General features: G+C 58.4%; 51 protein-coding genes and 6 pseudogenes (2 of these 57 running past the window's edge). 28 read left to right on the forward strand and 29 right to left on the reverse strand.

The window, feature by feature from the left end:
- The 4 genes from cmoB to lon all read right to left on the reverse strand — a co-directional run.
- Window positions 1–334, reverse strand: the 5' end (the start) of a protein-coding gene (cmoB, locus tag N018_RS05655) for a tRNA 5-methoxyuridine(34)/uridine 5-oxyacetic acid(34) synthase CmoB (RefSeq protein WP_025389059.1). The gene continues 626 nt to the left of window position 1, outside the view; only the first 334 of its 960 coding nucleotides appear in the window; its start codon is at window positions 332–334; its stop codon lies beyond the left edge, outside the window.
- Window positions 331–1,074, reverse strand: coding sequence for a carboxy-S-adenosyl-L-methionine synthase CmoA (cmoA, locus tag N018_RS05660; RefSeq protein ID WP_024645291.1), 744 nt, complete (start codon window positions 1,072–1,074; stop codon window positions 331–333). The genes cmoB and cmoA overlap by 4 nt, the downstream gene beginning before the upstream one ends.
- A gap of 100 nt (window positions 1,075–1,174) precedes the next feature.
- Complete coding sequence (locus N018_RS05665; RefSeq protein WP_025389060.1) at window positions 1,175–1,567, reverse strand: protease inhibitor I42 family protein; 393 nt, start codon at window positions 1,565–1,567, stop codon at window positions 1,175–1,177.
- A gap of 102 nt (window positions 1,568–1,669) precedes the next feature.
- Window positions 1,670–4,087, reverse strand: coding sequence for an endopeptidase La (lon, locus tag N018_RS05670; RefSeq protein ID WP_024645289.1), 2,418 nt, complete (start codon window positions 4,085–4,087; stop codon window positions 1,670–1,672).
- A 180-nt stretch (window positions 4,088–4,267) separates the two neighbouring features.
- Between lon and N018_RS05675 the strand changes: the two genes are divergently transcribed.
- Genes N018_RS05675 through N018_RS05690 form a run of 4 tightly spaced genes read left to right on the forward strand, consistent with a single transcriptional unit; the run spans window position 4,268 to window position 8,582 of the window.
- The gene (locus N018_RS05675) at window positions 4,268–4,942 is read left to right on the forward strand and encodes a methylamine utilization protein (protein WP_025389061.1); all 675 of its coding nucleotides are present in this window, start codon (window positions 4,268–4,270) and stop codon (window positions 4,940–4,942) included.
- Window positions 4,939–7,293, forward strand: coding sequence for a bifunctional diguanylate cyclase/phosphodiesterase (locus tag N018_RS05680; RefSeq protein WP_025389062.1), 2,355 nt, complete (start codon window positions 4,939–4,941; stop codon window positions 7,291–7,293). The genes N018_RS05675 and N018_RS05680 overlap by 4 nt, the downstream gene beginning before the upstream one ends.
- Window positions 7,294–7,296: 3 nt before the next feature.
- On the forward strand, window positions 7,297–8,160 hold the full coding sequence (locus N018_RS05685; RefSeq protein WP_024645286.1) for a DUF3034 family protein: 864 nt from the start codon (window positions 7,297–7,299) through the stop codon (window positions 8,158–8,160).
- Window positions 8,160–8,582 carry a group I truncated hemoglobin gene (locus tag N018_RS05690; protein ID WP_025389063.1) on the forward strand — a complete coding sequence of 141 codons (423 nt, stop codon included), beginning with the start codon at window positions 8,160–8,162 and terminating at the stop codon, window positions 8,580–8,582. Before N018_RS05685 ends, N018_RS05690 begins: the two co-directional genes overlap by 1 nt.
- A gap of 150 nt (window positions 8,583–8,732) precedes the next feature.
- On the opposite strand, the gene cysS is transcribed toward N018_RS05690, so the two are convergent.
- Complete coding sequence (gene cysS, locus N018_RS05695) at window positions 8,733–10,115, reverse strand: cysteine--tRNA ligase (protein ID WP_024643743.1); 1,383 nt, start codon at window positions 10,113–10,115, stop codon at window positions 8,733–8,735.
- Between the two features lie 19 nt (window positions 10,116–10,134).
- Window positions 10,135–11,829, reverse strand: coding sequence for a glutamine--tRNA ligase/YqeY domain fusion protein (locus tag N018_RS05700; protein ID WP_024643744.1), 1,695 nt, complete (start codon window positions 11,827–11,829; stop codon window positions 10,135–10,137).
- A 207-nt stretch (window positions 11,830–12,036) separates the two neighbouring features.
- Here N018_RS05700 and N018_RS05705 point away from each other — a divergent pair, with 207 nt between their 5' ends.
- The 8 genes and pseudogenes from N018_RS05705 (at window position 12,037) to N018_RS05740 (ending at window position 18,435) form a co-directional block, all read left to right on the forward strand.
- Window positions 12,037–12,540, forward strand: coding sequence for a peptidylprolyl isomerase (locus tag N018_RS05705; protein ID WP_024643745.1), 504 nt, complete (start codon window positions 12,037–12,039; stop codon window positions 12,538–12,540).
- Entirely contained in the window at window positions 12,537–13,283 is a 747-nt protein-coding gene (gene lpxH, locus N018_RS05710) for a UDP-2,3-diacylglucosamine diphosphatase (protein WP_024643746.1), read from the forward strand. Before N018_RS05705 ends, lpxH begins: the two co-directional genes overlap by 4 nt.
- A 146-nt stretch (window positions 13,284–13,429) precedes the next feature.
- Window positions 13,430–14,212, forward strand: a pseudogene (locus N018_RS05715) (MFS transporter); the annotation flags it as partial.
- Window positions 14,213–14,222: 10 nt separating this feature from the next.
- Complete coding sequence (locus N018_RS05720) at window positions 14,223–14,984, forward strand: SDR family NAD(P)-dependent oxidoreductase (protein WP_024645281.1); 762 nt, start codon at window positions 14,223–14,225, stop codon at window positions 14,982–14,984.
- A gap of 182 nt (window positions 14,985–15,166) precedes the next feature.
- Entirely contained in the window at window positions 15,167–15,916 is a 750-nt protein-coding gene (locus N018_RS05725; protein WP_025389065.1) for an SDR family NAD(P)-dependent oxidoreductase, read from the forward strand.
- A 22-nt stretch (window positions 15,917–15,938) separates the two neighbouring features.
- Window positions 15,939–16,238 (forward strand): hypothetical protein, encoded by a 300-nt coding sequence (locus tag N018_RS05730; protein ID WP_025389066.1) that lies wholly within the window; start codon window positions 15,939–15,941, stop codon window positions 16,236–16,238.
- Entirely contained in the window at window positions 16,235–17,242 is a 1,008-nt protein-coding gene (locus N018_RS05735) for a CobW family GTP-binding protein (RefSeq protein WP_025389067.1), read from the forward strand. The genes N018_RS05730 and N018_RS05735 overlap by 4 nt, the downstream gene beginning before the upstream one ends.
- The gene (locus tag N018_RS05740; protein WP_025389068.1) at window positions 17,239–18,435 is read left to right on the forward strand and encodes an ABC transporter substrate-binding protein; all 1,197 of its coding nucleotides are present in this window, start codon (window positions 17,239–17,241) and stop codon (window positions 18,433–18,435) included. Before N018_RS05735 ends, N018_RS05740 begins: the two co-directional genes overlap by 4 nt.
- A gap of 403 nt (window positions 18,436–18,838) precedes the next feature.
- Here the strand turns inward: N018_RS05740 and N018_RS28795 are convergent, their stop codons facing one another.
- Both N018_RS28795 and N018_RS05745 read right to left on the reverse strand, forming a co-directional pair.
- The gene (locus N018_RS28795; RefSeq protein WP_438826898.1) at window positions 18,839–19,552 is read right to left on the reverse strand and encodes a hypothetical protein; all 714 of its coding nucleotides are present in this window, start codon (window positions 19,550–19,552) and stop codon (window positions 18,839–18,841) included.
- The gene (locus N018_RS05745) at window positions 19,543–21,258 is read right to left on the reverse strand and encodes an outer membrane protein assembly factor BamB family protein (RefSeq protein WP_438826899.1); all 1,716 of its coding nucleotides are present in this window, start codon (window positions 21,256–21,258) and stop codon (window positions 19,543–19,545) included. Before N018_RS05745 ends, N018_RS28795 begins: the two co-directional genes overlap by 10 nt.
- 444 nt (window positions 21,259–21,702) lie before the next feature.
- Here N018_RS05745 and N018_RS05750 point away from each other — a divergent pair, with 444 nt between their 5' ends.
- Window positions 21,703–21,930, forward strand: coding sequence for a VF530 family DNA-binding protein (locus N018_RS05750; RefSeq protein WP_024645275.1), 228 nt, complete (start codon window positions 21,703–21,705; stop codon window positions 21,928–21,930).
- 71 nt (window positions 21,931–22,001) lie between these two features.
- Window positions 22,002–22,661 carry a Pr6Pr family membrane protein gene (locus tag N018_RS05755; protein ID WP_024645274.1) on the forward strand — a complete coding sequence of 220 codons (660 nt, stop codon included), beginning with the start codon at window positions 22,002–22,004 and terminating at the stop codon, window positions 22,659–22,661.
- 15 nt (window positions 22,662–22,676) lie between these two features.
- On the opposite strand, the pseudogene N018_RS05760 reads toward N018_RS05755, so the two are convergent.
- From N018_RS05760 to N018_RS27260, 4 genes and pseudogenes are all read right to left on the reverse strand, one after another.
- A pseudogene (locus N018_RS05760) lies at window positions 22,677–23,443 on the reverse strand (siderophore-interacting protein).
- Window positions 23,440–24,030, reverse strand: coding sequence for a PadR family transcriptional regulator (locus N018_RS05765; protein ID WP_025389069.1), 591 nt, complete (start codon window positions 24,028–24,030; stop codon window positions 23,440–23,442). Before N018_RS05765 ends, N018_RS05760 begins: the two are co-directional and overlap by 4 nt.
- Window positions 24,031–24,119: 89 nt before the next feature.
- A pseudogene (locus N018_RS05770) lies at window positions 24,120–27,238 on the reverse strand (transglycosylase domain-containing protein).
- Between the two features lie 334 nt (window positions 27,239–27,572).
- Window positions 27,573–27,686: pseudogene (locus N018_RS27260) on the reverse strand (transposase domain-containing protein); the annotation flags it as partial.
- Here N018_RS27260 and N018_RS26135 point away from each other — a divergent pair.
- From N018_RS26135 to N018_RS26140, 4 genes and pseudogenes are all read left to right on the forward strand, one after another.
- Window positions 27,684–27,986, forward strand: a pseudogene (locus N018_RS26135) (hypothetical protein); the annotation flags it as partial. The pseudogenes N018_RS27260 and N018_RS26135 overlap by 3 nt on opposite strands.
- 419 nt (window positions 27,987–28,405) lie before the next feature.
- Window positions 28,406–28,855 (forward strand): hypothetical protein, encoded by a 450-nt coding sequence (locus N018_RS05775; protein WP_024643717.1) that lies wholly within the window; start codon window positions 28,406–28,408, stop codon window positions 28,853–28,855.
- Between the two features lie 121 nt (window positions 28,856–28,976).
- Window positions 28,977–29,657 (forward strand): hypothetical protein, encoded by a 681-nt coding sequence (locus N018_RS05780; protein ID WP_024643718.1) that lies wholly within the window; start codon window positions 28,977–28,979, stop codon window positions 29,655–29,657.
- A 66-nt stretch (window positions 29,658–29,723) separates the two neighbouring features.
- Window positions 29,724–29,963, forward strand: coding sequence for a reverse transcriptase domain-containing protein (locus N018_RS26140; protein ID WP_267872192.1), 240 nt, complete (start codon window positions 29,724–29,726; stop codon window positions 29,961–29,963).
- Here the strand turns inward: N018_RS26140 and tnpC are convergent.
- From tnpC to N018_RS05795, 3 genes and pseudogenes are all read right to left on the reverse strand, one after another.
- A pseudogene (gene tnpC, locus N018_RS05785) lies at window positions 29,960–31,369 on the reverse strand (IS66 family transposase); the annotation flags it as partial. The gene N018_RS26140 and the pseudogene tnpC overlap by 4 nt on opposite strands.
- Window positions 31,285–31,602 carry an IS66 family insertion sequence element accessory protein TnpB gene (tnpB, locus tag N018_RS27930; protein ID WP_025389071.1) on the reverse strand — a complete coding sequence of 106 codons (318 nt, stop codon included), beginning with the start codon at window positions 31,600–31,602 and terminating at the stop codon, window positions 31,285–31,287. The pseudogene tnpC and the gene tnpB, both read right to left, overlap by 85 nt.
- A 220-nt stretch (window positions 31,603–31,822) precedes the next feature.
- Entirely contained in the window at window positions 31,823–32,536 is a 714-nt protein-coding gene (locus N018_RS05795; protein WP_024643371.1) for a hypothetical protein, read from the reverse strand.
- 205 nt (window positions 32,537–32,741) lie between these two features.
- Here N018_RS05795 and N018_RS05800 point away from each other — a divergent pair, with 205 nt between their 5' ends.
- Complete coding sequence (locus N018_RS05800) at window positions 32,742–33,674, forward strand: hypothetical protein (RefSeq protein WP_025389072.1); 933 nt, start codon at window positions 32,742–32,744, stop codon at window positions 33,672–33,674.
- A gap of 64 nt (window positions 33,675–33,738) precedes the next feature.
- Here the strand turns inward: N018_RS05800 and N018_RS05805 are convergent, their stop codons facing one another.
- Window positions 33,739–34,869: an OpgC domain-containing protein gene (locus N018_RS05805; protein WP_025389073.1), complete on the reverse strand. Its 1,131-nt coding sequence runs from the start codon at window positions 34,867–34,869 to the stop codon at window positions 33,739–33,741.
- 296 nt (window positions 34,870–35,165) lie between these two features.
- On the opposite strand from N018_RS05805, the gene N018_RS05810 reads away from it, so the two are divergent.
- From N018_RS05810 to N018_RS05820, 3 genes are all read left to right on the forward strand, one after another.
- Window positions 35,166–35,447 (forward strand): type B 50S ribosomal protein L31, encoded by a 282-nt coding sequence (locus tag N018_RS05810; RefSeq protein WP_024643374.1) that lies wholly within the window; start codon window positions 35,166–35,168, stop codon window positions 35,445–35,447.
- Between the two features lie 151 nt (window positions 35,448–35,598).
- Window positions 35,599–36,690: a D-alanine--D-alanine ligase gene (gene ddlA / locus N018_RS05815; RefSeq protein ID WP_025389074.1), complete on the forward strand. Its 1,092-nt coding sequence runs from the start codon at window positions 35,599–35,601 to the stop codon at window positions 36,688–36,690.
- Entirely contained in the window at window positions 36,687–37,097 is a 411-nt protein-coding gene (locus tag N018_RS05820) for an NUDIX hydrolase (protein WP_024643376.1), read from the forward strand. Before ddlA ends, N018_RS05820 begins: the two co-directional genes overlap by 4 nt.
- A 70-nt stretch (window positions 37,098–37,167) precedes the next feature.
- Here the strand turns inward: N018_RS05820 and metR are convergent, their stop codons facing one another.
- Window positions 37,168–38,085 carry a transcriptional regulator MetR gene (metR, locus tag N018_RS05825; protein ID WP_024643377.1) on the reverse strand — a complete coding sequence of 306 codons (918 nt, stop codon included), beginning with the start codon at window positions 38,083–38,085 and terminating at the stop codon, window positions 37,168–37,170.
- 106 nt (window positions 38,086–38,191) lie between these two features.
- Here metR and N018_RS05830 point away from each other — a divergent pair, with 106 nt between their 5' ends.
- The 3 genes from N018_RS05830 to N018_RS05840 all read left to right on the forward strand — a co-directional run bounded on the left by N018_RS05830 (window position 38,192) and on the right by N018_RS05840 (window position 40,753).
- A complete protein-coding gene (locus N018_RS05830) occupies window positions 38,192–38,938 on the forward strand; it encodes a 5-methyltetrahydropteroyltriglutamate--homocysteine methyltransferase (protein WP_025389075.1) in 747 nt (248 codons plus the stop codon).
- 122 nt (window positions 38,939–39,060) lie between these two features.
- The gene (locus tag N018_RS05835; protein ID WP_080274916.1) at window positions 39,061–40,053 is read left to right on the forward strand and encodes an alpha/beta fold hydrolase; all 993 of its coding nucleotides are present in this window, start codon (window positions 39,061–39,063) and stop codon (window positions 40,051–40,053) included.
- 52 nt (window positions 40,054–40,105) lie between these two features.
- Window positions 40,106–40,753, forward strand: a complete 648-nt coding sequence (locus N018_RS05840; protein WP_024643380.1) for a DsbA family oxidoreductase — start codon at window positions 40,106–40,108, stop codon at window positions 40,751–40,753.
- A 116-nt stretch (window positions 40,754–40,869) separates the two neighbouring features.
- On the opposite strand, the gene N018_RS05845 is transcribed toward N018_RS05840, so the two are convergent.
- From N018_RS05845 to N018_RS05890, 10 genes are all read right to left on the reverse strand, one after another.
- On the reverse strand, window positions 40,870–42,198 hold the full coding sequence (locus N018_RS05845) for a sigma-54-dependent transcriptional regulator (RefSeq protein WP_025389077.1): 1,329 nt from the start codon (window positions 42,196–42,198) through the stop codon (window positions 40,870–40,872).
- Window positions 42,199–42,208: 10 nt separating this feature from the next.
- Window positions 42,209–44,125 (reverse strand): sensor histidine kinase, encoded by a 1,917-nt coding sequence (locus N018_RS05850; protein ID WP_024643484.1) that lies wholly within the window; start codon window positions 44,123–44,125, stop codon window positions 42,209–42,211.
- A 57-nt stretch (window positions 44,126–44,182) separates the two neighbouring features.
- Window positions 44,183–44,917 carry an amino acid ABC transporter ATP-binding protein gene (locus N018_RS05855; protein WP_024643485.1) on the reverse strand — a complete coding sequence of 245 codons (735 nt, stop codon included), beginning with the start codon at window positions 44,915–44,917 and terminating at the stop codon, window positions 44,183–44,185.
- Window positions 44,914–45,582 (reverse strand): amino acid ABC transporter permease, encoded by a 669-nt coding sequence (locus tag N018_RS05860; protein WP_195757184.1) that lies wholly within the window; start codon window positions 45,580–45,582, stop codon window positions 44,914–44,916. The genes N018_RS05855 and N018_RS05860 overlap by 4 nt, the downstream gene beginning before the upstream one ends.
- Window positions 45,579–46,325: an amino acid ABC transporter permease gene (locus tag N018_RS05865; RefSeq protein WP_024643487.1), complete on the reverse strand. Its 747-nt coding sequence runs from the start codon at window positions 46,323–46,325 to the stop codon at window positions 45,579–45,581. Before N018_RS05865 ends, N018_RS05860 begins: the two co-directional genes overlap by 4 nt.
- Window positions 46,326–46,455: 130 nt before the next feature.
- Complete coding sequence (locus tag N018_RS05870) at window positions 46,456–47,370, reverse strand: glutamate/aspartate ABC transporter substrate-binding protein (RefSeq protein WP_024643488.1); 915 nt, start codon at window positions 47,368–47,370, stop codon at window positions 46,456–46,458.
- A 349-nt stretch (window positions 47,371–47,719) separates the two neighbouring features.
- Entirely contained in the window at window positions 47,720–49,258 is a 1,539-nt protein-coding gene (gene glpD / locus N018_RS05875; protein ID WP_025389078.1) for a glycerol-3-phosphate dehydrogenase, read from the reverse strand.
- Between the two features lie 426 nt (window positions 49,259–49,684).
- Window positions 49,685–50,440 (reverse strand): DeoR/GlpR family transcriptional regulator, encoded by a 756-nt coding sequence (locus N018_RS05880; RefSeq protein ID WP_024647071.1) that lies wholly within the window; start codon window positions 50,438–50,440, stop codon window positions 49,685–49,687.
- 99 nt (window positions 50,441–50,539) lie between these two features.
- Complete coding sequence (gene glpK, locus N018_RS05885) at window positions 50,540–52,045, reverse strand: glycerol kinase GlpK (RefSeq protein ID WP_024647072.1); 1,506 nt, start codon at window positions 52,043–52,045, stop codon at window positions 50,540–50,542.
- A 29-nt stretch (window positions 52,046–52,074) separates the two neighbouring features.
- Window positions 52,075–52,932, reverse strand: coding sequence for an MIP/aquaporin family protein (locus tag N018_RS05890; RefSeq protein WP_024647073.1), 858 nt, complete (start codon window positions 52,930–52,932; stop codon window positions 52,075–52,077).
- A gap of 352 nt (window positions 52,933–53,284) precedes the next feature.
- Here N018_RS05890 and ybaK point away from each other — a divergent pair, with 352 nt between their 5' ends.
- Complete coding sequence (gene ybaK, locus N018_RS05895) at window positions 53,285–53,755, forward strand: Cys-tRNA(Pro) deacylase (protein WP_025389079.1); 471 nt, start codon at window positions 53,285–53,287, stop codon at window positions 53,753–53,755.
- Window positions 53,756–53,762: 7 nt separating this feature from the next.
- On the opposite strand, the gene N018_RS05900 is transcribed toward ybaK, so the two are convergent.
- Entirely contained in the window at window positions 53,763–54,839 is a 1,077-nt protein-coding gene (locus N018_RS05900; RefSeq protein WP_025389080.1) for an ABC transporter ATP-binding protein, read from the reverse strand.
- On the reverse strand, window positions 54,836–55,756 hold the full coding sequence (gene argF, locus N018_RS05905) for an ornithine carbamoyltransferase (protein ID WP_025389081.1): 921 nt from the start codon (window positions 55,754–55,756) through the stop codon (window positions 54,836–54,838). The genes N018_RS05900 and argF overlap by 4 nt, the downstream gene beginning before the upstream one ends.
- A gap of 450 nt (window positions 55,757–56,206) precedes the next feature.
- On the opposite strand from argF, the gene N018_RS05910 reads away from it, so the two are divergent.
- Window positions 56,207–56,500 carry a hypothetical protein gene (locus tag N018_RS05910; protein ID WP_024647077.1) on the forward strand — a complete coding sequence of 98 codons (294 nt, stop codon included), beginning with the start codon at window positions 56,207–56,209 and terminating at the stop codon, window positions 56,498–56,500.
- 133 nt (window positions 56,501–56,633) lie between these two features.
- Window positions 56,634–57,530 carry the beginning of a molybdopterin oxidoreductase family protein gene (locus tag N018_RS05915; protein WP_025389082.1) on the forward strand. It continues 1,212 nt past the right edge of the window, so only the first 897 of its 2,109 coding nucleotides appear in the window; it begins with the start codon at window positions 56,634–56,636; its stop codon lies beyond the right edge, outside the window.

Raw genomic sequence — 57,530 nt, forward strand, 5'->3', positions numbered from 1 at the left:
ACACCCGCGACCACTTCCAGTCCGAGCGCCATTCGGTATCGATATGCACGCCGAATACGTTGAACGGCCCTTTGCGCCATGGCGACAAACCGAGCAGCGCTTTACGCAGCACGGTACGGGTTTCGCCATCGCACTCGGTTTCCAGGGTAAAGCTGTCAGCCAGATCGACTTTTTCAGGTTGCAGTTCCGGCAATGCATCCAGTGCACTTTGCCAGCGTTGCAGGTCACCGTGCCCCTTGGTCATCTTGGTGTCGAGTTGTGCCTGCAGGCCATTGGCCCATTCAGCCAAAGGGGTTCCCGCCAGACGACGGACAAGAGGAGCGAGATCAATCATGGCAGGGCAATCAACGAGGCAAAGTTAAGGCATTGGAACCAGGGCACGACCTTGGAAAAGCCTGCCGCCAGCAGGCGCTGGCGGTGTTCTTCAAGGCTGTCGGGTTTCATGACGTTTTCGATGGCACTGCGTTTCTGGGAGATTTCCAGATCGCTGTAGCCGTTGGCGCGTTTGAAGGCGATGTGCAGATCAGTCAGCAGCGCCTGTTCCTGCTCATCGTTGAAACGCAGTTTTTCGGAAAGGATCAGCGCGCCACCCGGTACCAATGCGTCACGAATACGGCCGAGCAACGCCAGGCGTTGCTCGGGAGCGATGAATTGCAGGGTGAAATTCAACGCCACGACCGAGGCTGGCTTGAACTCCAGGGCCAGGATATCGCCCTCGATGACTTGCACCGGTAGTAACTCCTGAAACATCGAATTCTGCGCGTTGAGGTACTCACGGCAGCGCTCGACCATTGCGCTGGAATTGTCTATCGCAATGACTTCACAGCCTTCGCCGCGTACATGACGACGCAGGGCTTGAGTGACAGCACCCAATGAACTGCCGAGGTCATACAGCACGGTGTGAGGCTGTGCGAACTGCGCGGCGAGCACACCGAGGTTTTCGACAATCGTCGGGTAGCCTGGCACCGAGCGTTTGATCATGTCCGGGAATACCCGAACCACGTCTTCGTTGAAGGCGAAGTCAGGCACCTGAGCCAGGGGCTGGGCGAAAATGCGGTCGGGTTCTTTGCTCACGGCGGTTCCGGCGAAGGCTTTGAAAGGCGGGCATTCTAGCCAACTTGTCGCCGGGATGCATGGTGCAGCGTGTGCGCTCGGACCAGCCGCACCCCACGCATCAGTTCACGGTGATTGAGCACTCGAACGTCTGTTCCGGCGGTACTTCCGGGGCCCAGGGCTGCTGATAGGTCATCATCAGCTTGCCGGTGCCAGCGTCGGTGGCCTTATAGCGCCACACAGACTGTCCGCCGTTGCCGACCGTCTCCTTGCTTTCGGCGTTGGCATACACCTCAGGCCCCAGACTGCGCAGGACACTCTGCGCCGGGTTCTGGGTCAGCCAGCGAAAGCCGGTTGTCGGGTTGCTGGGCAGCGTCAGAATCAGCGTCTGCCCGGACTTGAGTGTCAGCGGGCAATCGCTTTGCGTGTCGATGGAAACAATATTCTTCGGCGTCTGAGCGCACGCCGTCAGCAGCGCAAGGCTCAACGGTGCGATAAAACGGGCAGGGGTCATGGCAAGTTCCGGTATTGCGAGACGATGCCAAAGGATAACCGATCAGGGTTTTGTGCGGGAGTGGGGCGCAGAATCCGCTTGGGATCTGCGCCCCTCCCACCTTTAAAACAGCACTTTCACCACATCCGCAAAGCGCTTCGCGAAGTGGACGGTGATGCCTTCCTTGAGATAATCCGGCAGTTCCTCGAAATTGCCACGGTTCGGCTCTGGCAGGATCAGTTCGTGGATTTTCTGGCGACGGGCGGCAATGACCTTTTCGCGCACGCCACCGATAGGCAGCACATGGCCCGTCAAGGTCAGTTCGCCGGTCATGGCGACGCCTTTCTTCGGCGCCTGATTACGCGCCAGCGACAGCAAGGCACTGGCCATGGTCACGCCTGCGCTCGGACCGTCCTTCGGGGTTGCGCCCTCGGGAACGTGAACGTGCACGAACGCTTCATCGAAGAACTTCGCATCGCCGCCAAACTTCGCCAGATTGGCACTGACGTAGCTATAAGCGATTTCTGCCGACTCCTTCATCACATCGCCCAATTGCCCGGTCAGCTTGAAGCCACGGTTCAAGGTGTGAATACGCGTGGCTTCGATCGGCAGGGTGGCGCCGCCCATGCTGGTCCAGGCCAGACCGGTAATCACGCCAACCCCCGACAGCACCTGTTCGCTGCGGAACACCGGCATGCCCAGCGACGCTTCGAGGTCTTTTGGCCCGATCTTGATCACTGAATCAGGCGCATCCAGCAGTTTCACGACAGCTTTGCGCACCAGTTTGCCGAGCTGTTTTTCCAGATGCCGTACACCGGCTTCTCGCGCATAGCCTTCGATGACGGCGCGCAGTGCTGTGTCACTGATACTCAACTTGTTTTTCGCCACGCCGGCTTTCGCCAACTGCTTGGGCCACAAGTGCCGCTTGGCAATCGCCAGTTTCTCTTCGGTGATGTAGCCAGACAGGCGAATCACTTCCATCCGGTCAAGCAACGGACCGGGGATCGAGTCCAGGGTGTTGGCGGTGCAAATGAACAGCACCTTCGACAGGTCCAGACGCAGGTCCAGATAGTGATCGAGAAATTCGACGTTCTGTTCCGGGTCCAGGGTTTCCAGCAGCGCAGACGCAGGGTCGCCCTGATAGCTCTGGCCCATCTTGTCGATTTCATCGAGCATGATCACCGGGTTCATGACTTCGACGTCTTTCAGCGCCTGCACCAGCTTGCCCGGCTGGGCACCGATATACGTGCGGCGATGGCCCTTGATCTCGGCCTCGTCACGCATGCCGCCCACGCTCAGGCGATAGAACGGCCGACCCAGGGATTCGGCAATCGAACGGCCGACGCTGGTCTTGCCCACGCCGGGCGGGCCAACCAGCAGCACGATCGAACCGCTGATTTCGCCTTTATAAGCACCCACCGCGAGGAATTCGAGGATCCGCGCCTTGATGTCATCCAGCCCGGCGTGGTGCTGATCGAGCACTTTGCGCGCATGCTTGAGGTCCAGCTTGTCGGCACCATAGACGCCCCACGGCAACGAGCTGGTCCAGTCCAGATAATTACGCGTCACCGCGTATTCAGGCGAGCCTGTTTCCAGCACCTTGAGCTTGCCTATTTCCTCATCGAACTTCTTGCGCGCCTGTGGCGGCAACGTCTTGCCTTCGAGGCGCTGCTCGAATTGTTCGATGTCCGCACTGCGATCGTCCTTGCTCAGCCCCAGCTCCTGCTGAATGACCTTGAGCTGCTCCTTGAGGAAGAACTGGCGCTGATGCTCGCCGATCTTGCGATTCACCTCGGCCGAGATCTCTTTCTGCAGGCGCGCAACCTCGACTTCCTTGCGCAGCATGGGCAGGACTTTTTCCATGCGCTTGAGCATCGGCACGCAGTCGAGCACCTGTTGCAGCTCGACGCCGGTGGCAGACGTCAGTGCAGCTGCAAAGTCGGTGAGCGGCGAAGGATCGTTGGGGCTGAAGCGATTGAGGTAATTCTTCAATTCTTCGCTGTACAACGGGTTGAGCGGCAGCAGTTCCTTGATCGCATTGATCAGCGCCATGCCGTACGCCTTTACCTCGTCGGTTGGCTCGTTGGGCTGCTGCGGGTACTCGACTTCAACCAGATAAGGCGGGCGATGATGCTTGAGCCAAGTGCGAATACGCACGCGGCTCAGGCCTTGAGCCACGAACTGCAAGCGACCATTTTCACGACTGGCGTGGTGAACCTTGACCAAAGTGCCATACTCGGGGAGCGCGGCGGTGTCGAAGTGGCGGGGATCTTCCTGCGGCGTGTCCATGAAGAACAGCGCAAGCGAGTGATGATCGGACTTGCTGACCAGCTCGAGGGTCTCGGCCCACGGCTCTTCATTGACGATCACCGGTAACACTTGCGCAGGGAAGAAGGGACGGTTGTGAATCGGAATGATGTAAACCTTGTCCGGCAGGTTCTGGCCGGGCAAGGCAAGCGAGGTGCTGTCAGAACTCAGCGACACGTCGTGCTCGTCTGCGTCATCGGTCAAATCTGGCGAGTCTGTCTGCTGGTCGCTCATGGGGCACCTGAGAAGTTGAACATGGCTCTTAGATGGGGCAGCAGCCCTCAGGTTTCAATAGTCTTGGTCGATAGTCTGTTAAGCGGCAGTAAAACCGCTATTTCGTGGCATGGAGGCAGTCAGCACTGAACCGTGCTGGCTTATTTGATTGCGGCGCTGCCGCTATGGGTTGAATCAGGTATGACCAACGTAGTTATTTCTGCATTGCTGGCTGGATTGTGGATGGCATCGGCTGCGACAGCATCGGCCGCGTCCTTTACCGCGCAAATGTTCGACAGCCAGGGCAAGCCTCTTGCAGACGCAGTGCTGACCCTCAAAGGCCCCCCCGGTACTGCGCCCGTTGTACTCCAGGCGGCGATGGATCAGCGCGAGCAGGAATTTGCGCCCTACGTACTGGCGGTTCACACCGGCACGCAGGTCCGATTTCCCAACAGCGACAACATTCGCCATCAGGTTTATTCTTTTTCTCCGGCCAAACGCTTTGAATTGCGTCTCTATGAAGGCACGCCGTCGGCCCCGCTGCTGTTCGACAAGGCTGGTGTCGTGGTACTTGGCTGCAATATTCACGACTGGATGGTTGGCTACATCTACGTGACCGACGAGCCTTGGTTCGGCGTGACGGACAGTAACGGACTGCTGAAACTCGATCAGCTGCCTGCCGGGCACTACGCCGCCACACTCTGGCACCCGCAGCTGGAAGACATGCAGCCGGTGGCTGGCGGCGAGTTCGATGTGCCTGCCGCAGGCCTGGTTCAGCGCTTCAAGCTGAATGTCGAACCGAAAGCCGAGGACAAACCTGTAAAACCTGCGGCGGGCGGGTTTGGCGAAGCCTTTCACAAGGCCACCCATGAATGAAGTTTAAAATCAGCTTTCAGGTGCGTATCGCCGGGGTTTTGATTGCCCTGTTGCTGATCGTTGTGTGTGCCGTCTTTCTGGCGGTCAAGGTTGCGACCGGGGATGCAGTACGTACCCAGGCGCAGGCGCAACTGGAAGTCGGTAGCCGGGTGTTTGAGCGCTTGATGGACCTGCGTGGCAAGCGCTTGCGTGACGCCGTGCAGTTGCTGGCGTCCGATTTCGGCTTTCGCGATGCGGTGGCCAGCGCTGACGCATCGACCATTCGCTCCGTACTGCTTAACCACGGCAAGCGGATCAACGCCAGTGACATGTTCCTGCTGGGGATGGACGGTGTGGTGATTGCCAGCACAGTCCCCGAAGTGCCCGAAGGCTCCCTGTTCATTTATAACCAGGCGTTGCGCAACGCCAAGCGCGCCGGTCAGTCGGTGCTGATCATCCCGGGTGGTGGAACGCCCCATTTGTTGGTGGAAAGCACCGTGTTGGCGCCTTTGCCGATCGGTCGCGTTGTCATGGGGTTCGCCATTGACGGCGACATTGCCGAGGAACTGCGCTCGCTCAGCGGCCTGGAAGTGTCTTTTCTCACCGTGGAAAACGGTCAGCCGGGCAATTTGATCAGTACCCAGCCGCCCGCAATGCACGAAGGGCTGATCGAACTGATGAGGAGCTCTTCCGGTGGGCAGATGCGGGTCACCGAGCAGGCTAACCTGAACTTCCTGAGTCAGACCCTGATGCTTGCCAATACTGGCAATGCTGGCGACGGGCAAGTGATTGCGCTGCTGCAAAGCCCACTCGACAAAGCTTTTCAGGCTTTTGCGCCGCTGGATGAAAAGATTTTCTGGATTTCAATGGCCGCCGTGCTGGCCTCATTGATCGGTACGCTGGCACTGGCGCGCAGCGTTTCATTGCCGGTGCGGGCACTGGCGATTGCCGCCAAGCGCATTGGTGACGGTGATTATGAAACCCCGGTAAACATGGCCCGCAACGATGAACTGGGCATGCTCGCCGATGCGATCAATACCATGCAGCATGGCATTGCTGTTCGTGAAGGCCAGCTTGCGCACAACGCGCTGCATGACAACCTGACCGGCCTGCCCAATCGGGCGCTGGTCATGGAGCGTCTGGGCAGCTCGATTGCTGCCGAACGTCCGGTTGCGCTGTTGTACCTGGGTATCAGCAACCTCGCGACAATCAGTGAAAGTGCGGGTGCCGAAGGGGTAGAGCAGTTGTTGCGTCAGGTGGGCCAGCGTCTGCAAGGCATCTTGCGTGCCGGCGATACAGTCGCTCGGCTGACTGCTACCGAATTCCTGTTGTTGCTGGATAACACCACCAGCGACGGCGCGGTAGGCATGGGCGACTCGGTGCAACGTTTAATCGCCGGACTGCCGCGCATCGACAATCTGGATCTGGCACTTGAATGCTGTGTTGGCATCACGGTGTTCCCGGAACACGGTGGCTCAGCCCAGGAGCTGGTCAGCCGAGCGGCGATTGCCCGCAAAGACGCCACATTCCTGCCCGGCCGTCTGCAAATCTATGAGGATGGTCGCGACCTTGCCCACCAGCGCCAGATCTGTCTGATTCGCGACTTGCGCAAAGCCCCGCAGAACGGCGAACTGACGCTGCATTACCAGCCCAAACTGGACATCCGCCAGGGCTATGTGCGGCAGGCCGAAGCCCTGCTGCGCTGGACGCACCCGCGGTTCGGCAATGTCTCGCCGGCTGAATTCATTGTGCTGGCCGAGCGCACTGGCAGTATTCATCTGTTGACCGACTGGGTCATCGAAGAAACGTTTCGGCAGTTGGCCGACTGGCGCCAGCGTGGGCTGGTGTTGCAAGTGTCGGTCAATATTTCCGCCGATGACTTGTTGAGCGGTGATCTGGCCGGATATGCCATGCGCCTGATCAAGCAATATGGCGTGCCGGCAGAACAACTGGTGTTCGAAATCACCGAAAGCGCCGTCATGAGTGAGCCGGAAAAGGCGTTGATCGTTCTGCACCGCCTGCGCGAATGCGGCATCAGTCTGTCTATCGATGACTTCGGCACCGGTTATTCATCGCTGGCGCACTTGAAGCGACTGCCGGTGCAGGAATTGAAAATCGACCAATCCTTTGTACGCGATCTGGATGAAACCAGTGAAGACGCCGTGATCGTGCGTTCGACCATCGAAATGAGCCACAACCTCGGGCTCAAAGTCGTGGCCGAAGGTGTTGAATATCAACGTAGCCTGGACCTGCTCCGCCGCTGGCACTGCGACACGGCACAGGGTTACCTGATTAGCCGTCCGTTGACGGCCAGCGCCTTTGAAGCATGGATTGCCAACTTTCAGGCGTTACCCGGCCTTTTGGTGAACTAAGTCATGTCCTACCGAATTCCGTTGGTGTTGGGTTGTGTTCTGGGCGCTGTTGCACCGCTTGCGCTGGCTGATAACGGTCGCTTGATCGCCACGGGAGGCGCAACCAGCATTGAAGGCAGTGCTGGCGGTGGCATCACGCCCTGGGCGGTGATCACCGGTTATAGCGAGCAGGGCGAGTGGGGCGCAACGGCCTTTGCCACGCATGTCAATCTGCCGGATTACAACCTGGACGTCGCAGGCCTGGCTTTCGCTTACGGTAACCGCGTCGAACTGTCCTACGCTCACCAGCGTTTCGATATCAGCACCTTGCAGCATCGGCTCAGCCTGCCGGACGATAACCTCAGCCAGGACGTGTTCGGCGTCAAATTGCGCTTGTTCGGCGACCTGATCTACGACAACCTGCCGCAGGTATCGCTGGGCGTGCAGTACAAACACCAGAATGATTTTCTCATCCCCAGCCTGGTCGGCGCGCAGCGTGATTCGGACGTTGAAGGTTACCTGACGGCCAGCCGGTTGTTCATGGGCGCGGCGTTCGGCTACAACGTGGTGGTCAACGGCGGAGTGCGTTACAGCCGTGCCAACGAAACCGGCCTGCTCGGGTTTGGCGGTGACCGGCGTGACAGCCGCAGCGTGCTCAAGGAAGGTTCGGTAGCGGTCTTGTTCAACCCTCGCTGGGCAATGGGTGTCGAATATCGCGAGAAGCCGGACAACCTGTCGTTCGCAGGCGAAAGCGATTGGGCAGACGTGTTCGTCGGGTACTTCCCCAACAAGCACCTGTCTGTCGTGCTGGCCTACGCAAGGCTGGGTGAAATCGCCACGCTGGATAACCAGAACGGTACCTACCTGTCCGTGCAGGGGAGCTTCTGATGAGGCGTTTGTTGATCTGCCTGATGCTGACGCTGCTGGCCGGTTGCGCGCAGCAACCGGCTAAGGACGACAGCCTCTATCAGGACCTGGGCCAGCGTGCCGGTATCCAGCGGGTTGTTGAAGGCATGCTGATCAATGTGGCCAGGGATGCGCGCATCTCCGAGCACTTCAAAAGGGTCAACATCGTGTTGTTGCGCGACCGGCTGGTAGAGAAACTGTGTGTCGAAGCCGGCGGGCCATGCCGCTATGCCGGCGACAGCATGGCCGAGTCCCACAAAGGCCAGAACCTGACACCCAGCGACTTCAATGCGCTGGTCGAAAACCTGATTGCATCAATGGATGCCGAGAACATCCCTGTCCCCGTACAAAATCGCCTCATCGCCCGGCTGGCTCCGATGAGGGGCGAGGTGATCGGCAAGTAACCTGACTCATGACGGTTGATGACTATCGTGCCAATGCTCCGTGTTGACATGCAGTCCGTGACGCGCCATGACTGCAATGTGACGCGGAGCGTCACGAAATGCATTACCACGCAGAGCGTGGTAACGAGAATCAAAATCAGCCTGCCTTGATCAGTCCGCCAGACGCCAGGTCGTGCCGCCTTTGCCATCTTCCAGTAGTACGCCCATGGCGGTGATCTGGTCGCGGATCCGGTCGGATTCGGCCCAGTCTTTCGCTGCACGAGCGGCCAGACGCGCTTGAATCAGCGCTTCAACTTCAACTGCATCGACCCGCCCTTCAGCGCCTGCACGCAAGAAGTCGTCGGCTTCCAGCTGCAGAACACCCAGAACACTGGCCAACTGTTTCAAACGCGCCGCCAGACCCGCCGCTGTGGCGACATCGGATTCGCGAAGACGATTGATCTCACGGACCATCTCGAACAGCACGGCACAGGCTTCAGGCGTGCCGAAATCGTCATTCATTGCAGCGCTGAAACGCTCGACCAACGCCTCGCCACCCGCAGGCTCGGCAACCGGCAAGCCCTTGAGCGCGTGATAGAAGCGCTCCAGGGCTGCCTTCGATTCACGCAGGCTGTCTTCGGAATAATTGATCGCGCTGCGGTAATGGCTCGACACCAACAGGTAACGCACAACTTCCGGGTGGTATTTCTCCAGCACGTCACGAATGGTGAAGAAGTTGTTCAAGGACTTGGACATCTTCTCGCCATTGATGCGAATCATGCCGCAGTGCAACCAGGCGTTGGCGTAAGTCTTGCCAGTGGCCGCTTCGCTCTGGGCGATTTCGTTTTCATGGTGTGGAAACTCAAGATCGCTGCCGCCGCCATGAATGTCGAAGGTGTCACCCAGGCAGCAGGTCGACATCACCGAGCATTCGATGTGCCAGCCCGGACGCCCGGCGCCCCACGGCGATTCCCAGCTCGGCTCGCCCGGCTTGACGCCTTTCCAGAGCACAAAGTCCAGCGGATCTTCCTTGGACTCGTCTACTTCGATGCGCGCGCCGATGCGCAGGTCTTCGATCTTCTTGCGCGACAGCTTGCCGTAACCCTGAAACTTGCCAACCCGGTAATACACATCGCCGTTGCCCGGCGCATAGGCATAGCCCTTGTCGATCAGGGTCTGGATCATCGCGTGCATGCCGGGAATATGATCGGTGGCACGCGGTTCCATGTCCGGTTTGAGGATATTGAGGCGCGCCTCGTCCTCATGCATCGCATCGATCATGCGTGCCGTCAGCGCGTTGAAGGACTCACCGTTGTCACGCGCACGATTGATGATCTTGTCGTCAATGTCAGTGATGTTGCGGACATAGGTCAGCTCATACCCGCTGAAACGCAACCAGCGAGTCACCAGATCGAACGCCACCATGCTGCGGCCATGGCCCAGGTGGCAGTAGTCATAAACGGTCATCCCGCAGACGTACATGCGCACCTTGTTGCCATCCAGCGGTTTGAAAACTTCTTTGCTCTTGGTGAGCGTGTTGTAAATAGAAAGCACTTTCTGCCCCTCAGACATCTCAGGTCCAGGAATCCCGCAACGTCACCGTGCGGTTGAAGACGGGTCGACCAGGTTTCGAGTCCTTGATGTCCGCGCAGAAATAACCTTCGCGTTCGAACTGGAAACGGTCTTCCGGTTGCGCTTGCCCCAATGAAGGCTCGGCACGACAACCAGTCAGTACTTGCAGGGAGTCCGGGTTGATGTTGTCCAGGAAGCTGGCACTGTCTTCGGCTTTCTCCGGGTTGGCGGAGCGGAACAGGCGATCATACAAGCGCACTTCACATTCCACGCTTTCTGCCGCTGGCACCCAGTGCACGACGCCCTTGACCTTACGACCTTCAGGGTTCTTGCCCAGGGTGTCAGGATCGTAGGAGCAACGCAGTTCGACGATATTACCGTCGGCATCCTTGATCGCTTCGTCGGCACGAATCACATAGCTGCCACGCAAACGCACTTCGCCGTTCGGCTCCAGACGCTTGTAGCCTTTTGGCGGCTCTTCCATGTAATCGTCGCGGTCGATGTAGATTTCCCGCGAAAAAGGCAGCTCGCGCACACCGAGGTCTTCTTTCGGATGGCGCGGCAGCTCCAGCTTCTCGACCTGACCTTCCGGATAGTTGGTGATCACGACTTTCAGCGGGCGCAGCACGCACATGGCGCGCGGAGCGCTGTGGTCGAGATCATCACGAATGCTGAATTCGAGCATGCCGAAATCGACCACGCCGTCGGAGCGGTTGGTGCCGATCATTTCGCAGAAATTGCGAATCGACTTCGGCGTGTAGCCGCGACGGCGGAAGCCTGACAACGTCGACATGCGCGGGTCATCCCAACCGCTGACGTGTTTCTCGTCAACCAGTTGCTTGAGCTTGCGCTTGCTGGTGATGGTGTAGTTCAGGTTCAGGCGCGAGAACTCGTACTGGCGCGGCTTGCACGGCACCGGCAGGTTGTCGAGGAACCAGTCATACAGTGGACGATGGCTTTCGAACTCCAGCGTGCAGATCGAATGGGTGATCCCTTCGATGGCATCCGACTGACCATGGGTGAAGTCATAGATCGGATAGATGCACCACTTGTCGCCCGTCTGGTGGTGATGGGCATGCCGAATGCGATAGATGATCGGGTCACGCAGGTTCATGTTCGGCGAGGCCATGTCGATCTTGGCGCGCAGAACACGAGCGCCGTCTTCGAATTCGCCGGCCTTCATGCGTGCGAACAGGTCGAGGTTTTCCTCGGCGCTGCGTTCACGGAACGGGCTGTTCTTGCCCGGTTCGGTCAGGGTGCCACGGTATTCGCGCGCCTGCTCGGGAGTCAGGTCGTCCACATAGGCCTTGCCCGCCTTGATCAGTTCGACAGCCCAGTCGTGCAACTGATCGAAATACTGCGAGGCATAGCGCACTTCACCCGCCCACTCAAAGCCCAGCCATTTGACGTCACTCATGATGGCGTCGATGTATTCCTGGTCTTCCTTGGCCGGGTTGGTGTCGTCGAAACGCAGGTGCGTATCGCCACCGAACTCCTTGGCCAGACCGAAATTCACGCAAATCGACTTGGCATGACCGATGTGCAGGTAGCCGTTGGGCTCCGGCGGGAAGCGGGTAATGATTTTGCTGTGCTTGCCCGAATCCAGGTCGGCCTGCACGATCGGACGCAGAAAATTGGTCGGTACGGCTGGGCCTGCCTTTGAATTGGCAGCGGGTTCTGGAGTGGGCTTGCTCATAAGATCCTTGGCATACTGTGCGCGGCCAGGGTAGGCCGACTAAATCAAAGCGCTTATCATAGCCGAAGCGGTCAAGCCCCTGACAACAGACTGCGTACTTGAAGGTATAAAAGCTGCAAAAGCGGGGAAAAATGTAACCTCGCCTGTAAACTGCGCGTCAGGGTCATACTACGACCATTCATACCTGCCCAGAGAGCGACTTTTCATATGTCCAAAGTAAAGCTGACCACCAACCACGGCGACATCGTTCTGCAACTCAACGCAGAAAAAGCGCCGCTGACTGTAGCCAACTTCATCGAATACGTTAACGCCGGCCACTACGAGAACACGGTTTTCCACCGTGTCATCGGCAACTTCATGGTCCAGGGCGGCGGTTTCGAGCCAGGCATGAAAGAAAAGAAAGACAAGCGCCCGAGCATCCAGAACGAAGCCGACAATGGCCTGCCGAACAAGAAGTACAGCGTTGCCATGGCCCGCACCATGGAGCCGCATTCGGCTTCCGCGCAGTTCTTCATCAACGTGGCTGACAACGCGTTCCTGAACCACAGCGCAAAGACCACTCAGGGCTGGGGTTATGCGGTGTTCGCCGAAGTGATCGAAGGCACTGACGTGGTCGACAAGATCAAAGGCGTCCCGACTTCCAGCAAGGCTGGTCATCAGGACGTACCGGTAGAAGACGTGATCATCGAGAAAGCCGAGATCATTGAGTGATACTGCTGATCTCCGATCTGCATCTTGAACAGGAGCGCCCGGACATTACCCGGGCGTTTCTGGATCTCCTTGCCGGCCGCGCCCGCACTGCCGAGGCGCTGTACATTCTCGGGGATTTCTTCGAAGTGTGGATCGGCGACGATGCGATGTCGCCTTTCCAGCTTTCGATCTGCAAAGCCCTGCGCGAACTGAGCGACAGCGGCACACGAATTTTTCTGATGCACGGCAACCGTGACTTCATGATCGGCAAGGGCTTTTGCAAGGCAGCGGGTTGCACGCTGTTGAGCGATCCCAGTGTCGTACAGTTGAACGGTGAGCCTGTGCTGCTGATGCACGGCGACAGCCTGTGTACCCGCGATGAAGGCTATATCCGGATGCGCCGCTATCTGCGCCATCCGCTGACGCTTTTCATCCTGCGCCACCTGCCGCTGAGCACTCGCCACAAACTGGCGCGCAAGCTGCGTAACGAAAGCCGCGCGCAAACCAGCATGAAAGCCAACGATATTGTCGATGTGACCCCGGAGGAAGTGCCGAGGATCATGCAGCAGTTCGGCGTGCGTACGCTGGTTCACGGCCATACCCATCGCCCGGCGATCCATAAGTTGCAGATTGGCGATCAGGCGGCCAGACGCATTGTGCTGGGTGACTGGGATCGTCAGGGCTGGACGTTGCAGGTGGATGGTCAGGGATTCAATCTGAGTTCGTTCGACTTTGTGCCCGAGACGACTGCGTTGTTGAATTGATGGCGCGGAAACGCTGCGGTTCAGTGGTGTCATACCACTCCGCGTGGTAATGCAGTTCGTGACGCTCTGCGTCACACGGCTGTTCTGCGACATCAATGATGCATGTTTCTGGCTCAGGTCACCTTTGCGCCCTTACGGCGCCCTAGGGGTGCTTCGTGTTCGCGGCCATCCCGGCCATCATCATTGCGATCATGGCGCGCAAGCTCAAAGAGAGCCCGCAATTCCAGATCCACCAGCGCATCACTCAACTGCGCAAGAAAGGTGACGTCAGTCAGGCGCAAGCCGTGGCCCAGACTTACGGGGTCGATTACGACGAGCACAGCAAGGCCGGTTTCAGCGCCGCCTTCAGAGGTTCTTCGCTTCGCGCCACGCTGGTGATCGGTGTGGCGATCCTGCTCAACTGGGCGGCGATCCAGGTGTTCAGCGTGCTGGGCACCACGGTGATCGTCAGTGTTCACCACATCTCGTTTGAAAACTCGCTGATCATTCTGGTGCTGTCCAACCTGGTGGGCTACTGCGGTTACCTGTGTCATGGCTGGATGGGTGACCGGATCGGCCGTCGCAACGTGATCGGCCTTGGCTGGATGCTCGGCGGTCTGGCCTTCGCCGGTATGCTCTACGGGCCAAGCAGCATGGTTATGGTTGTCGGGCTTTACAGCCTGGGGCTGTTCTTCCTGATCGGACCTTACTCGGCGGCGTTGTTCTTCATCAGTGAAAGCTTCCCGACCAGCATCCGTGCCACCGGTGGCGCAATCATTCATGCCATGGGGCCGCTTGGCGCCGTGGTGGCCGGTTTCGGTGCCACGTCGGTACTGAGCGCTGGCGGTGACTGGCAGACGTCGGCGCTGTACTTCGGTGCCGTGCCTTGCTTCCTGTCGGGTGCGCTGATGTTCGCTGCCAAGCATGTGCGACCTGAAACCGTGAAATAAGGAGCAGCCCATGATTCGTAAAGTTGCAATGGTTACCGGTGCCGCCAGCGGCATCGGTCAGGCGCTGGCCGTGGCCTTCGCCCGCCAGGGTGTTGCCGTGGCAGGCGGGTATTACCCGGCTGACCCGCATGATCCGGAAAGAACCCGTCAACTGGTGGAGGCAGCGGGCGGAGAATGTCTGATGCTGCCGCTGGACGTGACCTTCACCGAATCAGTCGATGATCTGGCTGTGCAGGCAGTCAAGACTTTTGGCCGCCTCGACTACGCGGTGGCCAATGCCGGGTTGCTGCGTCGGGCGCCGTTGCTGGAAATGACGGACCAGCGCTGGAACGAAATGCTCGACGTGGACCTGACCGGCGTGATGCGTACTTTTCGCGCGGCGGCCCGGCACATAGGCGAGGGCGGGGCGCTGGTGGCGATCTCTTCGATTGCCGGTGGAGTTTACGGCTGGCAGGACCATTCCCATTACGCAGCGGCCAAGGCGGGCGTACCGGGTCTGTGTCGTTCATTGGCGGTGGAACTGGCGCCGAAAGGCATTCGGTGCAACGCGGTGATTCCGGGCTTGATCGAGACGCCGCAGTCGCTGGACAGCCAGAACTCGCTGGGGCCGGAAGGTCTCGCACAGGCAGCTAAAGCCATCCCGCTGGGCCGCGTCGGCCGAGCGGATGAGGTCGCTGCGCTGGTACGTTTTCTGTGCAGTGACGAAGCCAGTTACCTGACCGGGCAAAGCATCGTCATCGACGGCGGGTTGACCGTACGCTGGCCGGGGTAGACCGAAGCGGACCCGATCAATGCAAGAGATCGATGTGTGAGCGCAAAAGTGTGGGAGCGACCGTGGCGCCGCTCCGCCTTGCTCGCGAAGAGGTCGGTGCAGACGCTGGAAATGGAGTGTCTGTCACTGAGCTTTGGTGCGCACCAAGCAGTGATCCCCAAACCAACCAAGGACCCCAACCCATGCAACAACTCAAACAAAAGCGGGCAGTGATCACCGGTGCAGGCAGCGGCATTGGTGCCGCCATCGCCCGTGCCTACGCCGTTGAAGGCGCGCATCTGGTGCTGGGTGATCGTGATCCGGCCAGCCTGGCAAAGGTCGCCGAACAATGCCGCCAGCTTGGCGCGCACGTGCAGGAATGTGTGGCTGACGTCGGCAGTGTCGAAGGTGCGCAGGCCAGCGTCGATGCCTGCGTCGCGCACTACGGTGGCATCGACATTCTGGTCAATAACGCGGGCATGCTCACTCAGGCCCGCTGCGTCGACCTGAGCATCGAGATGTGGAACGACATGTTGCGCGTCGACCTGACCAGCGTATTCGTGGCCAGCCAGCGGGCGTTGCCACACATGATTGCGCAGCGCTGGGGACGCATCATTAATGTTGCGTCGCAACTGGGCATCAAGGGCGGTGCCGAGCTGACGCATTACGCCGCCGCGAAGGCCGGGGTTATCGGCTTCAGCAAATCGCTGGCACTGGAAGTCGCCAAAGACAACGTGCTGGTCAACGCCATCGCGCCCGGTCCTATCGAAACACCGCTGGTGGCGGGCATCAGCAGCGCCTGGAAAATCGCCAAGGCTGCCGAGCTGCCGCTGGGCCGTTTCGGTCTGGCCGAAGAAGTCGCGCCTGTGGCCGTGCTGCTGGCCAGTGAGCCGGGAGGCAACCTGTTCGTCGGTCAGACACTGGGCCCCAATTCCGGCGATGTCATGCCATGAGCAACCTGCTGGAGCACCGCTGATGTGTGGACTGTGTGGCCTGTTGGGCGAAGACGTGCACTGGAGCGATCCGCTGGCAGCCGAGCTGCCCCGGCGGCGCGAGCGTTTGCGGCGTATCGCTGCGATCAACAAGGTGGTCGCGCCGTTTCGTCTCAAGGTCGAGGACTTTCAGGGCGTTTCCTACTTGCTGCTCGGTGCCACCGGCAAGCAGGAGCTGGCAACCGGTCTGGAACAGCTTTGGCAGAAAGCCGAACTGTTGATCGGGCGGCCGCTGGATCCCCTGGATGCCGGTCTGCTTGAGCATCTGCAGAGGTCATCATGAGCATTGCCCTGAATGTGATTACCGGCTTCCTCGGCAGCGGCAAGACCACCTTGCTCAAGCGCCTGCTGGCCGACGAAAACATGGGCGATACGGCGCTGCTGATCAACGAGTTCGGCGATGTCGGCATTGACCACCTGCTGGTCGAAGAAGTAGCGCCGGACACCGTGCTGCTGCCCAGCGGCTGTGTCTGCTGCACCGTGCGCGGCGAATTGAAAGACGCTTTGCTCAGCCTGCTTGATCGGCGTAATCGCGGGGAAATTCCGGCGTTTCGGCGAGTGATTCTGGAAACCACCGGCCTGGCTGATCCGGCGCCTATCCTCACCACGCTGAGTAACGACCCGCAATTGCGCGGTCGCTTTCACATCGGCTTGATCGTTACCCTGGTGGATGCCTGTCACGCGGCGTTGCAAGAACGCCTGCACCCGGAGTGGCTGGCCCAGATTGCGGCGGCGGATCGGCTGTTGCTGAGCAAGACTGACCTGGTGGACGAGTCCGCGCTCGACGCGCTGCGTCAGCATCTGCAAGCGCTGAATTTTTCTGCGCCGCTGCTGGACACGGCGCAGGTTCATAGCGGTGATCAGTTGCTGCTCGGGGAGGGCGTGCGTAGCGCCGAGCCGGCGGCCGAAGTGACCCGCTGGCAACTGCACCGCGTCGAGTCGACGGCAGCGCGTCATGGCGACGCGCAGGTCTGCTGCCTGACCTTCGAGCGTCCGCTCGACTGGGTCGGTTTCGGGGTGTGGCTATCGATGCTGTTAAGATGCCACGGCGAACGAATCCTCCGTGTCAAAGGGCTGCTTAACGTGAACGACAACCAGGCTCCCATCGTGATTCATGGCGTGCAGCATTGCCTGCACGCGCCCGTGCATCTTGCGGCCTGGCCGGGAGAGGATCGGACTTCGCGACTGGTGTTCATTTTGCGCGGGCTTGACCCGGAGTTGTTGCGTCGCTCGTTCGAGGTGTTTTCCAGCAGCTTCGCCCCGCCGCGAAGCGAGTCAGCCGCATGACCATCACCTTGCGCGTCCTCGGCACCTCGGTGACCTTGCTCGAATCCTTGCGTGAGCGGGCCGAGCAGGAACTGGGCATTAAGCTGGTCTATCAGATTCATGACGTGCAGACCGCGCAACGCATCGCGGTCATGCAGCCGGACAGTTACGACCTCTACGACCAATGGTTCCACAACGTCGACTTCGTCTGGCCGGCGCGGGCGATTCAGCCTATCGACACGCGGCGTATCGCGCTGTGGCATGAAATCAACGACCTGCCCAAACGAGGGCGGTTGCGGCCTACAGATCAACCGGGCAGTGGCAGCGTGCCCAGCGAGCGTTTGTTCGTACAGCACGACGGCAGTCTGGGCAGTGCGGTGACCGAGCGCATCAGCATGCTGCCACTGACCCACAACGCCGACAGTTTCGCCTACCGCCCCGAGCGCTTGCCGGACGGTCTGAGTTCTGCCGATGAAAGCTGGGGCTGGTTGCTGGACCCTGCATGGGGCGGGCGTATCGCGTTACAGAGCGACGCGGCCATCGGTGCTCTGGATGCGGCACTGGCCGTGCAAGGTGCGGGTCTCGCGAAATTCAACGACATCGGCAACATGAGCATCGAAGAGATCGACCTGCTGGCCGATGTGCTGGTGCGTAAACAGCAGCAAGGGCATTTCGGCGCATTCTGGTCCGATGACGAAGAAGCTGCCGAACTGATGCTCAGCCCGACAATCGACATCCAGAGCCTGTGGTCGCCGACGCTGGTCAGGCTGCACCGCGCTGGCGTGAAATACCGGGTGGCGGTGCCTAAGGAAGGCTATCGCGGCTGGTTCGGCGGGCTCTCCCTGTCACGCCACGCCAAGGGCCCGGTGCTGGATGCCGCCTATGCCTACCTGAACTGGTGGCTGTCCGGCTGGCCGGGCGCCGTGATGGCGCGGCAGGGTTATTACATCGGCAACCCGGCGCGCAGTCGCTACCACCTGAGCGCAGCCGAATGGGACTACTGGTACGCCGGCCTGCCGGCTCGCGAACAACTCCTCGGCAGTGACGGCCTGCCACTGATCGACGCCGGAGAAGTTCGCGACGGCGGCTCTTACGAAGAGCGCATGGGCCACATCGCCGTATGGAACTCGGTCATGAACGAACACAACTACCTCGTCCGCCGCTGGAGCGACATCCTGCGCGCCAGTGGCAAAAGCAGCGCGAAAGCGCGCTAGGTATTCGCATTGATCGAGGCCCTCGAGAGCGGACGCAGAGCGTCCAGAACGGTGTTCCCACGCTGGAGCGTGCGGAACGAGAGGTGATCTTGAAAACCCGATCGTGCCAACGCTCCGCGTAGGCATGCATTTCGTGACGCTCCGCGTCACAGGTCACCGCTGCGCCGCGCATCCAAGATCGGACGCAGAGCGTCCAGAACGGCGTTCCCACGCTGGAGCGTGCGGAACGATAATCTCCTGAACCCTATCGTGCCAACGCTCCGCGTGGGCATGCATTTCGTGACGCTCTGCGTCACAGATCTGCGGCCGTGCCCGCTGGCAGGTGCAACCTAGGTCAAGGCTTCAATGGCAAAAAAAAGCGGCTACCTCTCGATAGCCGCTTTTCATTCACCTCAACACCACCTTATTTCGGCAGTTTGAACGCCATCACGTAGTCACCCTGTTTAGTGCCCAGCGAGCCGTGGCCGCCAGCCACGACCAGCACGTATTGCTGACCGTCCTTGCCGGTGTAGGTCATCGGCGTGGTTTGCGCGCCTGCTGGCAGGCGGGCTTCCCACAGTTGCTTGCCGTTACGCACGTCATAAGCACGCAGGTACTGGTCAAGTGTCGCGCTCATGAAGGCCAGGCCGCTGGCGGTCGTGATCGGACCGCCGAGGCTTGGAACACCCATGGTCAGCGGGATGGGAATCGGCGAGCTGTCGCGGACAGTGCCGTTCTTGTGCTTCCAGATGGTTTTCTGGGTGGTCAGATCGACCGCTGCGATGTAACCCCACGCAGGCGCCTGGCAGGGCAGGCCCATTGGCGACAGCAGTGCTTCGAGAATCACGCCATACGGCGCGCCCTTGTTTGGCTGCACGCCTTCGGTTTCGCTCTTGCGACCCGGGCCGCCTTCGACTTCGGCGGAGGGTACCAGCTTCGAACGGAACGCCATGTAGTTCGGGTTGACGAAGGCAATCTGGCGCACCGGATCGACCGAAATGCCGCCCCAGTCGAACACGCCAAAGTTACCCGGATAAACGATCGAACCCTGCAACGACGGCGGGGTGAACGGGCCGTCGTAACGCAGCGACTTGAAGTCGATCCGGCACATCATCTGATCAAACGGCGTCACGCCCACATGTCGCGTTCCTTGAGCGGAGGCGGCATGAAGTTCAGGTCGGACTTGGGTTGAGTGGGCGACGTGTGGTCGCCTGCAACAGCGCCTTGTGGAACCGGTACTTCGTTGATCGGCACGATAGGCTGACCGGTGCTGCGGTCCAGCACGTAGATGCTGCCCTGCTTGGTCGATGCCAGTACCGCTGGCTTGACGCCGTCGGCAGTTTTCATGTCCAGCAGCGTCGGTTGACCGCCCACGTCCATGTCCCACAGGTCATGGTGAGTGAACTGGAAGTTCCAGCGTACACGACCGCTTGCGATGTCCAGCGCAACCAGGCCCGCGCTGTACTTCTCGGAATCTGGTGTACGGTCGCCGCCCCATTGGTCAGGCGTCTGGTTGCCCATCGGCAGGTAGATCAGGCCAAGTTTTTCATCGACGCTGAACATGGACCACATGTTTGGCGAGTTGCGGGTGTAGATTTTGCCATCGGCAATCGGCGCTGTTGCTTCCGGGTTGCCGCTGTCCCAGTTCCAGACCAGACGACCGGTGTGCACGTCATACGCACGGATCACGCCGGACGGTTCGTCCATGGAGACGTTGTCGGTGACGTGGCCGCCGATGATCACCAGGTCCTTGGTCACTGCCGGTGGCGAGGTGGAGTAGTAGCCACCCGGTGCGAACGTACCCATGTTGGCCGTCAGATCAATCGAACCCTTGTTACCGAAGTCTTCGCACATCTTGCCAGTGTCGGCGTTCAGGGCGATCAGGCGGGTGTCAGCAGTCGGCAGGAAGATTCTGCGTGGGCAGGCACTGGCGCTGGCGCTACTATCAGCAGCGGGTGCAGCCGGGCTTTGCGCCGGGGCGCTGGCAGCATACGCGGCGTCGTCATGGTAGGAAACGCCACGGCAGGTCATGTGCGCCCAACCCTTGAAGTTGGCAGCGTTCTGAGTGCTGAGCTTCGGATCAAAGCGCCAGATTTCCTTGCCCGAATCCGGATCAAGGGCAATCACCTGGCTGTGTGGCGTACACACGTAGAGCATGCCGTTGACTTTGAGCGGGGTGTTCTCGGCGGTGGTTTCGCCTGGGTCATTCGGCCCGGAATGTCGCCAGTGCGATAGGTCCAGGCCGGCTCCAGCTTGTTGACGTTTTCCCGGCGTGATCTGCGCCAATGGCGAGTAGCGATCACCGAACGCGGTGCGGCCATAAGACTGCCAGTCGCCGTCGGGCATGGCCGGAGCGGTGTTGGTGGTGCCGGCCGTTTCACGGTCCAGTTGGCCCTCGATACGGCCAGGGTGGGTGAACTGGCTCGCCAGAGCGGTCAGACCGGCCAGCACCACAGCGATGCTCAATGCACCTGTGCCCATGCGCGCCGGGCCCTTGAGCAGCAATGGGCGGCGGAACCAAGGCAGCAGCAGAACGATGCCGAGTGCGAACCACAGTGCCAGGCGTGGCACCAGTTGCCACCAGTCCAGACCGACTTCCCACAACGACCATACCGTGCTCGCGAACAGCAGCAGTGCGTAGAGACCGAGCGCAGCAGCGCGTCCGGTTATCAGCAGCACGCCTGTCACAGCAAAACCGATACCCGCCAGCAGGTAATAAAGAGAGCCATCCAGCTGCAGCAGCCGAATGCCACCAATCAGCAGCGCCAGCCCCATCAGCAGAATCACCAGCCCGAGCAGGGTCGGTAACAGGCGATTTCCATTTGAAGCACCGTCAGTGCTCATAAAGCGAATCTCCGCGAGAAGTAAGTGATTGATATTTTGTTTTCTTATGCATCGCCTACCTTGGCGCCATTCCTTGAAGCTGCTTATTGAGACGAATCACCGACAGTCGAATTCAGTCGGCAAGCAAAACGCAATAGTGTAGTCAACCCGCCATGGTCATTGACTCGTAGACCCCTGCGGCTTGAATTCGTGCATCGACGTTTACTCGAAGGAACCTCTGTAGGAGGGAAAATCTTTAATCCTTAAATGGCAATGATAGGGCGCTAACGATTTCTCGAAAAGCTTTAAACGTGACATGGATCATTGCGAGGCCCGCAACAGTGCGTTAGCGGTATGTGTTTTATGAAAGCGCGGCGCTTACAATGGCAGACTTCTGGAAACCCCCGAGCGGTCCCGGTGATCTGTTCAGGTGCGATTTTCCATTCATCAGCTTCAAGGTTCATCATGACAACACCCATTTCCGATCCGCTGCACGGCGTTACGCTGGAGCAGATTCTCAGAGCGCTGGTCGAGCACTACGAGTGGTCGGGGCTGGCCGAGCGCATCGACATTCGCTGCTTCAAGAGCGATCCGAGCATCAAGTCCAGCCTGACGTTCCTGCGCAAGACGCCCTGGGCACGCGAAAAAGTAGAAGCGTTGTATGTAAAGCTGCATCGCGGCAAAGGCTGGTAGCGCTTTTTTCAGGCCCCTGAGCTTTGCCCTACACGCCCGGCACGGACGCCGGTACTCAAGGAAACACATCGATGCACAGCCAACATCCGCAACTTGCGCAGGGACAGCGCTATTACGCCCTGGTGGCCGCCTGTCTGGGCTGGGCGGGGCTGGTGATTCAGCTTTATCTGATTTTCATGGGGCGTTACGCCGACCATGCCAGCCTGTTGGGCGGGCTGGTGCGGTTTTTCAGCTTCTTTACTGTGCTCACCAATACCCTCGTAGCGGTTGCCCTGAGCTGCGCGCTGACTCATCGTCAATCGGCGGGCCATCGTTTTTTCCGCCACCCGGTGGTGTGCGCAGGCATCGCGGCAAGCATTGCGCTGGTTGGCATCGCCTACAACCTGCTGTTACGCCACTTGTGGCATCCGCAGGGCTGGCAGTGGGTTACCGATGAATTGCTGCACGATGTCATGCCGCTGGCCTTCGTGGTGTATTGGTGGCTGTTTGTGCCCAAAGGCCAGCTGCGTTTGAAACATGTTGCGCAGTGGGCGCTGTATCCGGTGGTGTACTTTGCCTACATTTTGTTTCGGGGCGACATGATCGGGGATTACATGTACCCGTTTATCGATGTAGGCACCCTCGGTTTTCTGAAAGCGTTCGGCAACGCGCTGGGCGTGTTGCTCGGATTCGTGCTGATTGCGCTGCTGCTGGTCGGGATCGACAAGTGGGCGTCTCGTCGCAATGCATGAGTCGCCCGGCAGTGCTTACTCTTCGCTGCCGCCCAGTTTCCAGTAGCCAGCGGCCTTGACGAAGTCTTCTTCCAGCCCGAACTCGTCCAGCAGTACCCGACGCAGCTTGCGTGACAAACCGGACTCGGTCGCAATCCAGGCATACAGCTTGCCCTCAGGCATTTCCAGACGGCGAACAACGTCCACAAGCTGCTGTTCATCACGCACGATCCAGATAACGTCGACCTGCGCCGCGCTCTGGAAGGTCTGCTGTTCCTGCTCGGTGGCTACCTCGACCACCACCAGCGCAGCACGGTTGGCGGGTAATGCTTCCAGACGCCGGGCGATGGACGGAATAGCGGTCTCGTCGCCAATCAGCAGATAGCTGTCGAAGATGTCCGGCACGACCATCGAACCACGTGGCCCGGCGATGTGCAGGAACTGTCCGGTTGCGCCTGAGCGGCCCACGTGGCAGCCGGGCCTTCGCCATGCAGGACAAAGTCGATGTCCAGTTCGCCGCTGATTTCGTCGTAGCGGCGCGGGGTGTAGTCGCGCATGGGCGGGCGTGGTGCGTCCTTGTCACTGGTCGCGTTCAGGTCTTCCAGTGCCGCCTGCTCTTCCGGTGTTTGTGGAAAGAACAGTTTGACGTGGTCATCGCTCCCCAGACTGATGAAGCCCGTCAGTTCCGGTCCGTGCAATGTGATGCGACGCATCAGCGGGGTCAGGTCCGTGACCCGCAGAACTTCCAGCTTACGGCGCTTGATTTCATGCATGACGCGGTGGATCGATTGTGGCGAATTCATACAGAAGCCTCCGACGCAGATTGAGGCCCGTCAACGATGGCTTTGGCGGTGGTGTTGAGCAACTCACTGACCCGCAGGGTTTCTTCCGGGCTCCAACGACCATGGTGCATTTGCAGAGCATGTCGCAGGTTGTGTACTGCTTCGTGAATCTCTGGCGGACGGTCATGGCCGCGCAACGATCGCTTGCTGACATCGATGCGCGTACGCACGCCGTCCAGTGCAACAGCCTGATCCTGCAGTGAACTGCGGCCAGCGTCGGTCACGGTGTAGAGCTTTTTGCCAGCCTGCGCGTCGCCCGCGATCATTTCGCTTTCTTCGAGAAAGGTCAGGGTTGGGTAGATCACGCCAGGGCTGGGGCAGTACGCGCCATCGAACAGGCCTTCAATCTTGCGGATCAGGTCATAGCCATGGGCGGGCTGCTCGGCTATCAGCGCCAGCAGCAGCAATTTCAGATCACCGGGAGCAAAGACCCGTGGGCCTCGGCCGCCGCGTTCGCGGCCAGGGCGCTTTTCGAAACCGTCGCGGTCTTCGCCCGCGTCACGAAGGTGCGGCGGACGGTGGTGGGGAGGGTGCTTGTCTTCACGCATGTTTTTTTATCTCTGGTTACACGTTAGATATACCTTAAGATATATCTAACTATAGCCGCAAGCGATGAAGACCAACGGTCATTGGCGGTTCAGACTCCTTTCGGCGGGTCGGGTAACCGGGTATTGCACATGGCTTGCCCGTGGTTTTCCAGATAAGGCGTCAGAATCGGTGCCATGCCCTTGAGTACCTGCACCGGCAATGCCGAGGTGAAGCGAAAGCCCTCGGCGGCGCGTCCCGGAACAAACGCGGTCAGTGCGCCAAAGTGGTTGTCGCCGATATAGAACACAAAGGTCGCGGTGCGGTTGATCGCTCTGGAACTGAGGATGCGTCCGCCCGCACCAGTGCTCTCGATGCGATTGTCACCGGTGCCGGTCTTGCCACCCATCGCCAGCACACTGCCGTCCTGCATCTTGAATGTGCCCTGCACCCGCTTGGCGGTACCGCCGTCCACCACCTGCGACAAGGCTTCGCGCATGGCAGCGGCCACTTCCGATGGCAACACCCGCTGGCCAAGTTCGGGGTTGATGGTCAGTTCGGTGTCGTAAGGTGTGTCGGCAGCAAAATGCAGGCTGTCGATGCGCACCGGCGGCAGACGAATGCCGTCGTTCTGAATGATGCCGATCAGCTCCGCCAGCGCCGCCGGACGATCCCCCGAGCTGCCGATTGCCGTTGCCAGCGAGGGCACCAGGTGGTCGAACGGGTAGCCCACGCGCTGCCAGCGTTGCTCGATATCCAGAAACGCTTCGACTTCCATCATGGTCCGCACCCGGCTGTCGCGAGCCCCCTTGTGACGACTCTTGAACAGCCAGCCATACACTTCCTGCCGCTCGAAACGGCTGGCCGCCGCCGCATCCTTGAATTGCGCGTCCGGGTGCTTGAGCAGGTAGCCCACCAGCCATAGATCGAGCGGGTGAACACGCGCGATGTAGCCTTGATCGGGCAGGTTATAAGTGCCCGGCCCATAGCTGGTATACAGCTCGGCCAGACGCTTGTCGGTCAGTTTCGAGGTTGCTCTGGTTTCTTCCAGATGCGCACGGACGAACGCATTGAACGTCGCCTGATCGGCGCTCGGTAGCAAGTAGCGATGCACGGCAGCGAGGCGAATCGCCGTCGGATGAATGCCGTCCAGAAAGGTGTCCAGCCGCTCCTGAGTATTCTTGTTCTTGTAGCGTTTCCAGAAGCGCAGCAGGAACACGGTGCCTTCCCGGTCGGCAAACTGGCTCAGGTATTCCTGGCGGCGCGGGTCATCATCATCCTTGAGCAGCGAAGCGCTGTTATTGGGCGCCTGGTAGGTGCTGTAGCGCACCACGTCGCGCATCAGGCGAATGAACGGCAGGTTGATCGACTCACGCAACGACTCGCGCAAGGTCGGGATGCGCTCGTTGTCTTCACGCCGGAAGTTGTTGAAGCGGTGCATGCCGCCACCGGTGAAGAAGGCCTCGGAGGGGCTCGCCGAATAAGTACGGTCCAGTGCGGCGGCGAGCATCTTCGCCAGGTCGCGATCGCTGTTCTGCATCAGGTAGTCCACTGACCAGCGGGTCAGCCGATCAGGCTCTTCGACAGGGATCTTTCTCAACTGCGCAGCGCTCATGCCTGCGTAACGCCCGTGCAGCTCGGCGATGATTTCCAGGTAGGTGGTCAACACGCGCATCTTGGCGGTCGAGCCCAGCTCCAGCTTGCTGCCTTCGTTAATGTCGAAAGGCTGATCGGTGCTGTCAGTCTGCACCCGGACCCGCGAACCGTCTGCGCCGCGTTCGAACAAGGTGAAGCTGTAACGTACCTGTGCAGTGCTGGCCGGGCTCAGCAGGCGCTCTCCCATCAGGCCGACCTTTGCCGCGAACTCAGGATTGGCCAGGTCGCGCAGGTACTGGCTGACGCTGCGCTGCAACTCGCCGTGCAAGGTGCTGGTGGCAGACAGGTCGAGGCGGTCCAGATCATAAAGCGGACGATTGAGCAGGTTCGACAAGCGAGTGCGCGCGACGCTGATGCCTTTGTTGGTTTCGATGGGCTGAATGGTCGGCTGCTGCGCCCAGTCCCGGTAGGTGACCGTGGCTGCCAGCGCGGCATCGGCCAGTGGCTTGTCAATGACATTGGCCTGGGCCAGCAGGCGAATATGGCTGTCGGTCAGCTCCGCCAGCTCTGCGCGGCCCTTGGCCAGATAGTGCGACGGGCGACGCTGGGCAATCACCAGCGACAGCACCTCGCGCAACGCCAGCGCCTTGTCGGCCAGGCCCTTCTGTTCGGTGGGGTTGGAGGCCAGCAGCTGATTGGTCGTGGCGAAATCCACGCCGAACCAGACCCGCAAGCCTTCCGCCAGGCCGTGCACCTCACCGTGCCCCGGCACCGCAGACAGCGGCACGCTGTTCAGGTAATCGCGCACCACGCGCTGGCGTACCGCAAGCGTCTGCTCGCCGGGTTGATAGGCGCGCACACTGGCGGAAACCATCTGCCGCAATTTCTCCGAGCCAGACTGGGTCAGCCCGTCGGGCGAGTGACGGTATTTTTCCAACTGAGTCGCCAGCGTACTGCCACCGGCCGACTGACCGGGCAGGGCAAATACCTTCGCTACTTGCGACCAGGCAGCCTTGGCAAAACGCGGCCAGTCCACAGCCGGGTTGGCCAACGGCTGCTGAGGGTCGAGCAGATCGCGGTTTTCGATGAACAGCAGGCTGTGAACCACCAGTGGCGGAATGTCCGCGAAGGTCGGATACAGCTGCTGCGGATAACGAAACTCATACAGCGGCGCGCCACGGCAGTCAGTGATCGACAGCCCGACCTGGCTTTTTTCCTCGTAAGGCACAAAAAAACCGCGCTGCACGTAGCGCCGTAGCTCGGGTGAAAAGCGCGTCTGACGCGTGATCACGTAATCGCGTTTGAGCAGACGCGGCAGAAACTCACCCAGCGATGAATAGCCCAGACGCTTGTCGAACGGCCCGTCACCGGGATAAATCACTTCGCTGCTTGGCCCGGGTTGCATCGAGTAACTCAGACTGGCCGCAAACCGGCTGAATTCCCGCGCTTGCAGTCTGGAACTGCGACTCTCCATCGCCACGGCGGCGCCCAGTGCCACCCCGGCCACCACCAGAATCCCCAGAATACCCACCACCCATAGCGCCTGCGACGTGGCTGCTTTGGCCTGCGTGGGTCATCCTGACGGTCAGCTGACATCACATCCTGCTTGCTATCGGACTGCCGAAATACGCCCATAGTCGATCGTCCGGTCATCCTGAAAACACACCTGGCCTAAGCTTAGACGCTGGTTGGGGTTGTGGGGAAATTGTCTGATGGTTTTCGCGCTGAATCGAGGTGCTGCGTAGAGGGGGGGATCGCGCGCGTATCGTCTAAGCCTGGGTTTCTATTCAACAATGCTGTCCATTGACAGGCGTTTGAATAACGGTTTTTTAATCCGCCGATAGTGAGTTATAAAAATGTAAATTAGTTATTTTGTAGAAGATTTCCGATAATCGTTTCTGTCGCTTGATCTTGCTAATGATTTGTAAGCGCTCCATAAACCTCACTTGGCTAAAGATAGGTAAAGCGCTTAGCTGTGAAGTCGAGGTTCGCAGTTCCACGGCAGCAAGGCTTCGTAATCCTCTACCGATGTCGCCGTTGGCAAACGTTCAAGTGCGTGGCGCTGCCACGCATAGGGCTCCTGAGCCAATACAAAGCACACCAGCAGTCGCAACAGCCACGACTCGCAACAGCGCAATTCGTTGAATCCGCCGTCGTGTGGCAGTGGGACCGGAAGCGCACCTATATCGCTGGATGGAGCGTGGCAGGCAATCAAATTGACGACACCAGCGTATGCCGTAACTGGCGCAGAGGCTCGATCGAATACCGGGAATGCCGCAAGGGCGCCAAGGTGTATTTCAAAGAACAGTGCAAGCGCCTCCCCGAATCAGGCGCCCGCCAACGCTATTGCAGTGCAGCGAGCGGGTTTAGTCCGTTGGGCTGAGCGCCCCACGGCCAGCTCGACGAGGGCACCCAGAACCTCAGCACGAACGGCACTATCAGACGACAATACGAGGCCGCCGCTTATTATTTTATTTTTCTGAAAAACTACTGAATGCACTACCGCCACCGTATCCAATATGATACAAAACGCCACGACGGATTTTACTGAAGCCTGGCCTTGATCAGGTTTTAATAACATGGAAGTAAGAATACGTAACTATCCCCCCTCATTGCCCTCTCTACACTGCCCAGACGACGAGCCACTGATTCGACTTTCCGATTAGTTGGCGTGCCTGTTTTATCAGTACCTTTGCGCCTGCCTGCCCGGTTTTCCAGCGTCGGAAAATACCGCCGTCGCTCTCTATGTCTTCACGCTGTACCCAACATGAAGTTGATCGTCAAACCCAAGGAGTGTCACCCATGAAATCCCCAAAACTCTTACTGTCTTCCCTTGCGCTGGCTGCAATGACTGCGGCTGCAACGGTTCAGGCAGGTCCTCCCGTCACAGTAACTTTCAAGAATCTGAGCGCTGAGGCTGCGGTATATCAGGTTGTCACGAGCAATGAGACCTCGACAAAGCTGAACGCAAAACCGTCAATCGCTGCGTCAGTCCAGGCTGGAAAGAGCGATGTCTACGCGGTGCAGAGCAACATCTCCCCAGATACTAATTACGCCAGCGTTCGATATGCAATCGGCTCTAAGGTGTGCGTATTTTCGACCACTTTCATCAACCTCCCCGGGGCGGGTGGCGTCAAGGTACCTAAATGGACGCGCACGGCCACGCCAAGCGGTGGCGCGATCTGTACCGCAACCTCCGGCGTGACTAACCTTTCAACCTATGCCTGGGCCGCCGAATTTACGATGAAGTAGGCTTCTTGCGTGCGTGTCTTCCCGATGCGCACGCGCTGATAAAAACTCAAGATTTTTCGCTCCGCGCCGATAGTTCTAACACCAGTGCCATGGACGTGGCCCACGCCGCCAGGACGCAAATATGATCGACAGCAACTCTATCTCAAGCTTTCTTGCCAACAATACGATCAAGACGGTCGCTAAAACCGCCTCCGTGGCAACCGAGAATACTGCTGTCAAAGAGCTGGTCTCAACGACAGATCGCTCGGACACCGCAACACTTTCAACGCTCGCGAAGCAATTGAATGACAGTGCTGCGCGTGCTGACTCGCGTGATAGCACCCTCGGTTTCAAAGACTTGGGAACTCTGGCGAAAGATATCATCGACAAGGTTGCAGGTCCCAGCTACTACGCCAACCGAAAACTGCATGACGCCGAGGTCCCTGACACAGACGATCCCGCACTTATCGAGCGAGCCAGGCAGGCTACTCAATTTGCAAACGGAACAGGAAAAAACCCGTTCGCGGGCCTGTCTCAAGATCAGCTACGCCTGGTGATATACGACGAAAGGGGTGACTACACTGTAAATGAAAGAAATGCGGCCTATTCAGAAAATTACGATATTGAACAGGCGTGGAAAAGAGACGTGACGAAGCGCTATGTCGACGAATACAACGAAACCGGCAAGAGTACCCAATCACTGTTCATGATGCTGGCTCACTACAATGAACTTCCACCGATAGAAAAAGCGCAGTATCCCGCTAATTACGCAGCCAACCTTGCATCAGGCGACAGCTCAGTGCTGGAAGCCCTCATATCCTAGTTTCGACCAGTTCAAGTACTGGGTAAAAATACAAACGAATCCCTCTGCGCTTAGAAAGGTCGCGGTATTCGTGCGTTCTTTGACACCATTGATCACGAGTGGATGATGTGTTTCCTGCAACACCGAATTGCGGATAGGCGAATGTTAGCGCTGATAGTTCGATGGCTGCGCACAGGTGTTCTCGAAAATGGAAAGCGCATTCCTGCGAAGCAGGGCACGCCGCAAGGTGCGCCCATTTCACCGTTGCTTGCCAACATCGTAAGCGCTCCACAAACCCCATCTAACCAAAGACGACGGTGCGTCTAGAAATGCAAACGAGGCGTGCAGTTCCACGGCAGCAGGGCTTCGTAATCTTCAACCGAGGTCGCCAGTGGCAGCCGTTCTAATGCGTGGCGCAGCCACGCATAGGGCTCCTTGCCGTTGGCTTTAGCCGTCTCGACCAAGCTGTAGAGTTGAGCACTGGCCGTGGCACCCTTGGGGGTATCGCTGAATAGCCAGTTCTTGCGTCCGATCACAAACGGTCTGATCGCACGCTCTGCCGCATTGTTGTCGATGGGCAAAAATCCAGCTTCGGTATAGCGCACCAGCTTTTGCCAGTTGCTGGCTAGATAACTGATCGCCTTACCCAGCGCATTTTGCGCCGTGACGTGAGGCAGCGTTTTCTCCATCCAGGTGTGCAACTGAGTCAGCACCGGTACGCTGTTTTGCTGGCGAGCTTCATAACGCTGCTCATCGCTGCCTTCTTTCAACGCCCGCTCGATACCGTAAAGCTTGTTGATCAAATTCAGGGCAACATCAGCCCGCCCGGTTTTGCCCTTGGGCTGCACTTTTTGTGCTTCTACGAACTTGCGACGAGCATGCGCCCAGCAACCCAGTCGCTTGATACCGGCTTGCGCGCCAAGCGCGTTGTAACCGGCGTAATCATCCGTCATCAAGTAGCCACGATAGCCCTCTAGCAGACGCGTCGGTACTTCCTGCGCACGGCTGGTTGAGTAGTCGAAAAGAACAACAGACTGATTAGGCGGGCCTCCAGTTTGTACCCACATCCAGGATTGACTGGCGGGCTCTCGATCAGGCTCTTTATTAACCTGCACTCGTGTCTCATCGCAGTGGATGACACGACTTTCCAGCAGTCGATCCCGCATCAAGTTGAGCAAGGGTTGCAGATGCTCGCCGCACTGAATCACCCAGCGCGCCAACGTTTGTCGCGGGATATCCATGCCGTGGCGGTCCAACACTTTTTCAAAGCGGTGAAGCGGTAAACCATCTACATATTTAGTGGTAAGCAGCATCGCCAAAACGCTAGGGCTGGCCATGCTCTTCTCGATCACTTGCGCAGGTTTATCAGCACTGACCGGGGCTGTTTCGCAGTCGCGGCAGGCATAGACTTTTCGGATGTGTTTGATCACGCGGATCTGCATCGGCACGATTTCAAGCTGCTCGCTGACTTCTTCGCCAATGGTGTGTTTGCGGCAGCCACAAACGCAGGTCAGTTCGTGCTCATGCAGTTCGTGGATGACTTCGACGCGGGGTAAATCGGCAGGCAAAGGTTTGCGCTTGCCACGGCGCTTGGTCGGAGCAACGACCTCTTCATCTGAGGCTTCGTCCACAGGCTCGACGACGCTTTCTACTTCATTGAAGAGGGCCAGTTGCGGCGTTGCCGCATCAGCTGTTTGCTCGGACTTACGTCCGAACAAACGCTGAAGCAGGAGGGCATTCGTTCGGACTCCAGACGCTTGAGCCAAAGGCAAAAGCCATTACGCTCCCAGTACAAGATCTTCACGCGGTTGCGTGGCTTGTTGAGGAAGACGAAAAGTACTGGATCAAAGACGGCGACCTTGATGTCCAGTTCGACCAATGCCGCCAGACCGTCGATAGACTTTCGGAAGTCCACGGGCTTGGGGTACAGATACACTTTTTCGACTTTGGCATCGGGTCGCATCATGGCGAGCTGGCTCCTGAGGGAATCGGGATCACAGCTTCCGGGATCAGCTAAGCACTTTGAATGTGGGGTTCATGGAGCGGTTACAATGATTTTACGTGCCTTAGTGAAAATGGGAGAGAGACCTGGAGTACTCGCTACGAGCCAAAAAAATAGTCGGCTAGTAATTGACTTCACCGCCATTTCTCCACGACGAAATGGCAGCGGCCTGGATTTGCGCGTATCAAACGTGAACGTCAACCAACGTTTTCCGTTCCTCCTCACGCTTCGGCGCATAGCGTTCAATCTGGTAGATAATCGTGTCCATGAAATTGCCAATGTGGTTGCGGCTGAATATTTGTCCGTAGTCGATGACCTTGCTGTAGCCCTCCAGATTGAGAGTGTGCGTGTTGCCGAACTTTTCCGTGTAGTGGTCGAGCAGTGTCAGAACGATCCTGGCATTTTCACGTAGGTCTTCTTTTAGGGGTTGGCGTTCGTTCAGCTTCTCGGTCAGGTATGTGAATTCTGCGGGAGTGAGTACATTGTCTGGATCAGTAACCTGAATGTTCTGATTAAAACCCAACGTGAAGCCGAAATGCTTTTGGGACAGATCGGTATTCAGATAAAAGAGCTGCTGCTTGAAATCATGGAAATTGTCGTACATACGGCAAATGCTTTCGTCAAACTCTTTACGTTGGTTGTTAAGATACTTACCACGGATTTTTTCCGATTCCTTTTCAGACATGTTCTCCAACATAGCGCGCCCTGCCTCCGATGTTTTGTAATCGGCGAACCAAGGCGTTTCTTCCGTACGATAGAACTCAGCGTTCGGGTCACGCTGTTCTTTTTGTTCTGGCTCCATAGGCAGCTTGTTCAAAGGAATCGAGGCACCCTCGTTTTTTTTACCAAACAGGGTTTGCCATTCTTGTGCGGTGATGTGATTAGGGCCGATATTCATTGTGCGCCTGCTTTTTTATGGTCAATTTACTAACGGCACGGACTAGGAAAACTTGTGCCGAGATGATTGTAGGAATATTCCCAAGCTGCTGGAGTGGTGATTGTTTTGTAGGAAGTTTCTTTATTTTTGATTTTGCCATTGACGTTGCAGTCGGATTGCTATTGCGTCTTGTTTTAGTTGTTTTTATTAATGGCAGGAGCGTTATATGAATAATCTCAAAGCAGCAAAGATTTTGGCATTCTCGTTGTTGACGTGTTTCTTACACCCGCAGGCAATAGCGCAACAAGGGGGTCAGAATATGTTAAATGAGCAAGCAAGTGGGGCGGATATTGTTGGAGGGGCCAGCGAGATCAAAGCGGGGGAGGCTGTAGAACCCAAATTTACCGAGTTGCCTGACAGATTTAATATTATCAAGGATTCTTTGGTAAGCATGGCGGACAGCCACTACTTTGGGTTCGCAGCGTTGCGTGGACAGAAGGTGTTGATTCAAGGGCATCTATCCGGGTCCACACAACTGGAAATTCATGATGGCGCTAAGTGGAATGTACTCGCCAGTGGTCAAAAGGTTGTACTTTCTTCTTTGACGCCTGGACAAGATGTGATTGTTCGCATTTCACATGATGTTGCCAAGCCGTTTGTCCAAGGTTCGACATATGGCCTGATACTGGGGTCGTTTCCAAAAGTCACCTATGCTCGCTTGCGAGATCAGCCTTTTGGCATGTCGAGGATACCTCCTGATGCATCCACCTTGGGGCCGTTATCTGCTCAAGGAATAAGCAATGTTATTCTGGAGGTTGATATGGCTGATTCGACTGGAAAGCCTCTTGAAGGGGGAATTGCTTCATACTCGATTGACCTGCCAAAATCTGATAAATCCCATTTGGGTGGTTTTGTAAAAACTGATGCATCAGGAAAAGTCCGCACAGCATTAAACATTGGTCGCTGTGTCGGCGGTAACGACGCAGGCGTTTTCACAGAAAAAGACAGGGGGACACATATTTGGCGTACCCAATATTTTGAAGGTAGTTGGACAGTAAATAGTTTTTATGCTGGAAATACCGGCCTTGACACGCCTCATCCTGACAAGGGGCAAATCGGCCATATCTGCCATCAGAGACTGATCAAGAGTACTCCGTAAAAACATGTAAAAGAGACTGGCAAATTTTTTTTGCCAGTCTTTTACATTCTCAACGTTTCCTTCTCTACACCGGTACGGCAGCCTTATATCTACCCAACCGCTTATTCAACTCCAACCCGTTCGCCATCAACATCATCAGCCCCAACCCCACGATCGCCGTGGTCACCTGCATCGGCCATGTATCGCCTGCCAGCGCATTCGCCATGTCTGCCAGTGGCGCGAGCAGCACCCCCAGGCAGAAAATTTCCAGTGAATAACGGCCCATGCGGCAGGTCTGGCGGGCGGGCCAGTTTTCCAGCCAGTTGCCTGAGGTCGGCAGTAATCGCGCGACGACGTAGACCAGCGCGAGGAAATGCATCAGGCGCGCGGGTGCCAGGTCGGTCTTGCTGATGGGATAAAGGCTGTCGAGGTGCAGGGTCGAGACCAGTGCGCTGTGCAAAGCGGGCCATTTTTCGCTGAAGGTCAGGATTCCGGCGATCAGCACGTAGACGGCGGCCATGAGGAACAACGGTTGTTGGCGCAACGGAGGGTGTTCGGCTGGTGTGGCTGTTTCACTGCGCAACGCACAGGCACCGCCAAGGATGAACAGCAACTGCCAGGCCACCGGGTTGAAGTACCACACGCCACCGCCTTCGTAGGCGCGCAGGTTCCAGCCGAACAGCGGCACCATCAGGTACAGGGCAATCGACAGGCCGACTGCAACTTCGAGTTTGCGCAGCATTAACGGCAATGTCAGGGGCAAGGTCAGCAGCAGCACGATGTACAGCGGCAGCGGGTCGGTCAGGTTGGGTTTGAAGCGCAGCAGCAGTTCATCGGCCAGTGCCTGTTGCGGGTTGCCGACGAAGTATTCGAGGCCCATCTGCTGGACCATGTCGCGGGTTTCGACGTGGTTGTTGGCGACGAAAACGATGCCCATGAGCAACGTCAGCAGAAAGATATGCACCACATACAGCACCCAGGTGCGGCGCAGGATGCGCACGCCAGCCACCAGCATGCCGTCGCGTCGGGCGATGCGCCCGTAGGCCAGGATCGATGCGTAGCCGGCGAGGAAAACGAAGACTTCTGCGGCATCGCTGAAGCCGAAGTTGCGCAAGGTCAGTTGCGCCAGCGGATTGTCCGGTACGTGATCCCAGAATATAAAGATCAGCGCCAGGCCACGAAAGAAGTCGATTCGATGATCGCGTCCGTTAGTCATAACGGTGGACTCTTGAAAGTGCTAATGATTGAAGATCGTCCACAAAGGTCTCAGGTTCCAGTCCGGCGACCGGTGACGTTCGGCGGCGCGGCAGGGTGCCGTTCTACGTGAAAAATTGCAAAGTCTGGCTATTACAGGATGTCTCAGGCGCACCGGTTTCAGAAGGTTTGCGGCTGCCAGCAGCGTCGTGCGGCTGTCCGATCAAGCCAGATAATGTCAGTAATCAACAACAATCATTCTCATCCATGGAAGTGTTACTGTATAACTATTGCAGTCAACTCACTGGAGAGAACGCCATGAAACCCGATATCCATCCTGCCTACCGCACCGTGTTGTTCCACGACACTGCCGCCGACGTCCATTTTTTGATCGGCTCAACGGTAGACACCGACCGGACGCACCAGCACACCGACGGCACGACCTATCCGTATGTCGCGCTCGACGTTTCCAGCGCCTCGCACCCGATGTACACCGGTCAGCAGCGCAAGACCACTAACGAGGGCCGCATCGCGGGCTTCAATAAGCGTTTCGCCACCTTCGGCTCAAGCGGCAAGAAAGAAACCGAAGCGGCTCAATGATCCGTCTGACTTCCCGGTCGCGTGCATTGCACATGAATTGCCCGCGACCGGGATTTTTTTGCCTGAATTTCGAGCGGACGGCCAATCATCTACTGGACTAACGGCCGGAATTGCTTTTATCTTCGCGGCCTGAAAAACAGGAGTAACCGCTTTGAAAAAGTCAGTCGCCATCGTTTTCGGTGGGCAATCCAGCGAGCATGAGGTTTCGTTGCAGTCGGCACGCAACGTGATCAATGCGATTGATCGTGAGCGCTACGCGCTGACCCTGATCGGCGTCGACAAGCTGGGCCGTTGGCTGTGCTTTGATGAGGCCGATTACCTGGTCAATGCCAACGATCCTTCGCGGATCAAATTGAGCACATCAGGCAAGCAACTTTCCTTGCTGCCCGGTAACGCTGGCGGGCAGTTTGTCGAGGTCGAGACGGGGGCGCCGCTGGCGAGTATCGACGTGGTGTTCCCGTTGATCCATGGCGCCTTTGGTGAAGACGGTGCGTTGCAAGGCGTGTTGCGGATGCTGGCCGTTCCCTGTGTGGGCGCTGACGTTTTGGCGTCTGCGGCGTGCATGGATAAAGACGTGACCAAGCGCCTGCTGCGCGACGCTGGCATTGCTGTTGCGCCGTTCCTGGTGCTCAGTCGTGGTGAAACCATTTCTTTCGCTGATGCGTCTGGGCAGTTGGGTCTGCCGATGTTCGTCAAACCGGCCAACCAAGGTTCTTCGGTCGGCGTCAGCAAAGTGTCTGACGAGGCTGATTTCGCTGCTGCACTGGCGCTGGGTTTCGAGTTCGACCACAAGCTGCTGATCGAGCAGGGCATCGTCGGCCGCGAGGTGGAATGCGCTGTTTTGGGCAACAATGAACCGCAGGTCAGCGTCTGTGGCGAGGTCATTGCCAACGACGAATTCTATGCCTACGACACCAAGTACCTGAACGGTGATCAGGCGCGCATCGCGATCCCGGCCGAGATGCCTGCCGATCTGAGTGATCAGGTACGCGAAGTCGCGTTGCAGGCCTACAAAGTGCTGGGTTGCGCAGGCCTGTCACGGGTGGATTTCTTCGTCACCGAAGCACGGCAGATCATCATCAACGAGGTCAATACGTTGCCCGGTTTCACCTCTATCAGCATGTACCCCAAGCTCTGGCAGGCCAGCGGGCTGACCTATGCCGAGCTGATCCACCGCCTGATTGTGCTGGCTTTGGAGCGGGCAGATGAGGCGCGACTGCTGAAAAGGGACATCTTCGTATGAAGGTAATCAGTATCGCGGCAGCGCTCTTGATCGGCCCTGATGGGCAGACCTTGCTGGTGCGCAAGCGCGGCACTCAGGCCTTCATGCAGCCGGGCGGCAAGATCGAGCCCGGCGAGCCTGCTCCGTTGGCGCTGGCCAGGGAGCTTGAAGAAGAACTCGGGCTGATCATCGACCCGCAGCAGGCGACGTTTCTCGGCGAGTTCTCGGCGCCGGCGGCCAACGAGCCGGGTTTTGAGGTTCGTTGCCAGCTTTACGAGGTCATGACGGATGCGCAAGTGCTGCCCGCCGCCGAAATCGAAGAAGTGATCTGGGTCGGCGCGGGCAGACAACCGGATCTGCATCTGGCTCCGTTGACCCGCGACCTTATCCTGCCGTTGTATCGCCAGCGGCAGACTGAAACGCACTGAAAGAAGTGTCGTCCTGCGCCGAGGCGCTGGGCGCTGCTTTCAGCAAGCGATCCCTTCAGCGAGCGACTCTTTAGCGAACCACGCTCACACCGTCCAGCGTTGAAAAGGACGTGTCCTTGGCCGTCAGCAGAAAGTCACGCATGTAGGGCGCGTCGAGCATATCGGCGCGGATGCCTGCGTAGAGTGTCGCGAACAGCCCTTTTTCCCCCAGCCGCTTGCCTTTCACGTAACCGCGTGAGCTGTATTCATGCAGCGCCCAATGCGGCATGCCGCACACGCCGCGACCACTGGCGACCAGTTGCATCATCATCACCGTCAGTTCCGAGGTTCGGACCTGCGCGGGCTCGATCTCGGCGGGCTCCAGAAAACGGGTGAAAATGTCCAGCCGGTCACGCTCGACCGGGTAGGTGATCAGGGTTTCAGTGAGCAGGTCTTCCGGAACGATATAAGGCTTGCTCGCCAGCGCATGCTGATTGGCCACTGCCAGCATCGCTTCGTAAGTGAACAGCGGCACGTAGGTGATGCCGGGCAACTCCAGCGGGTCTGACGTCACCACCAGGTCCAGATCGCCCCTCGCCAATGCAGGCAACGGCGCGAACGAGAATCCGGAAGACAGGTCCAGCTCGACTTCCGGCCAGGCATCGCGGAACTGGTCGATGGTTGGCATCAACCATTGAAAACAGCTGTGACACTCGATCGCCATATGCAGGCGTCCCGCCGTGCCGCCCGCCAGGCGAGCAATGTCGCGCTCGGCGCTGCGCAGTTGCGGCAGCATTGAGTCGGCGAGTTGCAGCAGGCGCAGGCCGGCGCTGGTGAAGCGTACCGGCTTGGTCTTGCGTACGAACAACGGCATGCCGAGGCGCTCTTCCAGTTCCTTGAACTGATGGGACAGCGCCGATTGCGTCAGATGCAGGCGGTCGGCGGCCTCCACAAGACTGTCGGCTTCGCGCAAGGCGTGCAGGGTTTTGAGGTGGCGTATTTCAAGCACCGTCACGGCTCCATGAATAGTATTTGTGATCAACACGAAAAAAATGAGTTTGTCTCATGATGTACCGGCTGTCGACAATGGCGTCATCTTTTATGGAGGACGCACCATGGCCTTGGCCCAACATTCTGAATGTCTGCTTATCGGCGCAGATCGTGAATTGCAGCAAGCGCTGCAGGCTTTCTGGAAAGAGGGTCAGGGTGTGTCGGCGGGGTCTGATGTGTCTGGCGTGGCATTGCGCACCTGGCTGCGTGCGCAGTATCCGCAGTTGGTGCCGCAGCTAGATGGCAAGCAATGCTTTCAGCCGGACTGGCAGCCCTTGCTGGCCAGTGCCAAGGAGTCCTGTGAGCAGGGCCGCAAGCCCGCTTTGATCGGCCCGTTGACCCTTCTTTGGCTGAGCGAGGTTCAGGGCGCTGAGGTTGATCGACTCGAATGGCTGGAGCAGTTGTTGCCCGTGTATGGCGAAATCTTCGGGCGTCTGGCCGCGCGAGGCGTCGAGTGGGTGCAGGTTGACGAACCCATCCTGACGCTGGACTTGCCGCTGGCATGGACAAACGCTTTCGAGCGCGCTTATCACATTCTTCAGTATTCGCCGTTGAAGAAGCTGGTGGCCACTTATCACGGCGACCTGCGCTGCAATCTCGGCGTTGCAACGTTGTTGCCGGTCGCAGGCCTGCATCTGGACAGCGTCAGTGTGCCGGAGCAGCTGGCCTCGGTGTTTGATCGCCTGCCTACCTACAAGGTGCTGTCGTTGGGCGAGTGTGCTCAGCCTGAGGAGTGGCGTCATGAATCACTGCTTGAAGCGCGTGCCCGCTTCGGTGAAAACCTGATTGTTGCCGATCAGGTTGCCGCCTAGCGCCAAACGTTTTAACGACCGCTCAGCGCCATTCATCAAACTGTCACGCAACTGTGGCAGCGCGCTTGGAAAAACATCATCAGACTCGCGGCTTACTGGGGATCTGTTTTTTGGTGTTTTTCATGCGGGTTTTAATTTTTCTGGCCGCGCTTCTGTGCGGCTTGCCGTCTTTTGCGGCCGATCGTTGTGATGTCAATGCTCCTGTACAGTTTGCTGACCTCAAGGAAGTGCGGATTGCCTACCAGAGTATTGGCAGTGAATCCGACCCTGCCTTGCTGCTGGTCATGGGTCTGGGTGGGCAACTGATCCATTGGCCGGACGAAGTGGTGGTAGCGCTCTGTCAGCAGGGCTATCGAGTGATTCGCTACGACAACCGCGATGTCGGTCTGTCGACGTGGGTGCAGCAGCCTGCCGACGCCAATCTGACCTTCGAAGTACTGCGCTACAAGCTCGGCCTGCCGGTGTCGGCGCCTTATTCGCTGACTGACATGGCCGACGATGCACTGGGCCTGATGGATGCGTTACAGGTCCGTGAGTTTCATGTGCTGGGCGCAAGCATGGGCGGCATGATCGCTCAGCATCTGGCCGACCTGGCCCCCTCGCGGGTCGAGAGCATGACATTGATCATGACCAGTTCCGGCGCTCAGGGTCTGCCGATGCCCAGCGCGGCCCTGATGCAGTTGCTGGCACGTCGTGGCGCGCCTAACCGGGAAGTGGCGATAGAGCAGCAGGCCGACCTGCTTGCAGCGCTGGGCAGCCCACAGGTCAAGGATGATCGCGAGCAGTTGTTGCATCAGGCTGCAATCTCCTACGACCGGGCTTTCAACCCTGAAGGCGTCAAGCGTCAGATCATGGCGATTCTTGCCGAGCCCAGTCGCGTCGAATTGCTGAATCGTCTGCGACTGCCGGTGCTGGTGGTGCACGGTACCGCAGACCCGTTGCTGCCGGTCATGCACGGCGTGCATGTTGCCGCGCACATTCAGGGCAGCCAGCTGCGCTTGATTCCGGGGTTGGCGCACCGTTTTCAGGAGGCGTTCAAGGCGCCGCTGCTGGGCGCGGTATTGCCGTACCTGAAAGCTCAGCATGAAGACGGCCGGAGTCTGGCTCAGTTGTAAGGCCGCGACAGAAGTGTATCGTGTGGCCTTTGCTTATTAGACGAGGGCCATCATGACAACTGCACTGAAGATCGATTTCATCTCCGATGTTTCCTGCCCCTGGTGCGTCATCGGCCTGCGCGCACTGGATCAGGCGCTGGAAGCGCTTGGCGACGAGGTGCAGGCGCAGATTCACTTTCAGCCTTTCGAGCTGAACCCGAACATGCCTGGCGAAGGCCAGGACATCAAAGAGCACATCGCCGAGAAATACGGCTCCACTCCCGAGCAGATCGAAGCCATTCACGAGACCATCCGTGAACGCGGTGCCGAGCTGGGTTTTGCGTTTGCCAGCGGCGGGCGACGTATCTACAACACATTCGATGCGCATCGTCTGCTGCACTGGGCCGAGCAGGAAGGCAAGCAGCACGCGTTGAAGGAGGCGCTGTTCGTGGCTTATTTCAGTGAGCTGAAAGACCCTTCGAATCACCAGGCCCTCGCGGACGTGGCACAGAAGGTGGGTCTGGATCGACTGCGTGCCCAGGCTATTCTGGACAGCGATGAGTACACCACTGAAGTTCGCGAAGCCGAACAACTCTGGACCTCGCGTGGCATCACTTCTGTCCCGACCATGGTCTTCAATGATCAGTACGCGGTATCGGGCGGGCAGCCGGTTGACGTGTTCGTTAGTGCTATCCGGCAGATTGTCAGCGAATCGAAGTAAAGCTCGCTGCCTGCTCAAGGGCGGACGCGGAGCGTCGCACGATAGTTGAGATTATCGTTCAGCACGCTCCAGTGGACTGCCCTGCGTGACGCTCTGCGTCACAGATAAACCGAGCTTCAAAGCCCGTACTTTTTGACCTTGTCAAACAGCGTGGTCTTGGCCATGCCAAGTTCCTGACTGGCCTGGCTCAGGTTGCCCCCGCTGCGTTGCAAGGCTTCGCTGAGCAGTGAACGCTCGAAGGCTTCAACCGCCTCGGCAAAGCCCAGGCTCTGGTTTTCGCTGATCGTACCGCTTTGCTTGAACGCAGGCAGGCCCAGGGCAAATCGCTCTGCGACGTTGCGCAGTTCCCGCACGTTGCCCGGCCAGTCATGGCTCATCAGGCTTGAGCCGGTCTGCCGGTCCAGCGGCGGCGGCTCGCGGTCGAAGCGCAATGACGACAACTGCAAAAAGTGTTCGAACAGCGGAAGAATGTCTTCGCGGCGTTCGCGCAACGGCGGCAGTTCCAGGGTGACGACGTTGAGGCGGTAATACAGGTCGCTACGGAACTGATTGGTCTTGCCCAGCGCATTCAGGTCGGATTTGGTCGCTGCGATCACCCGGCAATCCACTGCCACGCTTTGATTCGAGCCTAAGCGCTCCAGCGTCCGTTCCTGCAAGACGCGCAACAGCTTGATCTGCAGATTGATCGGCATGCTCTCCACTTCATCGAGAAACAGGGTGCCCTCATGAGCATGTTCGATCTTGCCGATCCTCCGCTTGCCCGCGCCGGTGAAAGCGTTGGCTTCGTGACCGAATATTTCCGATTCGAACAGACTTTCTGCCAGCCCGCCGCAGTTGAGGGCCACGAACTGATTGTTCTTGCGGCGACTGAAGTCGTGCAGGCAGCGAGCGACCAGTTCCTTGCCGGTACCGGTTTCGCCTTCGATCAGCACGTTGGCCGAGGTGTCGGCGACGTTGGCGATCAGCGCACGCAGGTTCTGCATGACCGGTGAGCGGCCGATGATTCTGCCCTCCAGCGAGTCGCGTTCGGCAAGTTGCTTGCGCAAGGACCAGACTTCGCGGGCCAGGCCACGCTGTTCCAGAGCCCGGCGGGTGACGTCGACCAGACGCTCGGGCGAAAACGGTTTCTCCATGAAGTCATATGCACCGTCGCGCATCGCATTGACGGCCATGGTGATATCGCCGTGACCGGTGATCAGCACCACCGGCAGGCTGCTGTCGCGTGCCTTGAGGCGGCTCAACAGCTCCAGGCCGTCAATGCCCGGCAAGCGGATGTCGCTGATGACGATGCCCGCGAAGTTGTCGCCAATGCGCTGCAGGGCCTCTTCGGCACTCGACACGCCCTCACTGGCAATGTCCTCCAGAGCCAGCGCCTGCTGGCAGCCCAGCAATACGTGCGGGTCGTCTTCGACGATCAGTACCGTCAGGTCGCTGTTGATGCTCATGGATATTCCTTTATGTGGGCTCGCCCTGGCGAGAATCGGTCGGCGCGTCCGGGATGAATGGCAGGCACAGAACAAACGTCGTGCCCGTGTCACCCACAGGTTCTGCGCCGAGGCTGCCTCCCGCTGCGGCGGCAAGGCTCGCTGACAGCGTCAGGCCAAGACCGAGGCCTTGCTCGCCCGGTTTGGTAGTGAAGAAGGGTTCGAACAGGTGCTTGCGCGCTTCATCGTCGATACCGTGCCCATTGTCTCGCACCAGCAGGCGATAGCGGCTATCGACGACTGACCCTTCGAGCCACAATTCGGGCTGTGGCTGGGCGGACATGGCGTCCAGCGCGTTGCCGATCAGGTTGACCAGAATCTGCTCCAGGCGGGTCTGGTCGATGGTCAGAGTCGCGTCGACGAAGGCCCGGTGCAGGGTGAGTCCCGACTGCTCCAGGCGCACAGCCAGCAATTGCAGCGCAGCGTTGACCGCCTTGCTTAGCTGCGCCTGACCCTGATCGTCGCCACGTCGGGCAAAAGCGCGCAGGCTGGCGGTAATACGCCCCATGCGGTCTACAAGGTCATTGATGGTGCGCAGGTTGGCACTGGCGGTGTCCAGCGCGCCACGTTCCAGAAAGCGAACGGTGTTGCCGGACAGGGTGCGTAAGGCGGCCAGTGGCTGATTGAGTTCATGCGCGATGCTGGTCGACATCTGCCCGATGGCCGCCAGTTTGCCGGCCTGGACCAACTCATCCTGAGCCTGACGCAACGTGTCTTCCGCCTGTCTTCGTTCGCGAATCTGCGCCTTAAGGCGCTCGTTGCTGTCGCGCAGGTGTTCAGTGCGCTCCGCAATCTTGCGTTCCAGCTCATCGTTGGCCGCTTGCAACGCCTCTCGGGCGGCGAGCCGGGTCGAGATCACTTTGCGTCGCTCGTTCCAGGCGATCAGCAGAAAAGCCACCAGCGCAAAGGCCACGGCAACCAGCATGCCTCGACTCGCCGCTTCACTGCGCAAGTCTTCCAGCGGCGTCAGCAGTGTGAAGTGCCACGCGGTATCGCTCAGCGGTCGAGTCTGGGCCAGATAACTCACCTGGGTGTGCTCCCGGTCGACACTGACGTTGGCCGGGAACGTGAGTTTTTCAACGCCTTCGGACAGGGTTTTCCGCTCCAGTGGCACCAGTTCATTAAGCGGCCACCAGTAATATTGCAGGCTGCGGGCCATGCGTTCCTTGATGGCCGGGGTCAGCGGGCGCACCGATTTCAAACGTCTGGCCGGGTCGCTGGACAGAATGATGATGCCGTTTTCATCGGTGACAAACGCTTCCAGCCGAGCCCGTTGCCAGCGCTCTTCAAGGGCTTCGAGGCGTACCTTGATCACCGCAACGCCGATGATCCTGCCTTTGTCTTCCAGCCCGTGCGCCAGGTAGTAGCCGGATTCACCGCTGGTGGTGCCGATCCCGTAAAAACGTCCGGGCAGGCCGCGCACCGCGTCCTGAAAGTAGGCGCGAAAAGAAAGGTCTTCGCCCTGATAGCTGTCGGCGTCACGCCAGTTGCTGGTTGCGAGCACGCGGCCGGTGGTGTCCATCACATAGATGGCACGGCTGCGGCTGCGTCTATTCAAGCCCTCAAGGTAGCGGTTGACCTGCTGCTGAAGCTCGGGGCCGGGGTTGTTGAGCAGTTGCGAGACGCTGGATTCCAGCTCCAGAACGCTGGGCAGGTAGGTGTACTTGCTGATCTCGCTTTCGACGGTGCTGGCGTGCAGTTCCAGTTGGCGCTCTCCGCTCTCGCGCAGACTCTTGATGCCGTTGTGTTCGCTGATCAGGTAGGCGACGTAGCCCAGCCCGATCATCAGCATGAGGATCAGCGGGGGCAGAAACAGTTGGCGGATCAGGCGGGGTTTCACGGCAAGTGTTGGCGGCGCGGCGCGATAAAGGGTGGAGTCGCATTTCATCACAGTCGTCCTGGACCGAACAGCTGCCCGAGAGGGGCGGGCAGCTGCAGGTAATGCCTAGTGCTGAAGGATCTTGGCGAGGAATTGCTGAGCGCGTTCGGAACGTGCGCTGACATCGCCAAAAAACTCTTCTTTCTCGCAGTCTTCGACAATCTGTCCCTTGTCCATGAAAATCACCCGATTGGCGACCTTGCGAGCGAAACCCATTTCGTGGGTCACGCACATCATGGTCATGCCTTCATGGGCCAGTTGCACCATGACGTCGAGCACTTCGTTGACCATTTCCGGGTCCAGTGCTGAGGTCGGTTCGTCGAACAGCATGACCACCGGGTCCATGGCCAGCGCGCGGGCAATGGCGACACGCTGTTGCTGACCACCGGAAAGCTGGCCGGGATGCTTGTGCGCATGCTCGGACAGGCCCACGCGGTCGAGCAGCTTCAGGCCCTTTTCGGTGGCTTCGGCCTTGCTGCGGCCCAGTACCTTGATCTGCGCGATGGTCAGGTTTTCGACGATACTCAGGTGCGGAAACAGCTCGAAATGCTGAAACACCATGCCGACCCGCGAGCGCAGTTTTGGCAGGTTGGTCTTGGGATCGGAGATCGACGTGCCGTCGACGACGATGTCGCCTTTCTGGAACGGCTCCAGTGCATTGACGCACTTGATCAGGGTCGACTTGCCCGAGCCTGACGGTCCACACACTACGACCACTTCACCCTTGCTGACCTCGGTGCTGCAATCGGTCAGTACCTGAAAATCCCCGTACCACTTGTTGACGTTCTTGATGGAAATCATACGGCAAACCTTTTTTGCAGACGCTTCACCAGCACCGAGGCGGCGAAGCTGATCGTGAAATACACCAGACCGGCAATGATCAGGAACTCGTTGGCGCGACCAATGATGTCGCCGCTGGAACGCGATGCGTTGAGGAAGTCCACGAGGCCGACGGTGTACACCAGGGAGGTGTCCTGGAACAGAATGATGCTCTGTTGCAGCAACAGAGGGGTCATCTTGCGAAACGCCTGAGGCAGGATGATCAGACGCATCATCTGCGAGTAGTTCATGCCCAGCGCCTGGGCGGCACCCATCTGGCCCTTGGAAATCGACTGCACACCGGCGCGGACGATTTCGCAGAAGTACGCGGCTTCGAACATCATAAAAGCCACGACGCAGGAGGCGAACGCACCGATTGGCGTGTCTTCACCGGTGATCCAGCGCAGCACGAACGGTACGGCCAGATAGAACCAGGTGATCACCAGCAGCAGCGGGATCGAGCGGAAGTAGTTCACATAGGCACCGGCCACATTGGCCAGCAGCTTGTTCGATGACAGGCGCATCAGCGCCAGCAGGGTGCCGAGCACCAGACCGCCGACAACACCCATCGCCATCAGCTTGAGGGTCATGACCATGCCGTTCCACAGCCCGGGAAGGGCTGGAATGATTCCGGTGAAGTCCATTATTTACCCCCCAGAGAGATCAGGCCGGGCACGGCGACTTTCTTCTCGATCATGCGCATCAGCAGCATCAGGCTCATGTTCAGCGTGAAGTAAATGAGGGTTGCCAAGGTGAAGGCTTCGAACAGGTTGGCGGAAAACTCGGCCGTCTGTTTGGTCTGCGCCAGCAACTCCATCAGGCCGATCAGCGACGCGACCGAAGAGTTCTTGAACACGTTCAGGAATTCCGAGGTAAGCGGCGGAATGATGATCCGGTAAGCCTGCGGCAACAGCACATTCCAGTAAATCTGCGGCAGTTTGAAGCCCATGGCGCGTGCGGCTGATTCCTGGCCTTTGGGCAGCGCCTGGATGCCGGTACGTACCTGTTCGCAAACCCGCGCAGCGGTGAACAGTCCCAGGCACACGACGACGCTCAGAAATGCCGAGGTAGTCGGGTTGAGGTCCTGCTTGTACCACTCCTGAATGTTTTCCGGCAGCAGGTCGGGCACCAGAAAGTACCAGATGAAAAGCTGCACCAGCAGGGGCACATTACGGAAGATTTCCACGTATACCGTGGCGATGCCCGACACCATAAGGTTCGGTACGGTGCGCATGACGCCCAGCACCGAGCCCAGTATCAGGGCGATGATCCAGGCGATGACAGCAATCGCGATGGTCCAGCCCAGACCGGATATGAACCAGTCCAGATAGGTCTCGCTGCCGACGCCGGTGGACTTGAAGAACACGCCCCAGTCCCAGTTGTAATTCATCAGGGTCTCCCCCTATTGTTCTATTTATATCGAGATGCACGCACTGTCGGAGGTCGAAAGTGAGGGGCCGATCCCGGGCAGGTGTTGCCTGCTCGGGATGCAATCAGTTCAGGCGGGCTGAACCGTTTGCTCAGGCCTTCTTGTCTTCTGCGGCTTTGTCGGTCGGGTTCTGAATCAGTTCCTTGAGCTTGTCGCTCATCGGGAAATTCAGATTCAGACCTTTTGGAGGGACTGGCGACATGAACCACTTGGCGTAGATGGCGTTGATGTCGCCCGACTTGTAGGTCGCAATGATGGCGTCATCCACGGCTTTCTTGAACGGGGCGTCGCCCTTGCGAACCATGCAACCGTAGATTTCATAGGATTGCGCAGTGCCGGTCACAGCCCAATCGTCGGGCTTCTTGGCTTTGGCCATTTCGCCTGCGAGCAGAGCGTCGTCCATCATGAACGCGACCGCACGGCCTGATTCGAGCATCTGGAAGGATTCACCGTGGTCCTTGGCGGAGATCACGTTCATGCCCAGCTGCTTGTCGGCGTTCATCGATTTAAGGATGCGTTCGGACGTGGTGCCGGCCGTGGTGACGACGTTCTTGCCTTTCAGGTCATCGAAATCCTTGTAGCTGGAATCTTTTTTGGACAGCAGGCGGGTGCCCACTTCAAAGATGCCGATGGAGAAATCCACCTGCTGCTGACGCTCGACGTTGTTGGTGGTCGAACCACACTCCACGTCAACAGTGCCGTTCTGCACCAGCGGAATACGGGTCTGCGACGTCACCAGGTTGTACTTGACCTTGAGGTCAGGCATGTCGAGGTCTTTCTTGATGGCTTCGACGATTTTCAGCTGGATATCATGGGAATAGCCCATTGGCACGCCAGAGGCATCGGCGATGTAGGAAAACGGAATGGAGGCGTCACGGTGACCGAGGGTAATGGTGCCAGACTCTTTGATCTTTTTTAGTGTGCCGGTGAGTTCGGCAGCAAAAACCGGAGTGCTGATCAGAGCAGCTGCAATAGCGGCACCCAGAAGATGGGGAACAATGCGCATCGATGAATCCTCGATTTTATTTTCTTATTGATAGGGCCACTGGCAGGGCGACCCACTTTTGACGAATGCTTCAACGGCGTCCTGAACGAGACACACGCCTTTGTTGAAACGGTCGATACAGAGTGTAGAGCAGGAGTCATGCCATGCTTTCGATAATGGATAAGGTCATGAAATGTATAGGTTTTTAAAATATTTTAGGCGCGCAAACACAGCTCGGCGTCCGGGAAGCCGAATCGGCAAGCGTAAAACGTTCGGGAAACCGAATGGGCAAATAAGGAGGGGAAGAGGCGGGGTAGGTGTAGCTGTTCACCCGGAGGAGGGTGAACAGGTGTATTTCGACGAGCCCGTATCAGGCAGCTTCGATAGTCGTCTTGTTGCGGACAACCGTTTCCAGGTAGCTGCGCACGTTTTCCTGCTCCTCAGGCGTGGTGAACAGACCCAGCTTGGTACGACGCCACAGGATATCTTCGATGCTGGTGGCCCATTCCTGATCGCACAGGTAATCAACCTCGTTGGTGTAGAGGCCTGCGCCGAGATGCTGGCCGAGATCGTCCAGGCTTTGTGCGCCTTCCAGCATCTGCCAGCTGCGGCTGCCATAAGTGATCGACCAGCGTTTGGCGATAGGTGCAGGCAGCCAGTTGTAGCGACGAGTCATTTCTGCTGCCAGTACGTCTGGAGTAGTCATGTCTTCGCCGCCGGGCAGGGCGGCCTTGGCGGTCCAGCTCGGTTTCATCTGTTTGAAGAACGGCGCCAGTTGGGTCATTGCCGACTCGGCCAGCTTGCGATAGGTGGTCAGCTTGCCGCCGAATACCGACAGGATCGGCGCTTCATCCGCACCGCCTGACAGCGACAGCGTGTAATCACGGGTGATGGCAGACGGGTTATCGGACTCGTCGTTGCACAGCGGACGCACGCCGGAGAACGTGCGGAGTACGTCTGCGCGACTCAACTGCTTCTTGAAGTGGTCGTTGGCCACCTTCAGTACGTAGTCCATCTCGCCTTCAGTGATATCCACCTTGTTTGGGTCGCCCTGATATTCACGGTCGGTGGTGCCGACGATAGTGAAGTGCTCCAGGTACGGAATAGTGAACACGATACGCTTGTCTTCGTTTTGCAGAATGAACGCGTGCTCACCCTCGTACAGTTTCGGCACGATCAGGTGGCTGCCCTGAATCAGGCGGATGCCGTAAGCCGAATCGAGCTTGAGGTCTTCACGGATAAACTTGGCTACCCACGGGCCGGCCGCGTTGACCAGCGCCTTGGCGTGGATTGAAAACAGACTGCCATCGCTGCGCTCCAGGTGCAGGTGCCACATGCCTTTGATGCGACGCGCACTGACGCAGCGGGTCTGAGTGTGAATGTGCGCGCCGTTTTCACGAGCGGCCATGGCATTGAGCACGACCAGGCGAGCATCGTCGACCCAGCAGTCGGAATATTCGAAGCCGCGGGTGATGCTCGGATTGAGCGGGCTGTCTGCGCCGAAACGAATGGTCCGTGACGCTGGCAGCTTTTCGCGCTTGCCGAGGTTGTCATAAAGGAACATCCCGGCACGAATCATCCACGCCGGGCGCAGGTGCGGGCGGTGTGGCAATACAAAGCGCATCGGTTTGACGATATGCGGCGCTTTGGCGAGCAGCACTTCGCGTTCCGCAAGCGCCTCGCGCACCAGGCGGAATTCGTAATGCTCCAGATAGCGCAAGCCACCGTGGATCAGCTTGCTGCTGGCCGAGGACGTGTGGCTGGCCAGATCGTCCTTCTCGCAGAGAAAGACCGACAAGCCGCGGCCGGAGGCATCCGCCGCAATCCCGACGCCATTGATGCCACCACCGATAACGGCGATGTCGTAAACCTCGGAGAGAGGTGGGGTTGGCACGGTAGCGTGGGGCATCGGTAGCCTCCTGGACAATTCTTGAGCGTTGCTCGAATGGCGAATATGAACATTAATGTTCATTTCCGAAAATAATAGCTCAATAAAAGTGCGCTTGCCAGTCGGTATCGATTGAAAATACTGATGATGGAAGGGTGAAAAGAACAAAAATGAACATTGTAGGGCGGGATTTCATGCGCAGATGATTGTTCCTCATCCGGGATGCAACATCTTTAATGATGCTCTAGCTGCCTGATAGAGGACGCAAGGCGTCCAGAACGGCATACGACGTGGAGCGTCGAACGATAGTCGGGATTTTCGTTCCGCACGCTCTGGCGGGAACGCCTTGCGTGACGCTCTGCGTCACAGGTCCATGCAGCACCGTGCGATCACGAGAGGACGCAGAGCGTTGGCGTGATAGTCAGAGTCAGGCCCCCATACGCACAGTCAAACCACTTCCAGACGAATCTTGTGCTGGTTCAGCAGTTGTTGCAGCGCAGGCACCGGAGGCTGGTCGGTGACCAGGCAGTCGATAAGGGTGATCGGCCCGAGCCGGACCATGGCGTTGCGCCCGAATTTACTGGAGTCAGCCGCCAGCAGCACTTTGCGCGCGTTGGCAATGATCGCTTGGGAAACCCGCACTTCCTGATAGTCGAAGTCCAGCAGGCTGCCATCTTCGTCGATGCCGCTGATGCCGACCAGCGCGAAGTCGACCTTGAACTGGCTGATGAAATCGATACTGCCCTGACCCACAACACCGCCGTCACGGCGCACATTACCGCCTGCGATCAAGACCTCGAAATCGTCCTTGGTACTGAGAATCGACGCCACATGCAGGTTATTGGTGATGATTTTCAGGTTGTTGTGATTGAGCAGAGCGCGGGCAATGGATTCGGTGGTGGTGCCGATATTGATGAACAACGACGCGTTGTCCGGGATCTGTGCGGCGATGGCCTCGGCGATCCGTTGTTTCTCATCACGCATCTGGTCCGCACGCATGGCGTAAGCGGTGTTTTCGATGCTGGAGTCATAAGCTGCGCCGCCGTGGTAGCGACGCAGCAGGTTCATTTCCGCCAGCTGATTGATATCGCGGCGGATGGTTTGTGGGGTCACGACGAACAGCGTCGCCATTTCCTCAATGCTGACGTAGCCACGGTCACGGACCAGTTCGAGGATCTGTTGTTGGCGGGGAGGCAGGTTCATTGTTTTTCCTTGAGCGCCCTCTACAAATGGCGCCCATCATGCCGCAGGCAAGTGTGACCTGTCAGCCGGAATCCTGTTCTCCCCACTCAACAGCAGCGATCACTCTTCGTTTTCGTGCGGTTCCCAGTCACGGGTGCGCGCCACGGCCTTCTGCCAGCCTGCGTACAGCTTCTCGCGATGTGCCTCTTCGCACGAAGGCTCGAATACCCGCTCGATCACCGCCTTGTTACGCAGTTCGTCCAGGCTGCTCCAGAAACCAATCGCCAGACCGGCCAGGAACGCTGCGCCCAGTGCCGTCGTTTCACGCATTTGCGGACGTTCGACGTGAGTGCCGAGAATGTCAGCCTGAAACTGCATCAGGAAGTTGTTGGCCACCGCGCCGCCGTCCACACGCAGCGACTTGAGGCGTTCGCCGGAGTCCTGCTGCATGGCGTCGAGTACGTCGCGAGTCTGATAGGCGATGGATTCCAGCGCGGCGCGAATGATGTGATCGACTTTCACGCCACGGGTCAGGCCGAACAATGCGCCACGGGCATACGGGTCCCAATACGGAGCGCCCAGGCCGGTGAAGGCCGGGACCAGATACACGCCATTGCTGTCCTTGACCTTGCCAGCGAAGTATTCGGTGTCCAGCGCATCATTGATCAGCTTCAGCTCGTCGCGCAGCCACTGCACGGTAGAGCCGCCGTTGAACACGGCGCCTTCCAGCGCATAGGCCACTTCGCCACGCGGACCACAGCCGATGGTGGTCAGCATGCCATGTGCCGATTTCACGGCTTTCTTGCCGGTGTTCATCAGCAGGAAGCAGCCGGTGCCGTAGGTGTTCTTGGCCTGACCCGGCTCGACGCACATCTGGCCGAACAGCGCCGCTTGCTGGTCGCCCGCGATACCGGCAATAGGAATGCCGCTCTTGCTGTGACCATAGACTTCGGACGAGCCTTTGACCTCGGGCAGGATTTCGCGCGGGATATCCAGCACGTCAAGCATGCGCTGATCCCACTCCAGCGTATGGATGTTGAACAGCATGGTACGCGAGGCGTTGGTATAGTCGGTGACATGCACCTTGCCGCCGGTGAATTTCCATATCAGCCAGGTATCGATGGTGCCGAACATCAATTCGCCTTTGCGGGCGCGTTCGCGGCTGCCTTCTACGTTGTCCAGAATCCACTTGACCTTGGAGCCGGAGAAGTACGGGTCAATCACCAGGCCCGTGGTGTCCTTGATGTATTCCTCAAGGCCGTCGCGCTTGAGCTGCTGGCAGATTTCGGTGCTGCGACGGCACTGCCAGACGATAGCGTTGTAGATCGGGCGGCCGGTGTCGCGTTCCCAGATCACGGTGGTTTCACGCTGGTTGGTGATACCGATGGCCGCAATCTGATTGTGATGCAGGTCGGCCTGCGCCAGCGCCTTGGTCATGCACGCGGTCTGGGTGGCGAAGATTTCCATTGGGTCATGTTCGACCCAGCCGGCCTGTGGGTAATGCTGGACGAATTCGCTTTGGGCAGTGCTCACCACGTTGGCATCGCGGTCGAAAATGATGGCTCGCGAGCTGGTGGTGCCCTGGTCAAGAGCAATGATGTAATTCTTGTTCTGTGTGTCAGTCATGTCGATTGCCTTGCGTTATTAGGTGGGATTCAAGATGAAGCCTGAACTTTGCCGCGAACCACTGGAGCGTTTTTTTCGTTTTCAACAGGAACGGCGCTTGGCAGGTGACGCGCAATCAGCGCGCGATAGCCGGCCGCACCCAGGCAGGCACCCAGAATGGGCGCAAAAATCGGAACCAGGAAATAAGGTATGTCACGACCGCCGGTGAACGCTATTTCACCCCAGCCGGCGAAGAAGGTCATCAGCTTCGGACCGAAGTCGCGAGCCGGGTTCATGGCGAAACCGGTCAGCGGTCCCATCGAGCTGCCGATCACCGCCACCAGCAGGCCGATCAGCAGGGGGGCCAGCGGGCCGCGTGGCAAGCCGTTGCCGTCATCGCCCAAAGCCATGATCACGCCCATCAGAATGGTGGTGATGACCACTTCGACCAGAAATGCCTGACCCACGGAAATGGCCGGGTTTGGATAGGTCGAGAATACCGACGCGAGTTCGAGGCTTTGCTCGCTGCCGCGGATAATGTGATGAGCATGTTCGAAGTCGAAAAAGAGGCTGATGTACAACAGGTACACAAGACCCGCGCCGAAAAACGCGCCAGCGATCTGTGACGAGATGTAAAACGGCAATTTACGTTTTTCGAAACCGGCGAACAGGCTCAGCGCGATGCTGACGGCCGGGTTGAGGTGCGCGCCGGAAACACCCGCGCTGAGGTAGATCCCCATGCTGACGGCCATGCCCCAGATGATGCAGATTTCCCATAAGCCGAAAGTTGCACCCGCGACCTTGAGCGCTGCGACGCACCCGGTTCCGAAAAAGATCATCAGGGCAGTGCCCAGAAATTCAGCCAGGCATTGCCCGGTCAGTGTCGGTTGTTTTAGTGCAATGGTCATGGATACCTCATTTTTTGTTTTTGTCTCGGCACCCTGAAACAGGCGTGGGTGCTCGTTATTCGTGCGTATCAGAAAAACCCCATTTCTGATCGCCGGTGCGAGTTATACCGAAAAATGGCTTTCGATAATATTCGTAAACGAAAAAATATAGACAAGAACCCCCCCTGTCAAAGGTCGGAACCGAACGGTCAGGAAATCTTCCTCATCCCCTAAAGACGCTTTGCGCGCGCTGTAGTACGGGACATTGAGGCTGTTTGCAAAAGGCCATCAGTGTTGCAGGTGGCGTGAATCAAGGCATGTTCATTTTACTTGGCTTAAAGTGAGGGTCGTCTCGAACCCGTTGGAGCGTTACATGACACCCGCACTGGATTTACTGAAAAAACTTCGCGCGGAGCACCGGATTCATAGCTATGAACATGATCCGAAAGCGGCGTCGTATGGGCTGGAGGCAGCGGAAAAGCTGGGGCTGGAGCCGGCGCGGGTGTTCAAGACACTGTTGGCCAGTACCGAAAAGGGTGAATTGCTGGTCGCTGTCGTGCCGGTCGTCGGAACGCTTGATCTGAAGGCTCTGGCGCAGGCTGCCGGGGTCAAGAAAACCGAAATGGCAGACCCTGCGGCTGCACAACGTTCCACCGGATACCTGCTGGGCGGCATCAGCCCGCTAGGTCAGAAGAAGCGGCTGCGTACGTTCATCGACGACACTGCACAGAACTTTGAAAGCATTTATGTCAGCGCTGGCAGGCGGGGGCTGGAAGTGGAATTGGCGGCTGCGGTGCTGGCCGAACACACGCAAGCCAGATTCGCTCCGGTCGGTCGTGGATAGGCCGCCATCAGTCGCCCGTGATGTGCGCCGCGATGCTCCCCTGCGCCGCAAACAGCACCAGATGGTCCGCCGCCACGCGAATGCCGACGTCGTCACCTTGCAGGTGATCGGCATGGCTGGGAAATATCGCTTCAAGCTGGCTACCGGTGGGCAGTTGCAGGCGATACAAGGTCGAAGCGCCCTGAAACGTCCGGCCCGTGACACGCGCTTTCAAGTTGCTGTCGGGTGCATAAACGATGTCGTCAGGGCGCAGTAAGACATCCACGGCACTGCCGCTGACACCTGAATACGCCCGGTTACCGCGCAGAACGCCGAGTTCGGTATTCACCGATTGTGGATCGATCATCTGCCCGCGAATGAAATACCCCTGACCAATGAAGCTGGCGACAAAGGGCGTCTGCGGTTCGTGGTACAGGTTGTAAGGCGTATCCCACTGTTCCAGACGACCCTCCTTGAATACGCCCACGTGATCGCTGACTGCGAAGGCTTCTTCCTGATCGTGAGTCACCAGAATGGCGCTGGTGCCACGCGCCTTGAGAATGTCTCGTACTTCATGGCTCAGCCGCCGACGCAGCTCTCCGTCCAGGTTGGAAAACGGCTCGTCGAGCAGCAATAGCTGAGGTTCCGGTGCCAGCGCTCTGGCCAGCGCGACACGCTGTTGCTGCCCACCGGACAGCTCGTGAGGATAGCGCTTGCCCAGAGCGCCGAGGTTGACCAGTTCCAGCAACTCGGCGATCACCTGATCCAGGCGCGGGTGTTTGCGAATGCCGAACGCAATGTTGTCGGCAACGCTCAGGTGCGGGAACAGGGCGTAATCCTGAAACACCATGCCAATGCGGCGCTTCTCTGGAGCCAGCGTCCAGCCAGGGCGGGAAATTACTTCACCCGCCAGGCTGATTTCCCCGGCGTGGATCGGTTCGAAACCGGCGATCGCGCGCAGGGTCGTGGTCTTGCCGCAGCCTGATGAGCCCAGCAGACAGCCGATATCACCGGCGTTGAGGTGCAGATTCAGGTCCTGCACCACGCGTTGGTTCTGATAGCCGCAGGCCAGGTTGCGCAGGCTCAGCAGCAACGGCTGGCTCATGCGGGCTGGCAGCCCGGTGCGACGAGAAACTCCAGCAACGCCTTTTGCGCGTGCAGGCGGTTTTCGGCCTGATCCCAGGCAACCGAACGAGGGTCATCCAGTACATCGACACTGATTTCTTCGCCGCGATGGGCGGGCAGGCAGTGCATGAACAGCACGTCCTTGTCGGCCAGGTCGAGCAGGGCGCGTGTGACCTGAAACGGCGCGAACAATTTCTTGCGCCGAGCGGTTTCCTCTTCCTGGCCCATGGAGGTCCACACATCGGTGCTGACCAGATGAGCCCCGGTGACCGCCGCCTGTGGATCGCGAACCACCGTCACCCGGTCACCGGCCAGCGCCAGAAACTCGGGGTTGGGTTCGTAGCCGGCAGGGCAGGCCACGCGCAACTGGAAGTCGAATTGAATCGCCGCTTCTATATAGCTGTTGCACATGTTGTTGCCATCGCCGATCCAGGCCACGGTCTTGCCCTTGATCGAGCCGCGATGCTCAAGGAAGGTCTGCATGTCGGCCAGTAACTGGCAAGGATGCAGGTCATCGGACAGGCCATTGATCACCGGTACGCGGGAGTTGGCAGCGAATTCCGTCAGATTGCTATGTGCATAGGTGCGGATCATTACCGCATCAAGCATGCGCGACATGACTTTTGCACTGTCGGCCACCGGCTCGCCACGGCCCAATTGAGTGTCGCGATGCGACAAAAAGATTGCCTGACCACCCAGATGAATCATCCCTGCTTCAAACGAAAGACGGGTACGTGTCGAGGATTTTTCAAAGATCATCCCCAGCACCCGGTTTTTCAGCGGCTCAAAGAGTACGCCGCGATTTCGCAGGTCTTTGAGCTCTACGCCACGACGGATCAAGCCCAGAAGTTCGTCCGGGGTGTAATCCATCATCGAGAGAAAGTGCCTGGGGTTCATGATTAACTACCTTTTTTGCAACAGACCGCAGGTTATCAAAGCCGGTTTTTATCGGGAAAACGGCCAGACCTGCGGCGGAAGCCGCACGGGGCGACGAATAGGAAAGGCGCGATAGTATAAAAAAATGTCGCGTCTTACCAATAGCATGCGTATTTCGGAGAAGCCAACGTCACTGGCGCTGCCCGTCGAGGCACGCCGTCATGGTTCAGTGACGCGCTAAAAGTTGACTATGCTGAGGAGGCTAATAGCCACCTCCGGCTTTTCCGAAGGCAGCATTTGTACACTGCTCAAATAGCGCTTGGCAATTAGTACCAATCCTGCAACAGTCCGCTTTTACGCGGGCGCGCTTAATATGAAAGACGTCATGGAATTGAAACCGTGGCCGTTCCTTTAATGCCTTGCGTAGGTTATAAAACAGTGCCGATACATTACTGATCGAGGGGTGGGGGAATGGACTCAAAAGAGCATCAATTGACGGAGTTATTGGGTCTCACTGCTCGTACGCTTACCCACCTGACGGCTTCAATGACTTCAATGTCTTTTGAGCTGCTGCGCAGCGAAGACGAAGTCACACGGACCGCAGGGCGACGCATGATCGATCGCATGGCAACCATCAGCGCAGGCCTTGACGAGCACTGGCGTCTGATCGGCGACCTGACGGGCGTGCATCTTGCTCAGGAACAGATCGAAACCGTCACTGAAATTCAGCTGCAGCGCAAGGTCGTCACACCTATCGGCGGTTGATGTGGCCTGACCATGGGCGCACATGATACTTCTCGATTCACACGACGAACGTCAGTGGCGCGGGCCATGGCAAGGCACCATAGTGCTTGTTCAGCAATCGATCGAATTGCCATGACAAGAACATGAGGCTGCGATGACCCGCACCGAACACTACCGCGCCTGTCACCTGTGCGAGGCCATTTGCGGTCTTGTGATTGAAACCGTCACCACGCCGGATTCCAGCCCGTCTATTGCATCCATCAAAGGTGATCCACAGGATACCTTCAGTCGCGGCCACATCTGCCCCAAGGCGGTCGCGCTGCAGGATATCCAGAACGACCCTGATCGCCTGCGCCAACCCATGCTGCGTACCGGTGAGCAATGGCAGCCGATTGCCTGGCAGCAAGCATTCGATCTGGTGGCTGAGCGGCTTTACGCCAATCAACAACGCCACGGGCAAAATGCGGTGGCGATTTATCAGGGCAATCCCAGCGTTCATAACTACGGGTTAATGACCCACAGCAATTATTTCCTCGGCCTGCTCAAAACCCGCAATCGTTTTTCGGCGACGTCGGTTGATCAGTTGCCGCATCACCTCACCAGCTTCCTGATGTACGGCCACGGCATGCTGCTGCCGATTCCGGATATCGATCACACCGACTTCATGCTGATCCTGGGTGGTAACCCGCTGGCGTCCAACGGCAGCATCATGACCGTTCCGGACGTTGAGAAGCGTCTGAAAGCCATTCAGCAACGCGGCGGCAAACTGGTGGTGATCGATCCACGGCGCAGCGAGACGGCAGCCATCGCCGATCAACATGTATTCGTCCGCCCTGGCGGCGACGCCGCGTTGCTGTTCGGGCTGCTCAACACTCTGTTCGAAGAGCGGCTGACCCGCGAAAGCCATTTGCCAATCGATGGTCTGGATCAAGTCAGGCATGCCATTGCCGGCTTTCACGCGGAGGCCATGGGCCCGCGCTGCGGCGTGCCCGCCGAGCAGATTCGACAGTTGGCGCGGGATTTTGCGGCGGCTGACAAAGCGGTGTGTTAC

It is taken from the genome of Pseudomonas syringae CC1557, from assembly GCF_000452705.1.
Taxonomy (GTDB): Bacteria; Pseudomonadota; Gammaproteobacteria; order Pseudomonadales; family Pseudomonadaceae; genus Aquipseudomonas; species Aquipseudomonas syringae_F.

Coding starts and splice junctions, on each gene's coding strand:
- lon (WP_024645289.1), bottom strand. CDS start 4,087: ATGAGCGACCAGCAGACAGACTCGCCAGATTTGACCGATGACGCAGAC.
- N018_RS05870 (WP_024643488.1), bottom strand. CDS start 47,370: ATGCGCATTGTTCCCCATCTTCTGGGTGCCGCTATTGCAGCTGCTCTG.
- N018_RS05780 (WP_024643718.1), top strand. CDS start 28,977: ATGATCGACAGCAACTCTATCTCAAGCTTTCTTGCCAACAATACGATC.
- N018_RS05880 (WP_024647071.1), bottom strand. CDS start 50,440: ATGAACCTGCCTCCCCGCCAACAACAGATCCTCGAACTGGTCCGTGAC.
- N018_RS05720 (WP_024645281.1), top strand. CDS start 14,223: ATGATTCGTAAAGTTGCAATGGTTACCGGTGCCGCCAGCGGCATCGGT.
- glpK (WP_024647072.1), bottom strand. CDS start 52,045: ATGACTGACACACAGAACAAGAATTACATCATTGCTCTTGACCAGGGC.
- argF (WP_025389081.1), bottom strand. CDS start 55,756: ATGAACCCCAGGCACTTTCTCTCGATGATGGATTACACCCCGGACGAA.
- N018_RS05850 (WP_024643484.1), bottom strand. CDS start 44,125: ATGAAATGCGACTCCACCCTTTATCGCGCCGCGCCGCCAACACTTGCC.
- N018_RS05725 (WP_025389065.1), top strand. CDS start 15,167: ATGCAACAACTCAAACAAAAGCGGGCAGTGATCACCGGTGCAGGCAGC.
- N018_RS05890 (WP_024647073.1), bottom strand. CDS start 52,932: ATGACCATTGCACTAAAACAACCGACACTGACCGGGCAATGCCTGGCT.
- N018_RS05845 (WP_025389077.1), bottom strand. CDS start 42,198: ATGAGCATCAACAGCGACCTGACGGTACTGATCGTCGAAGACGACCCG.
- ybaK (WP_025389079.1), top strand. CDS start 53,285: ATGACACCCGCACTGGATTTACTGAAAAAACTTCGCGCGGAGCACCGG.
- N018_RS05750 (WP_024645275.1), top strand. CDS start 21,703: ATGACAACACCCATTTCCGATCCGCTGCACGGCGTTACGCTGGAGCAG.
- N018_RS05740 (WP_025389068.1), top strand. CDS start 17,239: ATGACCATCACCTTGCGCGTCCTCGGCACCTCGGTGACCTTGCTCGAA.
- N018_RS05820 (WP_024643376.1), top strand. CDS start 36,687: ATGAAGGTAATCAGTATCGCGGCAGCGCTCTTGATCGGCCCTGATGGG.
- glpD (WP_025389078.1), bottom strand. CDS start 49,258: ATGCCCCACGCTACCGTGCCAACCCCACCTCTCTCCGAGGTTTACGAC.
- N018_RS05800 (WP_025389072.1), top strand. CDS start 32,742: ATGAATAATCTCAAAGCAGCAAAGATTTTGGCATTCTCGTTGTTGACG.
- N018_RS05865 (WP_024643487.1), bottom strand. CDS start 46,325: ATGAATTACAACTGGGACTGGGGCGTGTTCTTCAAGTCCACCGGCGTC.
- N018_RS05705 (WP_024643745.1), top strand. CDS start 12,037: ATGTCCAAAGTAAAGCTGACCACCAACCACGGCGACATCGTTCTGCAA.
- N018_RS05685 (WP_024645286.1), top strand. CDS start 7,297: ATGTCCTACCGAATTCCGTTGGTGTTGGGTTGTGTTCTGGGCGCTGTT.
- N018_RS05665 (WP_025389060.1), bottom strand. CDS start 1,567: ATGACCCCTGCCCGTTTTATCGCACCGTTGAGCCTTGCGCTGCTGACG.
- N018_RS05830 (WP_025389075.1), top strand. CDS start 38,192: ATGGCCTTGGCCCAACATTCTGAATGTCTGCTTATCGGCGCAGATCGT.
- N018_RS05680 (WP_025389062.1), top strand. CDS start 4,939: ATGAAGTTTAAAATCAGCTTTCAGGTGCGTATCGCCGGGGTTTTGATT.
- N018_RS05805 (WP_025389073.1), bottom strand. CDS start 34,869: ATGACTAACGGACGCGATCATCGAATCGACTTCTTTCGTGGCCTGGCG.
- N018_RS05855 (WP_024643485.1), bottom strand. CDS start 44,917: ATGATTTCCATCAAGAACGTCAACAAGTGGTACGGGGATTTTCAGGTA.
- N018_RS05730 (WP_025389066.1), top strand. CDS start 15,939: ATGTGTGGACTGTGTGGCCTGTTGGGCGAAGACGTGCACTGGAGCGAT.
- N018_RS05775 (WP_024643717.1), top strand. CDS start 28,406: ATGAAATCCCCAAAACTCTTACTGTCTTCCCTTGCGCTGGCTGCAATG.
- N018_RS05745 (WP_438826899.1), bottom strand. CDS start 21,258: ATGAGCACTGACGGTGCTTCAAATGGAAATCGCCTGTTACCGACCCTG.
- tnpB (WP_025389071.1), bottom strand. CDS start 31,602: ATGATGCGACCCGATGCCAAAGTCGAAAAAGTGTATCTGTACCCCAAG.
- N018_RS05755 (WP_024645274.1), top strand. CDS start 22,002: ATGCACAGCCAACATCCGCAACTTGCGCAGGGACAGCGCTATTACGCC.
- N018_RS05900 (WP_025389080.1), bottom strand. CDS start 54,839: ATGAGCCAGCCGTTGCTGCTGAGCCTGCGCAACCTGGCCTGCGGCTAT.
- N018_RS05735 (WP_025389067.1), top strand. CDS start 16,235: ATGAGCATTGCCCTGAATGTGATTACCGGCTTCCTCGGCAGCGGCAAG.
- N018_RS05700 (WP_024643744.1), bottom strand. CDS start 11,829: ATGAGCAAGCCCACTCCAGAACCCGCTGCCAATTCAAAGGCAGGCCCA.
- N018_RS05810 (WP_024643374.1), top strand. CDS start 35,166: ATGAAACCCGATATCCATCCTGCCTACCGCACCGTGTTGTTCCACGAC.
- N018_RS05835 (WP_080274916.1), top strand. CDS start 39,061: ATGCGGGTTTTAATTTTTCTGGCCGCGCTTCTGTGCGGCTTGCCGTCT.
- N018_RS05910 (WP_024647077.1), top strand. CDS start 56,207: ATGGACTCAAAAGAGCATCAATTGACGGAGTTATTGGGTCTCACTGCT.
- N018_RS05765 (WP_025389069.1), bottom strand. CDS start 24,030: ATGCGTGAAGACAAGCACCCTCCCCACCACCGTCCGCCGCACCTTCGT.
- N018_RS05795 (WP_024643371.1), bottom strand. CDS start 32,536: ATGAATATCGGCCCTAATCACATCACCGCACAAGAATGGCAAACCCTG.
- N018_RS05675 (WP_025389061.1), top strand. CDS start 4,268: ATGACCAACGTAGTTATTTCTGCATTGCTGGCTGGATTGTGGATGGCA.
- N018_RS05840 (WP_024643380.1), top strand. CDS start 40,106: ATGACAACTGCACTGAAGATCGATTTCATCTCCGATGTTTCCTGCCCC.
- N018_RS05690 (WP_025389063.1), top strand. CDS start 8,160: ATGAGGCGTTTGTTGATCTGCCTGATGCTGACGCTGCTGGCCGGTTGC.